The organism is Sphingobacteriaceae bacterium GW460-11-11-14-LB5, from assembly GCA_002151545.1.
Taxonomy (GTDB): Bacteria; Bacteroidota; Bacteroidia; order Sphingobacteriales; family Sphingobacteriaceae; genus Pedobacter.
Window position 1 is genome coordinate 6113174 of record CP021237.1, and the last position, 57671, is coordinate 6170844.

General features: G+C 38.2%; 62 protein-coding genes (1 of these 62 cut by a window edge). 43 read left to right on the forward strand and 19 right to left on the reverse strand.

Annotation, left to right across the window (positions count from 1 at the left end):
• Positions 1-102: 102 nt before the first annotated feature.
• On the reverse strand, positions 103-1095 hold the full coding sequence (locus tag CA265_25105) for an alpha/beta hydrolase (GenBank protein ARS42763.1): 993 nt from the start codon (positions 1093-1095) through the stop codon (positions 103-105).
• Between the two features lie 291 nt (positions 1096-1386).
• On the opposite strand from CA265_25105, the gene CA265_25110 reads away from it, so the two are divergent.
• The 5 genes from CA265_25110 to CA265_25130 all read left to right on the forward strand — a co-directional run bounded on the left by CA265_25110 (position 1387) and on the right by CA265_25130 (position 6908).
• Positions 1387-2358 carry a polyprenyl synthetase gene (locus CA265_25110; GenBank protein ID ARS42764.1) on the forward strand — a complete coding sequence of 324 codons (972 nt, stop codon included), beginning with the start codon at positions 1387-1389 and terminating at the stop codon, positions 2356-2358.
• Positions 2358-3413, forward strand: a complete 1056-nt coding sequence (locus CA265_25115) for a hypothetical protein (protein ID ARS42765.1) — start codon at positions 2358-2360, stop codon at positions 3411-3413. The genes CA265_25110 and CA265_25115 overlap by 1 nt, the downstream gene beginning before the upstream one ends.
• A 495-nt stretch (positions 3414-3908) precedes the next feature.
• Positions 3909-5357, forward strand: coding sequence for an aminopeptidase (locus CA265_25120; protein ARS42766.1), 1449 nt, complete (start codon positions 3909-3911; stop codon positions 5355-5357).
• A 320-nt stretch (positions 5358-5677) separates the two neighbouring features.
• Positions 5678-6514 (forward strand): hypothetical protein, encoded by an 837-nt coding sequence (locus tag CA265_25125; protein ID ARS42767.1) that lies wholly within the window; start codon positions 5678-5680, stop codon positions 6512-6514.
• A gap of 4 nt (positions 6515-6518) precedes the next feature.
• A complete protein-coding gene (locus CA265_25130) occupies positions 6519-6908 on the forward strand; it encodes a hypothetical protein (protein ID ARS42768.1) in 390 nt (129 codons plus the stop codon).
• A gap of 63 nt (positions 6909-6971) precedes the next feature.
• Here the strand turns inward: CA265_25130 and CA265_25135 are convergent, their stop codons facing one another.
• Positions 6972-7400 carry a histidine kinase gene (locus tag CA265_25135; GenBank protein ARS42769.1) on the reverse strand — a complete coding sequence of 143 codons (429 nt, stop codon included), beginning with the start codon at positions 7398-7400 and terminating at the stop codon, positions 6972-6974.
• Between the two features lie 250 nt (positions 7401-7650).
• Complete coding sequence (locus tag CA265_25140) at positions 7651-8106, reverse strand: hypothetical protein (GenBank protein ID ARS42770.1); 456 nt, start codon at positions 8104-8106, stop codon at positions 7651-7653.
• 436 nt (positions 8107-8542) lie between these two features.
• Here CA265_25140 and CA265_25145 point away from each other — a divergent pair, with 436 nt between their 5' ends.
• Positions 8543-9859: an adenosylhomocysteinase gene (locus tag CA265_25145; protein ARS42771.1), complete on the forward strand. Its 1317-nt coding sequence runs from the start codon at positions 8543-8545 to the stop codon at positions 9857-9859.
• A 299-nt stretch (positions 9860-10158) separates the two neighbouring features.
• On the forward strand, positions 10159-10500 hold the full coding sequence (locus CA265_25150) for a hypothetical protein (GenBank protein ID ARS42772.1): 342 nt from the start codon (positions 10159-10161) through the stop codon (positions 10498-10500).
• A 162-nt stretch (positions 10501-10662) separates the two neighbouring features.
• Here the strand turns inward: CA265_25150 and CA265_25155 are convergent, their stop codons facing one another.
• The 3 genes from CA265_25155 to CA265_25165 form a co-directional block, all read right to left on the reverse strand.
• On the reverse strand, positions 10663-11643 hold the full coding sequence (locus tag CA265_25155; protein ID ARS42773.1) for a polysaccharide deacetylase: 981 nt from the start codon (positions 11641-11643) through the stop codon (positions 10663-10665).
• Between the two features lie 1124 nt (positions 11644-12767).
• Positions 12768-13148, reverse strand: a complete 381-nt coding sequence (locus CA265_25160; GenBank protein ID ARS42774.1) for a glycosyl transferase family 2 — start codon at positions 13146-13148, stop codon at positions 12768-12770.
• A gap of 1 nt (position 13149) precedes the next feature.
• Positions 13150-14784, reverse strand: a complete 1635-nt coding sequence (locus tag CA265_25165) for a glycosyl transferase (GenBank protein ID ARS42775.1) — start codon at positions 14782-14784, stop codon at positions 13150-13152.
• An 83-nt stretch (positions 14785-14867) separates the two neighbouring features.
• Here CA265_25165 and CA265_25170 point away from each other — a divergent pair, with 83 nt between their 5' ends.
• The 4 genes from CA265_25170 (at position 14868) to CA265_25185 (ending at position 20525) form a co-directional block, all read left to right on the forward strand.
• On the forward strand, positions 14868-15584 hold the full coding sequence (locus CA265_25170; protein ARS42776.1) for a pyridoxine 5'-phosphate synthase: 717 nt from the start codon (positions 14868-14870) through the stop codon (positions 15582-15584).
• 125 nt (positions 15585-15709) lie between these two features.
• Positions 15710-16615 (forward strand): EamA family transporter, encoded by a 906-nt coding sequence (locus CA265_25175; GenBank protein ID ARS42777.1) that lies wholly within the window; start codon positions 15710-15712, stop codon positions 16613-16615.
• Positions 16616-16719: 104 nt separating this feature from the next.
• Positions 16720-17283 carry a hypothetical protein gene (locus tag CA265_25180; GenBank protein ID ARS42778.1) on the forward strand — a complete coding sequence of 188 codons (564 nt, stop codon included), beginning with the start codon at positions 16720-16722 and terminating at the stop codon, positions 17281-17283.
• A 365-nt stretch (positions 17284-17648) separates the two neighbouring features.
• Complete coding sequence (locus tag CA265_25185; protein ARS42779.1) at positions 17649-20525, forward strand: glycine dehydrogenase (aminomethyl-transferring); 2877 nt, start codon at positions 17649-17651, stop codon at positions 20523-20525.
• A gap of 246 nt (positions 20526-20771) precedes the next feature.
• On the opposite strand, the gene CA265_25190 is transcribed toward CA265_25185, so the two are convergent.
• The 4 genes from CA265_25190 to CA265_25205 all read right to left on the reverse strand — a co-directional run bounded on the left by CA265_25190 (position 20772) and on the right by CA265_25205 (position 22899).
• Complete coding sequence (locus tag CA265_25190) at positions 20772-21365, reverse strand: hypothetical protein (GenBank protein ID ARS42780.1); 594 nt, start codon at positions 21363-21365, stop codon at positions 20772-20774.
• 227 nt (positions 21366-21592) lie between these two features.
• Entirely contained in the window at positions 21593-21910 is a 318-nt protein-coding gene (locus tag CA265_25195; GenBank protein ID ARS42781.1) for a hypothetical protein, read from the reverse strand.
• Positions 21911-21916: 6 nt separating this feature from the next.
• Positions 21917-22396 (reverse strand): hypothetical protein, encoded by a 480-nt coding sequence (locus CA265_25200; protein ARS42782.1) that lies wholly within the window; start codon positions 22394-22396, stop codon positions 21917-21919.
• Between the two features lie 53 nt (positions 22397-22449).
• Complete coding sequence (locus tag CA265_25205) at positions 22450-22899, reverse strand: hypothetical protein (GenBank protein ARS42783.1); 450 nt, start codon at positions 22897-22899, stop codon at positions 22450-22452.
• Positions 22900-23217: 318 nt separating this feature from the next.
• Here CA265_25205 and CA265_25210 point away from each other — a divergent pair, with 318 nt between their 5' ends.
• The gene (locus CA265_25210) at positions 23218-23805 is read left to right on the forward strand and encodes a lipid-binding protein (protein ID ARS42784.1); all 588 of its coding nucleotides are present in this window, start codon (positions 23218-23220) and stop codon (positions 23803-23805) included.
• Positions 23806-24022: 217 nt separating this feature from the next.
• Here CA265_25210 and CA265_25215 read toward each other — a convergent pair whose 3' ends face one another.
• A complete protein-coding gene (locus CA265_25215) occupies positions 24023-24793 on the reverse strand; it encodes an MBL fold hydrolase (GenBank protein ID ARS42785.1) in 771 nt (256 codons plus the stop codon).
• 108 nt (positions 24794-24901) lie between these two features.
• On the opposite strand from CA265_25215, the gene CA265_25220 reads away from it, so the two are divergent.
• From CA265_25220 to CA265_25270, 11 genes are all read left to right on the forward strand, one after another.
• Complete coding sequence (locus CA265_25220; GenBank protein ID ARS42786.1) at positions 24902-26227, forward strand: sulfatase; 1326 nt, start codon at positions 24902-24904, stop codon at positions 26225-26227.
• A gap of 102 nt (positions 26228-26329) precedes the next feature.
• On the forward strand, positions 26330-28030 hold the full coding sequence (locus CA265_25225; GenBank protein ARS42787.1) for a single-stranded-DNA-specific exonuclease RecJ: 1701 nt from the start codon (positions 26330-26332) through the stop codon (positions 28028-28030).
• An 87-nt stretch (positions 28031-28117) separates the two neighbouring features.
• Positions 28118-28858 (forward strand): LPS export ABC transporter ATP-binding protein, encoded by a 741-nt coding sequence (locus tag CA265_25230; protein ID ARS43123.1) that lies wholly within the window; start codon positions 28118-28120, stop codon positions 28856-28858.
• 173 nt (positions 28859-29031) lie between these two features.
• Positions 29032-30549 carry a hypothetical protein gene (locus CA265_25235; GenBank protein ARS42788.1) on the forward strand — a complete coding sequence of 506 codons (1518 nt, stop codon included), beginning with the start codon at positions 29032-29034 and terminating at the stop codon, positions 30547-30549.
• A gap of 108 nt (positions 30550-30657) precedes the next feature.
• The gene (locus CA265_25240) at positions 30658-31065 is read left to right on the forward strand and encodes a hypothetical protein (GenBank protein ID ARS42789.1); all 408 of its coding nucleotides are present in this window, start codon (positions 30658-30660) and stop codon (positions 31063-31065) included.
• Positions 31066-31692 carry a hypothetical protein gene (locus tag CA265_25245; protein ARS42790.1) on the forward strand — a complete coding sequence of 209 codons (627 nt, stop codon included), beginning with the start codon at positions 31066-31068 and terminating at the stop codon, positions 31690-31692.
• A 23-nt stretch (positions 31693-31715) separates the two neighbouring features.
• Positions 31716-32600, forward strand: a complete 885-nt coding sequence (locus CA265_25250; protein ARS43124.1) for a hypothetical protein — start codon at positions 31716-31718, stop codon at positions 32598-32600.
• Between the two features lie 17 nt (positions 32601-32617).
• Positions 32618-33052, forward strand: coding sequence for a methyltransferase type 11 (locus CA265_25255; protein ARS42791.1), 435 nt, complete (start codon positions 32618-32620; stop codon positions 33050-33052).
• Complete coding sequence (locus tag CA265_25260) at positions 33033-33353, forward strand: hypothetical protein (GenBank protein ID ARS42792.1); 321 nt, start codon at positions 33033-33035, stop codon at positions 33351-33353. The genes CA265_25255 and CA265_25260 overlap by 20 nt, the downstream gene beginning before the upstream one ends.
• Positions 33354-33562: 209 nt before the next feature.
• Complete coding sequence (locus tag CA265_25265; GenBank protein ARS43125.1) at positions 33563-33841, forward strand: hypothetical protein; 279 nt, start codon at positions 33563-33565, stop codon at positions 33839-33841.
• A 96-nt stretch (positions 33842-33937) separates the two neighbouring features.
• Positions 33938-34348, forward strand: coding sequence for a hypothetical protein (locus tag CA265_25270; protein ARS42793.1), 411 nt, complete (start codon positions 33938-33940; stop codon positions 34346-34348).
• 295 nt (positions 34349-34643) lie between these two features.
• On the opposite strand, the gene CA265_25275 is transcribed toward CA265_25270, so the two are convergent.
• The 3 genes from CA265_25275 to CA265_25285 all read right to left on the reverse strand — a co-directional run bounded on the left by CA265_25275 (position 34644) and on the right by CA265_25285 (position 36941).
• Positions 34644-35435 carry a TIGR00159 family protein gene (locus CA265_25275; GenBank protein ID ARS42794.1) on the reverse strand — a complete coding sequence of 264 codons (792 nt, stop codon included), beginning with the start codon at positions 35433-35435 and terminating at the stop codon, positions 34644-34646.
• Between the two features lie 124 nt (positions 35436-35559).
• Positions 35560-35922, reverse strand: a complete 363-nt coding sequence (locus tag CA265_25280; protein ID ARS43126.1) for a four helix bundle protein — start codon at positions 35920-35922, stop codon at positions 35560-35562.
• A 167-nt stretch (positions 35923-36089) separates the two neighbouring features.
• Complete coding sequence (locus CA265_25285; protein ID ARS42795.1) at positions 36090-36941, reverse strand: dihydropteroate synthase; 852 nt, start codon at positions 36939-36941, stop codon at positions 36090-36092.
• Positions 36942-37040: 99 nt separating this feature from the next.
• Here CA265_25285 and CA265_25290 point away from each other — a divergent pair, with 99 nt between their 5' ends.
• The 5 genes from CA265_25290 to CA265_25310 are packed head-to-tail and all read left to right on the forward strand — an operon-like array spanning position 37041 to position 40808.
• Entirely contained in the window at positions 37041-37586 is a 546-nt protein-coding gene (locus tag CA265_25290) for a hypothetical protein (GenBank protein ARS43127.1), read from the forward strand.
• Between the two features lie 35 nt (positions 37587-37621).
• A complete protein-coding gene (locus CA265_25295) occupies positions 37622-38773 on the forward strand; it encodes a DoxX family protein (GenBank protein ID ARS42796.1) in 1152 nt (383 codons plus the stop codon).
• 2 nt (positions 38774-38775) lie between these two features.
• Positions 38776-39831, forward strand: a complete 1056-nt coding sequence (locus tag CA265_25300; GenBank protein ID ARS42797.1) for an ABC transporter permease — start codon at positions 38776-38778, stop codon at positions 39829-39831.
• A 3-nt stretch (positions 39832-39834) separates the two neighbouring features.
• Entirely contained in the window at positions 39835-40281 is a 447-nt protein-coding gene (locus tag CA265_25305) for a hypothetical protein (GenBank protein ARS42798.1), read from the forward strand.
• A 23-nt stretch (positions 40282-40304) separates the two neighbouring features.
• The gene (locus CA265_25310) at positions 40305-40808 is read left to right on the forward strand and encodes a shikimate kinase (protein ARS42799.1); all 504 of its coding nucleotides are present in this window, start codon (positions 40305-40307) and stop codon (positions 40806-40808) included.
• Between the two features lie 69 nt (positions 40809-40877).
• Here the strand turns inward: CA265_25310 and CA265_25315 are convergent, their stop codons facing one another.
• Both CA265_25315 and CA265_25320 read right to left on the reverse strand, forming a co-directional pair.
• Positions 40878-42365 carry a phytoene dehydrogenase gene (locus CA265_25315; protein ARS42800.1) on the reverse strand — a complete coding sequence of 496 codons (1488 nt, stop codon included), beginning with the start codon at positions 42363-42365 and terminating at the stop codon, positions 40878-40880.
• A gap of 4 nt (positions 42366-42369) precedes the next feature.
• Complete coding sequence (locus CA265_25320; protein ID ARS42801.1) at positions 42370-44073, reverse strand: peptidase M28; 1704 nt, start codon at positions 44071-44073, stop codon at positions 42370-42372.
• A gap of 103 nt (positions 44074-44176) precedes the next feature.
• Here CA265_25320 and CA265_25325 point away from each other — a divergent pair, with 103 nt between their 5' ends.
• Positions 44177-45352 carry an ATPase gene (locus tag CA265_25325; GenBank protein ARS42802.1) on the forward strand — a complete coding sequence of 392 codons (1176 nt, stop codon included), beginning with the start codon at positions 44177-44179 and terminating at the stop codon, positions 45350-45352.
• On the opposite strand, the gene CA265_25330 is transcribed toward CA265_25325, so the two are convergent.
• Positions 45343-45801 carry a DoxX family protein gene (locus CA265_25330; GenBank protein ARS42803.1) on the reverse strand — a complete coding sequence of 153 codons (459 nt, stop codon included), beginning with the start codon at positions 45799-45801 and terminating at the stop codon, positions 45343-45345. The two genes, CA265_25325 and CA265_25330, sit on opposite strands and share 10 nt — an antisense overlap.
• A gap of 212 nt (positions 45802-46013) precedes the next feature.
• Between CA265_25330 and CA265_25335 the strand changes: the two genes are divergently transcribed.
• The 3 genes from CA265_25335 to CA265_25345 all read left to right on the forward strand — a co-directional run bounded on the left by CA265_25335 (position 46014) and on the right by CA265_25345 (position 48178).
• Complete coding sequence (locus tag CA265_25335; GenBank protein ARS42804.1) at positions 46014-46124, forward strand: phenylalanyl-tRNA synthetase subunit alpha; 111 nt, start codon at positions 46014-46016, stop codon at positions 46122-46124.
• A 142-nt stretch (positions 46125-46266) separates the two neighbouring features.
• Complete coding sequence (locus CA265_25340) at positions 46267-47679, forward strand: 23S rRNA (uracil(1939)-C(5))-methyltransferase RlmD (protein ID ARS42805.1); 1413 nt, start codon at positions 46267-46269, stop codon at positions 47677-47679.
• Positions 47680-47764: 85 nt separating this feature from the next.
• A complete protein-coding gene (locus CA265_25345; protein ID ARS42806.1) occupies positions 47765-48178 on the forward strand; it encodes a hypothetical protein in 414 nt (137 codons plus the stop codon).
• Positions 48179-48198: 20 nt separating this feature from the next.
• Here CA265_25345 and CA265_25350 read toward each other — a convergent pair whose 3' ends face one another.
• A complete protein-coding gene (locus CA265_25350; GenBank protein ID ARS42807.1) occupies positions 48199-49515 on the reverse strand; it encodes a serine hydrolase in 1317 nt (438 codons plus the stop codon).
• Between the two features lie 114 nt (positions 49516-49629).
• Positions 49630-50334, reverse strand: a complete 705-nt coding sequence (locus CA265_25355) for a DUF2807 domain-containing protein (GenBank protein ARS43128.1) — start codon at positions 50332-50334, stop codon at positions 49630-49632.
• A gap of 194 nt (positions 50335-50528) precedes the next feature.
• Here CA265_25355 and CA265_25360 point away from each other — a divergent pair, with 194 nt between their 5' ends.
• The 11 genes from CA265_25360 to idnK form a co-directional block, all read left to right on the forward strand.
• A complete protein-coding gene (locus CA265_25360; GenBank protein ID ARS42808.1) occupies positions 50529-51035 on the forward strand; it encodes a phosphoribosyltransferase in 507 nt (168 codons plus the stop codon).
• 229 nt (positions 51036-51264) lie between these two features.
• Entirely contained in the window at positions 51265-51888 is a 624-nt protein-coding gene (locus CA265_25365; GenBank protein ARS42809.1) for a glycerol acyltransferase, read from the forward strand.
• Positions 51885-52982, forward strand: coding sequence for a glycosyl transferase family 2 (locus tag CA265_25370; protein ID ARS42810.1), 1098 nt, complete (start codon positions 51885-51887; stop codon positions 52980-52982). Before CA265_25365 ends, CA265_25370 begins: the two co-directional genes overlap by 4 nt.
• Entirely contained in the window at positions 52952-53626 is a 675-nt protein-coding gene (locus CA265_25375; GenBank protein ARS42811.1) for a hypothetical protein, read from the forward strand. Before CA265_25370 ends, CA265_25375 begins: the two co-directional genes overlap by 31 nt.
• A 29-nt stretch (positions 53627-53655) precedes the next feature.
• Entirely contained in the window at positions 53656-53865 is a 210-nt protein-coding gene (locus CA265_25380; GenBank protein ID ARS42812.1) for a hypothetical protein, read from the forward strand.
• A complete protein-coding gene (locus CA265_25385) occupies positions 53847-54128 on the forward strand; it encodes a Txe/YoeB family addiction module toxin (GenBank protein ID ARS42813.1) in 282 nt (93 codons plus the stop codon). The genes CA265_25380 and CA265_25385 overlap by 19 nt, the downstream gene beginning before the upstream one ends.
• 16 nt (positions 54129-54144) lie before the next feature.
• Positions 54145-54996 (forward strand): 4-hydroxy-3-methylbut-2-enyl diphosphate reductase, encoded by an 852-nt coding sequence (locus CA265_25390; protein ID ARS42814.1) that lies wholly within the window; start codon positions 54145-54147, stop codon positions 54994-54996.
• 31 nt (positions 54997-55027) lie between these two features.
• Positions 55028-55570 carry a cysteine hydrolase gene (locus CA265_25395; protein ID ARS42815.1) on the forward strand — a complete coding sequence of 181 codons (543 nt, stop codon included), beginning with the start codon at positions 55028-55030 and terminating at the stop codon, positions 55568-55570.
• An 81-nt stretch (positions 55571-55651) separates the two neighbouring features.
• Positions 55652-56278, forward strand: coding sequence for a fatty acid desaturase (locus tag CA265_25400; protein ARS43129.1), 627 nt, complete (start codon positions 55652-55654; stop codon positions 56276-56278).
• Positions 56279-56538: 260 nt separating this feature from the next.
• Positions 56539-57549, forward strand: a complete 1011-nt coding sequence (locus CA265_25405; protein ARS42816.1) for a ferrochelatase — start codon at positions 56539-56541, stop codon at positions 57547-57549.
• A gap of 6 nt (positions 57550-57555) precedes the next feature.
• Positions 57556-57671 carry the start of a gluconate kinase gene (gene idnK, locus CA265_25410; protein ARS42817.1) on the forward strand. The gene runs 391 nt beyond the window's last position, so the window shows 116 of its 507 coding nt (coding positions 1-116); it begins with the start codon at positions 57556-57558; its stop codon lies beyond the right edge, outside the window.

Genomic DNA, 57671 nt, shown 5'->3' on the forward strand with positions numbered 1-57671 from the left:
TACCCCGATCGTCATGCTGAACTTGTTTCAGCATCTTTCCAGTTATACAGGCCCTGAAATAAATTCAGGGTGACGACCCCTCTTTGGAAATCATAATTATAATCAATGTACTGGCACTTTCAGCGTACTCCCCACAAAACCTTCAATAGCCTTTTCTACACCTGGTAAATCCTTCGAAGTAATATACGATCCCATTACATGGTTTCCTGCATTTGGTATGGCTTGTTTTCTTTTTAAATTATTCGGCGTACCGAGTTCATCAAACATTTTCAGCATGGCATCTACACGCACTACAGGATCTTGTTCGAGTTCATTTTTATAGTAATAGAGCATTAATACTGGCTGTTTTACCTTTTGGAAAGTTGCTTTTACCATACTGCTCTCGATAAATTCTTCCAGCTCTACTAACGATTCGAGGCGATAATTGGTGTACCAGTATTTTTTATACTCGTCAGTGCGGTCGTCTACTTTACGTTCATCGCCACCAACAACTTTTCTGGCAATCTGTAAACCCCAGGGATTGTTCAGGAGCCAGGCATTTTTATCGTTAATCGCTACATTTGGCGATAACAAGATTAAACTGTTAATCTCCGGATAGGTTGCCGCTAATTTTAAGGCTACCGTTCCGCCGGTAGAAGTACCCACCAGGATTACTTTTTTGCCCAGTTTTTTGCCAATGGCATAAGCCTGTTTACTGGTTTCCCAAAGGCGATCGGCGGTAAAATATTGCATAGGCGCAAGCGTATCAATGCCGTGGTCGGCCAGCCGGGCCAGGTATAAATTCGCATTTAATTCTTTAGCTAAATTTAAATGGACCGGATTGCCTTCTGTTTTTGATGCGGAGAAACCATGAAGGTAAACAATGGCATATTCGGTTTGCTGATGAAGACTATCGGCCCAGATGATTTCGGCTTCATTGCCTGGTTTGATTTTGTGCATCGATTCGATACTGGCCACATAACGGTCTAAATCTTCCAGATCGGGAACCTGGCTAAGTTCTTTGTTATAAACCGGTTTTTTGGGTTTTGGTCCCATTAAATAGCCTGCAACAATTAATGCCGAAAGGCCAATAAGTACTTTGTAGCGTTTTTTCATATGCGGCACCGAATGTTGGTTTAAATGTAAAATTTGAAATTAAATAAAGCTAATATTTTTGAGGAATTAATTATCGTGCGGAAAGGTTTTGTCCGCAATACCCTTCGTAATTAAACCTGATAGCGCCAAATAGCCCACAGCCCGAAGCATGAGGGCGAGGACTATGGACAATAGCAGGACGAAAGATGATCAGGATTACGGCTATTGCTTTTCAAATGCTGAATAATACGACTACACATTACCTTTTTATGGGAAATTAGCTTAAGTTTGCAATCAAAATTTTTCGACTTAATGCCGGGAATCGAACAGATAAAAACACCTATTGCTGCTGATATTAAAGCGTTTGAAAAAACCTTTAAAGAATCTATGCATAGCGACGCACCGTTGCTGGATAGGATTACCCATTATATTGTAAAGCAAAAGGGCAAACAAATGCGACCAATGTTCGTGTTTTTTGCGGCTAAACTATGCGGTGGAATTACAGAATCAACCCATCGCGGAGCTGCTTTGGTAGAGCTTTTACATACGGCTACTTTAGTGCATGATGATGTGGTAGATAATGCTTACGAACGCCGTGGTTTTTTCTCTATTAATGCTTTATGGAAAAACAAGATTGCCGTTTTGGTTGGCGATTACCTGCTGGCTAAGGGATTGTTGCTTTCGGTAAACAATAACGAGCACCGTTTGTTACAAATTGTATCGGAAGCGGTGAAACAGATGAGTGAAGGCGAATTGCTGCAGGTAGAAAAGGTGCGGAGGATGGATATTTCGGAAGATTTATATTTTGATGTGATCCGGCAGAAAACGGCTTCTTTAATTGCTTCCTGTTGTGCTGCGGGTGCTGCTTCGGCAGGTGCGGATGATGAAACAATAGAAAAAATGCGTCTGTTTGGAGAAAAAGTAGGAATTGCCTTTCAGATTAAAGACGATACCTTCGATTTCGGAACGGATGATGTAGGTAAACCTTTGGGAATTGATATTAAAGAGAAGAAAGTAACGCTGCCTTTAATTTATGCACTGAATAAAGCCGAAAAAACGGAACGTAAAAAAATAATCAACCTGGTGAAAAACCACCAGGACGATCCGGTTAAAATTCAGCAGATCATCGATTTCGTAAATGCCCACGAAGGTGTGTATTATGCCAACCAGAAAATGCTGGAATACCAGAAAGAAGCATTTGATATTTTGCATAGTTTTGAGGCAGGCGAAGCACGAACTGGTTTAGAACAACTTGTACTGTACACCACTGAACGTAAAAAATAATGGGTAACGAATTACTTTTTAGCTTAGGTTTTCTTCTTTTTATTGCGCTTATCCTGGCTTTAGACCTTGGTCTTTTTAGCAGGAAAGAGCATGTAGTGAGCTTAAAACAAGCCGGCATTATGAGTTTAATCATGGTGGCTTTGGCCATCGGTTTTTACTTTATCTTATTAACAGAAGGGCATCAGCTCCATGGAATAAAAGATTTTGCACACCTCAGGGAAATTGTAATTAACCATCAGCATCATATTAAGCTAATTCCTGATGATTTTGAAGGCAGTTTAGCGATTTATAGACAAAACCTCGGCTTAGAATTTTTGACGGGTTATGTAATTGAGTATGCACTTTCAGTAGATAATATCTTCGTAATTGTACTCGTTTTTTCTGCCTTTGCCGTTGAAGAAAAATATTATCACCGCGTATTGTTCTGGGGCATTTTGGGTGCCATTATCATGCGTTTCATCTTCATTTTTGTCGGCGCAGCACTGATTGCAAAATTTGCCTGGATACTATATTTGTTTGGTGCTTTCCTTGTTTTTACGGGCGTAAAAATGTTCTTCAGTAAAGATGAAGATGACAAGATTGATCCCGAAAATCATCCCGTGGTTAAATGGGCTTCGAAAATATTTTCTATCCACCCTAAGTACGAGGGGAAAAAGTTCTTTGTAAAAATCAACCATAAAACACTGGTTACGCCATTGTTTTTGGTGCTGCTGATTGTTGAATTTACCGATCTGTTATTCGCGGTTGATTCTATTCCCGCTATTTTTGCGGTAACAAAAGATCCTTACATCGTATTCTTTTCTAACATTTTTGCCATCATGGGTTTACGTTCTATGTTCTTCCTGTTGGTTAATATCATCCATAAATTCCACTATTTAAAAACCGGATTAGCGGTATTATTGGCATTTATCGGGGTGAAAATGTTGGGGCATACCTATCTGGAGAAATGGGGTTTCACTACTGAACATTCCTTAATCGTGATTCTGAGTATCCTGGTGATTAGTATTGTGGCTTCGCTGGCCTTCCCAAAGAAAAAAGTGCATGTAAAGCCTTAAGGCTATCATCAAAGGTATTTACTGCTAAAATATTTTGACCACCTAAGTCACCTTAGTGCATTCAAGCTTTTTATGGTGCAAATCATTAGGTGAGGTAACTGTACTTTGCTGTGTGGCCTGGCAGATTTTCGTAGGAAAAAGCACAAAAATCTTTGCAGTTTCACTAATACTTCCACAGGCCAAGGCAGTGTTTAAGCGAGTGTGATGGCAACGAGGTTAGGAAAGAGCCTATAGACTGTCGCAATTGAGATTTTTGTAGTTTTTAACAAGAAAGGATGCAAGCCTTGATCTTTTGTTTCTTTTCTATCAAGGGAAAAGAAAGAGCCCGTCGGCGGCGGTGAGCCGAGGCATGGTTGTGGATGGGGAAAAGACTGTTAATTCTTTTTCTTGGGATAAAAATATACTTTTCTGATATTACCCAAAAGCAAAATATACGTTACAGCTAGCAATCTCATGCTAAAATTTGTACTTTCAGCAGATAAACTATTATTCTTAATGAAATACCTTTTCTCTGCAGCGCTTCTTTGTACCGCTTTATTTGCAAATGCCCAGGATAAATTCGGTGATGTTTTTGCCAAAATTAATACTGATGTTCAGCAAAACTCAAAAGCTTATCAAACACTTAAATATGAAACCGAAACCATCGGTCATCGTTTAACAGGTTCTGCAAACGGCGCAAAGGCAGAGCAATATGCTTTTGATTTATTAAAATCTTATGGTTGTGAAGTGAAATTCCAACCGTTTGAAGTGGAAAGCTGGGCAAGGAAAACCATCAGTGTAGAAATTGGTCAAGATAAAAACAGCCTGACTAAAATGAAAGCCGTTACGCTGGCACATTCGCCGGTGAGTGCAGATGTTACAGGTGACATTGTAGACGCGGGTAATGGACTGGAAGCAGATTATCAGGCCAGTCCGGAGAAGTTTAAAGGTAAAATCGCCCTGATTTATTTAGGGGTGTTGCCAGGCTCTCCAGCCGGAACCAAGTCATTGCACCGATCAGAAAAAACGGCTATAGCCACAAAATATGGTGCAATTGGTGTCATCATCATCAATACCGTAAAAGGTGGCGTACTTTTAACCGGAACCGCTTCGGTAACTGGTAAATTAATCTCCATACCAGCTATTTGTATTGGACTGGAAGATGGTATGGCTTTGAGAGAAAAAATTAAATCGCAGCCACAGATCGCGCACATTGCTATGACCAATTTCTCTGGTTTGATCAAAGCCAGAAACGTAGTGGCTACTTTTAAAGGGACTGAATTACCTAAAGATAAAATTGTAGTGGGCGGACATTTAGATAGCTGGGATTTATCAACAGGCGCAATCGACAATGGAATAGGTTCTTTTGCCATTATGGACATGGCACGTACTTTTAAAAAGCTGAATTTAAAAACCAAACGTACGGTAGAATTTGTATTGTTTATGGGCGAAGAGCAAGGTTTGTTAGGTTCTAAAGCTTATATCGATCAGGCTAAAAAAGACAAAACCTTAAACCAGGTGAAGTTTATGTTGAACTACGACATGACCAACGATCCTAAAGGTTTTTCTACCTCGAGAGCAGAAATGAAAGAACTGTTTTCTGCCTGGGGTGCTGATATTGTGAAAATAGATACCGGTTTCAAAAATATGTTTAATGCAGGTGCAGGTTTACACAGCGATCACCAGCCATTTATGTTAGAAGGTATCCCTACTGGTGGCGGTTTTGGTGGTAAACTGCCGAATAATTCCGGACCTTTTTATCACTCAGACGGTGATAGCTTTAAACTGGTAGATGAGCAGGAACTTAAAAATACCGTTCGTTACAGCGCCATGTTAACTTATGCTTTAGCCAATACCCCGAAAATTCCTGTAGGTGTTCAGGGCGAAGAAGAATTAAGAACTTTCTTGGAATCGCAGAACCTAAAGGAGCCCTTGAGTATTGCCGGCGAGTGGAGGTGGAAATAACCGTTAGTTGATTACACAGCTATTGGGTTTGCACAGATATAATAATTAATTCGCGCAAGATCATATGTCATTTCGATCGTAGTGGAAAATCTTTCTTTGTGTAGCACTCGTTTTAACCCTTGCTAAATAGTTTACAATGTAAGCCACTTAAATGTTACATACCCGTATTTAAACTCATATAAGCCACATGGTGAAGCTTAATTCAATGTTAAAGCGTTATTATTTTTATTCCTGAAAGTGTTAAAACGGGACTTAGTTTTTGACTATGTGGTTGTTAGTCATATATTTGTTTTAGTCCCAAACAAAAAATCAGAGTAAAAATGAACAGAAAACGGAACAAAACAACCGTAATTTTTGTAAATAAAAATCAAAGTTCAAGCAAACCCATCCAAGTTCCAACAGCTTATGTCGTACACTGGAAAAAGTATATTCTAGGTATTCTTGGTCTGTTTTTAATCCTCATTGCGAGTATATTTTACCTCGTCCGAAGTAATTCCAGCATCGAACTCGCCAAGGGTAAACTCGAAATGGCACTTTTAAAAAGTAAAGACAAATTATCGGTTATCGATACTTCTTCGCTAAAAAAGCATTATCAATCAATCGATAAAAAACTGCTGACCATTAACAAATACTTAAAGGCAAGAGGACTAAAGCCAATTTTAACAGGCAACGAAGGTGGAGAAGAAAGTGATGAGATCTTATCGGCTGAAGAAATTGGTGAGTTTTACGATAACTACCTAAGTAAAATTGCCTATAACATAGCTTATACCCCAATGGGTTACCCGCATTTAGGTACAATCACCTCAGGATATGGTCACCGTGAAAATCCTTTCAGTGGCGAAAATGTGGAGACACACAAAGGGCTAGATATTAGGGCTAATTATGGCGACATTGTAAAAAGTACAGCAAATGGTAAAGTGATTTTTGCCGGCCGAAGGGGCGGTTATGGCAATTGCATTGTGATTAAACACGGCAATGGCTTCGAAACCTATTACGGCCACCTCTCTAAAATTTTGGTAAAGGTTGATGAGAATGTAATAGCTGGCCATAACATTGGCAAAGCCGGTTCAACAGGGCGATCAACCGGGCCTCATTTACATTATGAAGTACACAAAAACGGTAAAGTTATCAATCCAAGATCCTTTTTAACCTTGTAAGAACATGTTCAAGAAAAACAACCAAATTAAAGACTTAAACCAGCAAGAAATTTCAACCCTAATCGGCCTTGGCTTTACCATTACCGGTGAATTAAAGGGAAAAGCAGTAATCAGGATCGATGGTACTGTAATTGGAAACGTAAATGTGGAAGGTGGTATTGTTTTAGGCGAAAAGGGCATGATTAAAGGCGATATCCAAACGGGCTCTGCCATTATTTATGGTACCGTTAACGGAAACGTAAAAACCCAAAACCTGGAAATAAAAAAGACAGGTAAAGTTAATGGCGACATTAAAACAGATACCCTGGAAATTGAGCTGGGTGCCCAGTACAACGGAAAACTGGAAATGCACCAATCCAGCAAAACAGAAGATAAAGTTGCGGCAAAAGTTTAGGCCCTATCTATTGGTTGGTGTCTCACCAACCAAAATTAGACAGCGATATTACCAACATCAGCATTAGCCGCTAATATAGCTTTCCAGCTGCGAAATGGTCTGTTTCTGATCAGCAATGATAAACTTCACCACATCCCCGATGGAAACCATTCCTTTTACTTCGTTATTTTCTACAACAGGTAAATGACGGATGTGTTTATCGGTCATCAGCTCCATGCAATAATCAATACTGTCGCTTAAATTAATGGTGATCGGGCTGGCCGTCATGGCTTCTTTAATCAGGGTATCTTTTGATGATTTACCCTGAAGAATAATCTTCCGGGCGTAATCGCGTTCCGTAAAAATGCCATGCAGCCGGTCGTTTTCCATGACCAATACCGCGCTGATGTTCTTTTCTGTCATTACTTTTAAGGCATCTAAAACAGAAATATTTTCTGATACCGAGATAATTCGTACCTGTTTGGTATCTAACAAGTGTTTTACGCTTTTCATAACTGTTAATTTGATTATAACAATTTAAGAAATAATTAGCTGGATATCAAAGTTTTATTTTAGGTTGATCTCTGCTTTACAAACGGAGCACAGTTTTATGTAACCTAAACCTGAAAAGAACGTCAGCCTCCGTCCCGATTTTACATCGGGATTCTATCGGAGCTATAGTGTATGGCAGAACCAAGCCAAACCTAAGCACTGCTGGTTTTGCTTTTCAATTACATTTTATCCAACTAATAATAAATATTTATCAATCTTTAAGTGGTTTTGCATCTATAGTGGTCTGCAGAGAACCGTTGGACGAATTCTTGGCTGAAGCTAGAAGTCCTGTTGTAATTTTACCAACTGAGAAAGATCTCCTGATAACACAATTAAATCTGAATCTTGAAGCTACAAAATTAGAGGTCCAAGTAAGGTTTAAATCTTTGACAGGCCCATTTTTGTCGAAATCTAATTGTTCCCCAGCACCAAGATTGCTACCAGAAATTTTCTCAGTTTGAGTTGATCCATCTGGTTTGGTAAAACTTATTTCAGCTTCGAAATTTTCAGGCAGTGATGTTGGTTGTACCCAGTTGTTTTGTCCATCAAGGTACCCAACTTGAACTTCGTAAGCTATAGTTACATAACTTGATTCATACGGATATTTTTTGCAGCCGAAGAGAGAAACTGCAATTAAGAGGGTCGTTACTGTTTTTTTCACGGCCAAAATTAGTCATAAATTACTGGCTAATTCAAAGCCGACTTAGGAATTCATTACCGATTCTTCCGATACTTGGTTTGTTGTATTTTCTTTTTAAATTTACCTTTTGTCTTAATGGCCTGTAAATCAAAGTTTTATTTTAGGTTGATCTCTGCTCTACAAACGGAGCACAGTTTTATGTAACCTAAACCTGACAAGAACGTCAGCCTCCGATTCCTCATCGGAGCTATAGTGTATGGCAGGGCAGAACCTGACCTAAGTACTGCTGGTTTTGCTTTTCAAATTATGGGCTATCTCTTCAGGTGTATTCCGGCTTGGCCATAAGATTTTTGAATATAATCGTAAATAGATTTTACAATCCGTAAACCACCTTGTGCTTTTAATTATTTGGCTTTCACAAAGGGATGTGGTAACTTTGCATCACATTTAAAAACAAATAATTATGTCATCAGTAGAGACAACTTATATCCCTTACAAAGTTAAGGACATTTCACTGGCAGAATGGGGCCGTAAAGAAATCGGATTAGCCGAAGCAGAAATGCCAGGTTTAATGAGTTTACGTAAAGAATTCGGTCCAACACAACCGTTAAAAGGTGCGCGTATTGCAGGTTGTCTGCACATGACCATCCAAACGGCTGTATTAATCGAAACATTAACTGCACTGGGTGCTGAAGTTACCTGGTCATCTTGCAATATTTTTTCTACTCAGGATCATGCTGCTGCTGCAATTGCTGCTGCTGGTATTCAGGTTTATGCCTGGAAAGGTTTAAATGAAGAAGAATTCGACTGGTGTATTGAGCAAACTTTACACTTCGGTCCGGAGCAACAACCATTAAACATGATTTTGGATGATGGTGGCGATTTAACCAACATGGTTTTTGATAAATATCCTGAGCTAATTGCAGCCATTAAAGGTTTATCAGAAGAAACCACTACTGGTGTTCACCGTTTGTACGAAAGAATGAAAAACGGAACATTGCACTTACCTGCAATTAACGTGAACGATTCGGTAACCAAATCTAAATTTGATAACAAATACGGATGTCGTGAGTCATTGGTTGATGCGATCCGTCGTGCAACTGATGTAATGATGGCTGGTAAAGTGGCTGTGGTTTGCGGTTATGGCGATGTGGGTAAAGGTTCTGCAGAATCATTAAGCTCACAAGGTGTACGTGTTATTGTAACTGAAATTGATCCAATCTGTGCTTTACAGGCTGCAATGGAAGGTTATGAAGTGAAAAAATTAGCTACTGCAATTAAAGAAGCAGATATTGTGGTAACCACGACTGGTAACTGTGATATCGTTCGCGAACAACACTTCAGGGCATTAAAAGATAAAGCGATTGTTTGTAACATCGGTCACTTCGATAACGAAATCGATATGGCTTGGTTAAACGGTGCTTATGGCGATACTAAAGTAGAAATTAAACCTCAGGTTGATAAATATACCATTGATGGTAAAGATGTGATCATCTTAGCTGAAGGTCGTTTGGTTAACTTAGGTTGCGCAACTGGTCACCCAAGTTTTGTAATGAGTAACTCATTCACCAACCAAACTTTGGCTCAGTTAGAGCTTTGGACCAACACTGCTGCTTACGAAAACAAGGTTTATACTTTGCCTAAGCATTTAGATGAAAAAGTTGCCCGTTTACACTTAGAAAAAATCGGTGTAGAACTAGATGTTTTGGATCAACACCAGGCTGATTATATCGGTGTACCGGTAGAAGGTCCGTTCAAAGCAGATACTTACAGGTATTAGTCCTGAGTCTTCGGTCGAGAGTCTGGAGTCGATATTGTTTAAGAGGGATGTGCAGATTTGCATATCCCTTTTTTTATTTCCTCCGGTTTATCGGAGGGTGTCCTTAGTTGTTTTTTTGAAAACGTAAGTTCAGTGCTCTTCGGAGCTTTCAGCCCTGCTGTTCATTCCAATCTTTTTGTTGTCATCCTAAGCATGGTCGAAGGCACAACAAAAAGTATATCCATTTCTATCAGGTTTATTTTACAGCAGATTGTGGTTCTTTTGCTGCTTAAAACTTACATTTGGAAAAAGAAAATACGATGAAAAATTTAATATTTGCATTAGTTCTTGGTGTATTTGCAGTTTCTGCACATGCACAAACCGCACCTCAAAAAGCTGCAACAGCAAAAGTAATCACCAAACAAACGGTAGATATTGCCTGTGGCGAATGCCAGTTTAAAATGAAAGGTAAAGATTGCGAGTTAGCCGTGAAAATAGATGGTAAACCTTATTTCGTTGATGGGAAAAATATCGACGATTTTGGCGATGCCCATGGCGAACATGGCTTTTGCAATGCCATAAGTAAAGCAGAAGTGACCGGCGAAATTGTGAATAACCGCTTCAAAGCCAAAGAAATCAAGTTGTTGCCGGTTAAGAAATAGTTCAAATAAACCGTCATTGCGAGAAGGCTTTTTCAGCCGACGAAGCAATCTTAATGATTTAGCCGTGAAGCGATCGTTTTAAGATTGCTTCCCAGGAAGGTCGGGACAGGCTGTCGTACCTTCTCGCAATGACGATCATAAGAAGAGGTTAAAAAAAGCAGGTTATTCAAATTCCTTTTCCAAACCCTGTCGTAAATCGAACAGCAGCCATTGTTTGTTTTTCACATCTGCCTGCCTGGTTTTTAATAACTGGATAAAATCTTTCACGCCGATTTCTTCATTTCCGTTGCCGTGGATCAATACAATGCTACCTGCATTTGGCTGTTGTCCTTTGGCCAGCCAGGCATCGCTTCCAATCGGGATTAATCCATAGGCCTCAATTTTTTCTAAAATAGCCTGATCTGATACCAAACCTGGAAAACGAAAAAATACAGAAGGTGTCAGGCCATTTCTGATCATCAGTTTCTCGTTTTCCAATACTTCTACATCTAAATTAGTACCTGAGGCCAATAGAAAGTTTTCAGCTAAGGGTAACTTATTCACCTCGTGGTTGTAGGTATGGTTTACCCAGGTAATATTCAGTTCTTTTTTCGCAACCAGACTTTTCAGCCAGTTCAGGTCATCCTGGTGTTTTAACATCCATTTACCTGAAACCGAAATTGCGAGTGGCGCAGGCTGTTCTATCTTTTTAAATTCATCAAAAACAGATTGAAAAATAATCCTGTCGAGAGCTTTATGCGATGGACAAAGATCGATGGTTAAGGTTATGCCCTTTTCATTCGGAATGGCATGATCGATCCCTGCATTTTGGAGCTGTAAATCTTTAGCTGCTGCGGCTTCGATTGATTTAATGTAGGCCGTATTTTTAAAAATGGCCAATACATTCTGAAACTGTAAACTACTTGTCGTGTAATTACTCGCCAAGTCGATTTTTGTATCTAAAGTTTCAGGATCAACCAACAGTAAATACTTTTGATTATTTGCGGTGAAACTTCTAAGCCCGATCAGTTTTTGGCCAGCATGAGTGGCAACCGCAAAATTTACTTTGTAACGTTTAACATCATCAAAATTCTGTCCAAAAATTTCAATGCTTAAAAAACAAATACCAAAAATAGTGAGGAGCAAAGATTTAGATAACTTCATATTTCCTTATTTAAAATCTTTCTAATTTAAGCCAAATCCATTATCTTTACAAACATCGCCATGAACAAAGAAAAAGTAAAATTATGGTTTAAGCGGGTAGGGCTGATTGGGTTTTTATTCTTCCTGATTAAAGGATTAATATGGCTTGTGGTATTCTACTTTATTGGCAAAAACGTTACTTAAATTAGTTCATTGGTCATTAGTTCATTTGTTCACTTGTCATTAGTTCAATAGTGATATACCAATTGCATAATTAAGTCTTCTAAGGCAAGCGTCATCCTGAACTTGTTTCAGGACCTTACTTTAAATATTTTCTAAAGCTTTAAACTCAGGTGCACTCCGGTGACTAAGGTGGTTCAATAATAATAGGATTTGGCAAGCTATGTTGATCTATTCTTAATGACCTTAAATCCTTAATGTTGAAAAGGAAAATTACCTAAACGTAAACAGCATATTCGCTAAGAAATTCCACACAAACAATTCCATAACTAAATCTTCTAAGATATGCGTCATCCTGAACTTGTTCCAGGACCTTACTTTAAATATTTTCTAAAGCTTGAAACTCAGGTGCACTCCGGTGACTAAGGTGGTTCAATAATAATAGGATTTGGCAAGCTATGTTGATCTATTCTTAATGACCTTAAATCCTTAATGGTGAAAAAAAATTACCTAAACGTAAACAGCATATTCGCTACGGAATTCCACACAAAAACTATTGCATAATTAAGTCTTTTAAGATAAGCGTCATCCTGAACTTGTTCCAGGACCTTACTTTAAATATTTTCTAAAGCTTGAAACTTAGGTGCACTCCGGTGACTAAGGTGGTTCAATAATAATATTAGGCAAGCCTATTCTTAATGACCTTAAATCCTTAATGTTGAAAAGGAAAATTACCTAAACGTAAACAGCATATTCGCTACGGAATTCCACACAAAAACAATTACATAATTAAATCTTCTAAGGCAAGCGTCATCCTGAACTTGTTTCAGGACCTTACTTTATAATATTTTCTAAAGCTTGAAACTCAGGTGCACTCAGGTGACTAAGGTGGTTCAATAATAAATTAGGTAAGCTATGTTGATCTATTCTTAATGACCTTAAATCCTTAATGGTGAAGACAAAATTTACCTAAACGTAAACAGCATATTCGCCAAGAAATTCCACACGAAAACAATTACAATCGCAAAAAATTTAGCCACATAAAAATTAGTGCCATTTTTCCTTTGATGGAAGAGGTAAATGATAAAGGTGTTTAGCCCCAAACCAATTAAACTCACCACTAAAAACTTGCTGAATTCCGTTCCCCAATGACTATTGGTGCTTTGGAATGTCCATACGCGGTTAATGAGGTAGTTATTGGTTACCGCCAAGGTAAAACCGATTGCATTAGCGATGTATTTGTTTATCTTGATTTTCTCCTTACATAACCAGGTTGCACCGAAATCGATTGCCATTCCGAGGAAACCTGTTAATCCAAATTTTAAGATGCGGAAAAATAAATCCATGTTAATGTATTTTAACCAAATAAAACTGCTCTAAAACCTGTGGACGAGTTTTGGCATTGATAAATTTTCCAGTAAGCTTTGTGATGTGGTAATATTCAAAAGATTTTAACACTTCGGCATGGTATTCTGTTTTTAATCTTCCCAGTTCTGATGCCGGAGTATAGATAATCAGATCCTTTTCATCTTTCGATTGGTTGAGATCCTCGTAGCTCCAGAAATATTTGGGTTCGCCATTGGCATAAAAATCGAAAGAATACGCATCAGGATACATCAATACTGCAGCTTTGGCCTTCGGATAATTTTCTTTTAACCAGATCCCTGCCTGCATGCCAGATTCATATTTCAAAACCGATGGGTAGAAAAATGCCGAGAGAAAAATCATGATTGTTGCTGCAACAACTACACTCCTGATTATAAGCGATTGTAGGCCTATCTTACGGAAAATCCCCAGAATTGAACCCACAAGTGGAAATGCAATGATATAATAGCCAAAATTGAAGCCTGAATAATAGCCAATACCGATTAAGCAGACCAATAAGATTAATAATATTACACCCTGTGTATACCAAAATACTTTTAGGGCGTTGCCTTCCAACTTTTGCAAATACAAAGCCGTTATGATGGCAAACTGTGGCAGAATAATCAAGATATAATGTGGTAACTGAAATTTGGACAATGAAAACAACAGAAAAGTAATCGCTGCACTGGTCCAGATCATGATGCTTTCAGCAGGTAAATCAATACGGTTTTTCTTTTTGAAAAGATTTACCACCGCCGCATAAAACAATACCGACCAGGGTAAAAATGCCCAAAGGGTAGTATGCAAAAAGAATGAAATATCCCCTTTACCTTTTATTGGACCGTTATTAAAAAAGCGACCAAACTGGCTATCCCAGAAGAAAAATTTTAAGCCCGAAACGCCGGTTTTTCCGAATACCACTTTCTCCGGGTGTAAATCAAACTGTACATATAAAGTATATAACTCCGGAATGATAAAAATGAAAATCAGTATAATGGCCAGCCACCATTTTAATTTCAACAGCTGTTTAAACTGACGGGTTAATAACCAGTAAATAATAAAACCTCCAAAAACAGGAATCAATACAAATATGCCTTTAATCATAATGGCACAGGCCGCGAAAAAAGAACCTGCAACAATGTGCCAGAAAGTGCTCTGATGTGCTTTGTAATAATGATAAATAGCCGCCAGGGTAAAGGTGGTGATATAAACCTCTGCGCGGACATCAAAAGTGGAAATGAGGATATGCAGGGAACTTAAAAAAATCAGCGCACTCATTAACCCTGTTTTTTCGCTATAAATATCTTTTGCGAGTTTGTAAACATACCAGGCACCCCATAATCCGAACAAAAAAGAAGGAAGTTTGTATGCAAAAGCGGTAATGCCGAAGATTTTAAAAGATGCAGCTGCCAGCCAAAAGGTTAAATGTGGTTTGTCTAACCAATCGGCACCACGTACATAAATATTTACCCAATCGTTCCTCAGCACCATATTTTTGGCGATAGAAGCGTAAAGTGCCGAATCGGGTTCCATTACGCCACCAAAAAGTGCCAAGGTACTCACCGCTACAATTAGCGCAATTAATATTTTATATAATCTGGTGTCCTTCGGGTTCATTTACAGGAAGCAAATATGAGCAAAAAAAAGTCAAATTTTTTTAAGGTTTAAGATTAACAGGGGCAAAGCCTTATCTTTGCTGCATGACAAAGTTATCGGTTAATATCAATAAAATTGCTACACTCCGCAATAGCCGTGGTGGTAATAATCCTGATCTGGTTAAGGTTGCATTAGATTGCGAACGTTTCGGCGCGCAGGGAATTACGGTGCATCCGCGCCCGGATGAACGCCATATCCGTTATCAGGATGTTTACGATTTAAAAGCAGTTATTGCTACTGAATTTAATATTGAAGGAAATTGTAAGGAAGATAAATTTGTTGACCTGGTTTTGGCCAATAAACCCGCCCAGGTGACTTTAGTGCCCGATGCTGAAGGTCAGATTACTTCAAATCACGGTTGGGATACCCTAAAACATAAAGATTACCTGAGAGAAATGGTAGGTGTTTTCCAGAAAGAAGGCATACGTGTTTCTATTTTTGTTGATCCGCAGGTAGAAATGGTTGAAGGTGCTGTAGAAACCGGGACAGACCGGATTGAGTTGTACACGGAGGCCTATGCACATAATTATTTTGCCGACCGCGAAAAAGCAATTGTAAGTTATATTGCTGCAGCGCACCATGCCAATAAACTAGGCTTGGGAATTAATGCGGGGCACGATCTCGATTTACATAACCTGCATTATTTCGCACAAAGTATCCCGGGATTATTGGAAGTTTCAATTGGTCATGCTTTAATTAGCGATGCGCTTTATTTGGGGCTGGAAACTACCATTCAGAAATATTTACAACAGCTGGCTTAGTTATAACCGCAAAGACTGCAAAGAAAAATGACGCAAAGCAACGCAAAGTTGGGTGCATAGTTTAATGATGCCTTGAGCTTCTTTGCGAAACACTTAGCGCCCTTAGCGGTTAAATAACGAAATATATGTTAAAAGGAATTCTCCTTGTTTTTTTTGGTGCCTGTAGTTTTGGCATCCTTTCTACTTTTGTTAAACTGGCCTATCACGAGGGTTATACTTTAGGCGATGTTACCGGGGCGCAGGCTTTTTTCGGGGCTGTAATTTTATGGATGCTGTTTTTCTTTCAGCGTAGAACCGCCAGTTATAAAGCCAAAGCGATTGTGCCCCAAACACCCTGGTGGAAAATGGTGTTAGCCGGAACCTGTACAGGCTTAGTCAGCATCTTTTACTATCAATGTGTAAAACTTGTACCCAACTCTGTTGCCATTATTTTGCTGATGCAGTTTATCTGGATGAGTATTTTAATGGAATACCTCATTTTTAAAAAGAAACCTACGGGTTTACAACTTTTTGCCATTTTATTGGTTTTGGGTGGAACGGTTTTAGCGAGCGGAATGGCCGAAACAAGTATCGAAAGCATGGATTTAAAAGGTATAGGTTTTGGCTTATTGGCCGCAATCTGTTATGCCGGCTTTTTGTTGCTAAGTGGCAGAATCGGAAACGAATATGCTCCATTGCAAAAAAGCGCCCTGATGATTACCGGTGCCTGCATCCTCATCTTTATTATTTTTCCACCAACATTTTTATACAACGGTGCTTTAAACGGAAGTTTATTGAAATGGGGATTAATCATCTCAGTTTTCGGCACGGTAATTCCACCTTTATTTTTTGCTGAAGGTGTACCCAGAATTGGGACAGCCATGAGTTCGATATTAAGTGCTGCAGAATTGCCTGTTGCTGTAATGATGGCTGGTTTTGTATTGCAAGAGCAGGTATCGTTTTTAAGGTGGATTGGTGTGGTGGTAATTTTATCGGCGATGGTTTTGCCAAATTTAAAATATTTGAAAAAAGGTAGAGGGTGGGAAGGTTGAAGGTATAAGGTTATTTTTTGAAATAATAATCTTCCGACTTCGGACTCCTGACCTCCGACTTATCAAAAAAATAAATATCTTTAAAAAGCATAAAGCATTTAAACATGAAAAAACTAACTATTTATATTTTATCCTTTATCATCATCGGCTTAGCCGGATGTAAAAACAAAACCACCATTAACCAGGATGAAGCCGGAGCGGTAATCACGGATTATTTAAAAGCTAATCCTGAGTATAAAACTACACGTTTCAACTTTGGGGAAATAAAGTTTAACAGTACAAACGATATGTTTGAACTGGGTAAATATAAAACTTTAGCCAGCAAAGGCCTGGTGACATTGGATTTGAAAGCAGCTAAAAAGAAATTCCTTTCAAAAGATAGCAGTTTCGTTTACCAGATTACCTTAACCGATAAAGCGAGTCCATTGGTTTTAAAGCAGGATGGTGATAAAGCAACTGTAAAAGTGGTAGAATATGTTTTGGCCGATGAAAAGCCTGTAGATTTTTCGCAGGTTAATTCGAGCACGGCAAAAGTTACCGTATCACTTAAAATGACAAGTACCGATTTCGAACCATTCGATAAGGACGCAAATAAAAACAGCAACTTCATTACCAAAACCTATAAATTAAAGTTGAGTAAAGATGAAGGCTGGAAGGTGCAGAAATAGGTTGAAAGACTAAAGGTAAGCGTATACCTAATTGCGCCTACAACCTAAGTTTCTTGTAGTACCCGACATTTTTAAACCCGATAGCAGCGAAAATCCTTTTTGTTTGCAGCAACTCAATATGACAGAGATTAACAAAAAGATTGTAGCGGATAGCGGGAACAAACTTAAATTTTAGTACAGCCACTGCTTTCTAAATAATTACGCCTTAAATAAAAACGAACAAACGTTTGTCTTTTGCCTTGCGTATAAAATCTACCTATTTTGTCGCTTTTAAGTGTAAATAGGACACCTTTTTTACACTGATATATAGCAAAATACAGCTTCGTTTTTGCTACCTTTGCACGCAAATTTATTATTCATACCGCATGAGCTTAAATATCCATTACAAGGAAGATTTTCAAAATCGTCATATTGCGCCAAATGAGGCAGATACAGCCGAAATGTTGCAAACTGTTGGCGTAAATTCTATTGATGAGCTGATAGAACAAACTGTTCCGACGGCAATCAGGTTAAAACAGCCTTTAAACTTGCCTGCAGCGAAATCAGAAACTGAATATCTTGGTGCTTTAAAACAAACTTCATTGTTGAATAAAGTTTTCAAAAGCTTTATCGGACAAGGTTATTATGATACCATTACGCCGGGTGTAATTTTACGTAACGTATTCGAAAACCCAGGATGGTATACGCAATATACACCATATCAGGCAGAAATTGCTCAAGGTCGTTTACAGGCTTTGTTAAATTTCCAAACGATGGTTATCGATTTAACCGGAATGGAAATTGCCAATGCATCTTTATTGGATGAAGGTACTGCTGCTGCTGAGGCGATGTTTATGCAATATAGCTTGCGTAAAAACCAGGGGGCTAAGAAGTTCTTCGTTTCAGCATTGCTTTTCCCTCAAACGATTGATATTTTAAAAACACGTGCTAATCCTTACGGCATTGAACTGGTTATCGGAAGTCACTTAGATTTCGTAGCTACTGAAGATTTCTTCGGTGCAATTGTTCAATATCCGGCAGGAAACGGTGAGGTTTTCGATTACAAGGATTTCGCATCGGCATTGCACAATCAAAATATTAAATTAACGGTAGTTGCCGATATTTTAAGCTTAACCTTATTAACGCCTCCGGGCGAGTGGGGAGCTGATGTAGTGGTAGGTACTACCCAGCGTTTAGGTATACCAATGGGCTTTGGTGGACCACATGCTGCATTTTTTGCCACTAAAGAAGAATATAAACGTAATATCCCGGGTCGTATTATCGGTGTAACTATCGATAGCCATGGCGATTACGCTTTACGTATGGCTTTGCAAACCCGCGAACAGCACATCCGTAGAGATAAAGCAACCTCAAATATTTGTACTGCACAGGCATTATTGGCCATTATGGCTGGTTTTTACGCAGCTTATCACGGTCCGAAAGGATTAAAAGCGATTGCAGAACGTACACATGGTTTGGCCATCAGCCTCGCCTCTACCTTAAAAGGTTTAGGTTTTGAGCAGTTAAACTCAGCTTACTTCGATACCATTCGTTTCGATTTAGGTGATTTAAAAGGTGGTATCCATTCAGGATGTATCGATAACGAAATCAACTTAAACTATGTTGGTAATGTTGCAACCATTTCGTTTGACGAAACCAGCACTTTCGAAGATGTAGCTTTGATTGCTAAAATCTTTGCTAAAGTTAAAGCTATTGCTGCTGATCAGGTTGAGGTAGCAGAAAATGTAGAAACCGTTATTCCATCAGCTTTACAACGTACTTCAGCTTATTTAACACACCCAATTTTTAATGCGCACCATTCGGAACACGAAATGTTGCGTTATATCAAATCGTTAGAAGCAAAAGATTTATCACTTTGCCACTCGATGATTGCTTTGGGTAGCTGTACCATGAAATTAAATGCCACGGCAGAAATGATTCCGGTTACCTGGTCTCACTTCGGTCGTATACACCCATTTGCGCCCGCTGATCAGGTATTGGGTTACTATTCTGTTTTCAATGAGCTTGATAAATGGTTAAGTGAAATTACCGGTTTTGCGGCAATGAGTTTACAGCCAAATGCTGGTGCTCAGGGCGAATATGCTGGTTTAATGGTTATCCGCGCTTATCACCAGGATAGAGGCGATTTCCACCGTAACGTAGCCTTAATTCCTGCTTCGGCTCACGGAACCAACCCTGCTTCTGCAGCAATGGCTGATATGAAAATTGTTGTGGTTAAATCTTTAGAAAACGGTAATATCGATGTTGAAGATTTAAAAGCAAAAGCAGAATTACACAAAGATAACCTATCGTGTTTGATGGTAACTTATCCATCTACCCACGGGGTGTTCGAAGAAAGCATTATCGAAATTTGCGAAACCATCCACGCTAACGGTGGACAGGTTTATATGGATGGTGCAAACATGAATGCACAGGTAGGTTTAACAAGTCCGGCTAATATCGGTGCCGATGTTTGTCACTTAAACTTACACAAAACTTTCTGTATCCCTCACGGTGGTGGTGGTCCTGGTATGGGCCCAATTGGTGTGGCTAAACACCTGGTTCCTTACCTTCCTGGCCACGCTGTGGTTGATATTGATAAGGGAAAATCAATTTCCGCAGTTTCATCTGCACCATGGGGTTCGGCTTCAATCCTGATCATCTCTCACGCTTATATTGCGATGATGGGTGCTGAAGGTTTAACCAACGCTACGAAATATGCGATTCTAAACGCAAACTACATGAAAGCGCGTTTAGAGCAACATTATCCTGTACTTTATTCAGGCGCTCAGGGCCGTTGTGCACACGAGATGATTTTAGATTGCCGCTCGTTCAAAGCTTTCGGAATCGAAGTTACGGATATTGCAAAACGTTTAATGGATTACGGTTTCCACGCACCAACAGTATCATTCCCGGTTGCAGGAACTTTAATGGTTGAGCCTACAGAATCAGAGCCTAAACATGAGTTAGATCGTTTCTGTGATGCCTTAATCGCGATTAAAAACGAAATTACCGCAGTAGAAAACGGTACTTTAGATAAGGTTGATAACCCATTGAAAAACGCACCTCATACGGTTTCGGTAATTACCGCTAACGAATGGGATCATGCTTACAGCCGTCAAACAGCTGCGTTCCCGCTTCCTTATGTGTTAGCGCGCAAGTTCTGGCCTTCAGTTGGTCGTGTTAACGATAGTCATGGTGATAGGGCATTGATCTGTGCTTGCCCGCCAATTGAAAGTTACCTGGAAGAGATCGTACCTTAGTGAGGTAGAAGGCGGAAAGGTAGAGGGTTTAAGGTTTTTCTTTCCATCGCCATATTTCCCCTCAAAACGCCGCCTAGGTTCGTGTCGCCACGAACATATTCTATTCATCTGCAAGTTTTATGGATTCATTTCATAAAGCTTGCAGATTTTTTTTGCCAATGAATGTTGTTTTTTTTTGGGTTTAGAATTGAAGTAAGAACCTTGTTAAGATTACTCAGTCATCAAAAATTGATCTCTATAAGCAAATTAACTTATCCAGTTATCTAACTGTAGACACAAGATCCAGCCATCCTCTGTTTTTTTATAAACGCTGGTATTTCCATATCCACATAGATTACCACAACCATAGCCATAGTCAAAAATGCAGAGTGTGCCATTTCTGAAAAAAATGGGTTTGGTAAAATGATAATAGCCCTTAATTCCTTTTTTATAAGCGTAATTCCAACCCTTGGTTCGATCGTTGAAAATATGATTTAAGGTATCTGAGCTTATGATTTTTGCAAATGGTAAGATATTGTCTGGTAAAGTTTCAGTTTCTAATTTTTCTATTTTACGCACCACATATTTCCTTTCATTTTTGGTGTAAATAATTTGGGGAGCAACCGTTATTTTCCTGCTTAAAATTAAGCCTGTTAAAGTGTCTTTGTCAAAATACTTCTTCATCTCTTTGATAGTATAAACCGAACTTTTTGAGACATAAAGTATATGATCATCTTTGATTTTTAAGTTTTTTATAAAAAACCACTCCAGAAATTGTTTTTCGATTTTTGACGACTTTTGTGCTAGTGTTACAAGGCTAGATAGTGTGAAAAATACTAAAAGGATTGTTGCTTTTTTCATATTTTATTGATGTTGGTAAAACTCATATTCCATAAAGTATATGTTTTTATATTCTATTCATCTATAAGTTTTATGAATTCATTTCATAAAGCTTGCAGATTTTTTTGGAAATGAATGTCAGTTTTTCATCGCTGCTGTCAGGTTTAGGAAAGGTTTGAAGTCCAAACCAACTAGACGGGAACTATATTTAATTGGGTGGGAGCTATGAGCAACTCGGACACCCATGATTAAATATTGGTTGCTTTTGCCCCCATTTCATCGGCTTCCTTTTCTAAACCAGCATTATCATGAATATTTATGTTGGGTTTTAACGGAGCCGTTGGTTTAACCCTGCCTTGTTTTTGCTGCACTACATGCCATGCTTCGTGCGGTAAATGTTCTTCTTGATTAGCCACTATATGAATATCAGCACCCTGGGCATAGGCTAAAGCATTTAATTGCGCAGGTTTATCCGAATTCGTGTGTACTTTCACTCCATCCATTGAAATACCTGAAAGTGCTTCAATGCCGTTTTTTAAATTATCGGGTAAATTTTTCTTTGGCATTTTGAGTTAGGTTAACGGTTTTGGGCTTATATTATGGCTGAGTTTATCGATCTCAAAAGCGATATTATACATCATCGAATTATTTCTTGTTAAAGTGGTAATCCAATTCACTCCTCCAAGCCAAATAAAGGGCATCCCAATGAACCAAGCTTGATGAAATATAATCAAAAATGTCAGACCAATAGCAGTAAGATAGACCATAGCCGGATCTATTTGGATACGGTAAACAAGGTTTAGTTTTCCTCCTTTTTCACTAATGGTAAAACTACCTGTTTCTACTGTAGTGCAAATATCTCCCCTCCACTTAGAATAACTACCCTTAAAGGTAAGTTCGTAGTTGTTCTTTAAAATAATGTTTCCCTTTCTTTCGTCTATATATTCCTTCACTACCTGGATTTCTTTTGCATATCCATTTTCGTTGATGGGACGGCTAATTGCAGTTGAAAATTTATATTTGAACGGTGACATTATTTTAGGATCAGTCATTTATAGTAAATGTAATTTCCTTAATAAATGTTGTTAGGGTTATAAAATACTTCCTATTTAAATAAACCTTCAGAATTAACATTGTAGCCTAAAACTTTAATCTGATCGTTTTCTGCGGTTAAGGTAACGGTTTCTTTTGCCTGAAATTTTGCCCTTTCTACAACATAATATAGCACATAATTGGCAGATGGATTTGAGCCTCTGATTACTTTCGTTTCCCAGTGATCTAATTTTTTACTTTTTATTTCGCCTAACTTGTTTATAGTTCCGATTAAATAGTCATGTAACTTTTGTGTACTGGTTACTGCTTTAAATTGATTGCTCAGGATCGGACTTAATTTTTTCAAATCTTTTTGCTGAAGTAGCGCGTAAAATTGATCGGCTACTTTCTCCCCTTCTTTTTTATCTTCTTCGCGGTTTAAATAAGCACTGTTGAAATTACAGCTTGTTGCAATGAATAATAAGCTGAATAAATATAATGAGGTATAAATTTTATTTTTCATGAGCGTCTGATATTGTTTTCCAAATATAGAAGATTATTTTTTCTATGAACAGTATAGAATAAAATTGAGCATGATAGGCAGATAGTACATGTTTGCATTTTTTAGGCGATGCCAAGGAAACCCTCTACCTTAAGCCTTCGGCCTTCTACCTTTCTATATTCACATAAAAAAGTAAACAAATTAAACCATTGCTATAATTGTGCAGTCAATAGAATGATTTTAAATAAATCCGATTATTTTTGAAAAAACTTAACATAGGTCAACAACAGGAGATCGGGTGTTAATCTATATTTGTATCAAATTATAAAAAACCAGAAAATGAAATTAAAAATTAGCTCAATTTTTTTATTAGTGGCAGTTGTAGCATTGTCAGCTTTTAAAAACCCTATTAAACCAGTAACTTATACTGTAGATGCAGCAAAATCGACCATTACCTGGATCGGTAAAAAAGTAACAGGTTCTCACAATGGAACAATCGCATTACAATCAGGTACTTTAGCCGTTAATGGTAAAAATGTAACTGGTGGTACTTTTACTATCGATATGAACTCTATCAAAGATGCCGATGGTAGTGCTAAATTAGAAGGTCACTTAAAAGCAGATGATTTCTTCGGTGCTGCTAAATTCCCAACTTCAACTTTTGTAATTACTAAAGTGGCTGGTTCAGGTGCAAACCTAACCGTAACAGGTAACTTAACCATCAAAGGCATTACTAAACCATTAAGCTTTCCTGCAACTGTAACTGTAAATGCAGATGGTACTGTTTCTGCTTTAGCCGGAAAAATCACTGTTGACAGAACTAAATATGATATCCGTTACGGTTCTAAATCATTCTTCGATAGCATTGGCGACAAAGCAATTGATGATAACTTCGAATTAGCTGTGAAATTAGTAGCAAAAAAATAATCCAACCAACCCCTTCTTTAATGGGAGGGCTTGAAAAGCAAAAGGTCTCGATGTTCATCGGGACCTTTTTTGTAATGTGCCAGCTTGAAGCAGGCAACAATGAAATTATAGGCAATAAAAGGAAAATAATAAATTGCTGGCTTAGCCTCAACTGATACTAAATCCACTATAGGTCTGTTTCACCTAAACCCTAAACCCTAAACCCTAAACCCTAAACCTACCTTATCCTAAATCCACCCTCAACGGCATCTACAAAGCCGGTTGCGGCACTTTTGCCATGGTAAAATAAACATTCCCAGTTTTCTTCAGCAGCTCTTTTACCAAATTCTTTGCGTAATTCCATCGCCTTGCGGCCATCGAAATCGTATTTGGCAATAAAATTTTTAACCAGTTCTTCAGGTTCTGGCAAAACATCGCCTCCAAAAAATACTTTTTGTTTGCCTTCAGTTAAAAGGAAAACCTGGTGATTTGGGCAGTGGGCGCCAGTAAATTCGTAAGCAATGGTTTCATCCAATGCGCCATCGCCTTCTACAAATTTTAATTGTGCGTTACGCTGAACAAAATCGAAAATATCGGTATGATAAGAAGATGAGGTACTGCTAAAAGCAGTTTCCCATTCGCCACGGTTTATTACATACTCTGCATCAGGAAAGCTAAGTTCCACTTTATCGTTCCCCTGTTTATGGATCATACCGCCAGAGTGATCGTAATGTAAGTGCGACATTAATACCTTGGTTACATCAGTAGGATCGAAACCTGCATTACGGATGTTTTTGTGTAAAATGAGTTCGCCATGGTCATCACTAAATCCTAAACCTGTGTCAAAAAGAACAAGGTCATTGTTCAGTTCAACTAAAAAAGGCTGAACGTTAATAAATAGCGATGCGGGTCTGTCTTTAAAATGATGTATGGCTGGGTCGAAAGGAACAAATTTCTTTGTTGCATCAACAGAATAGGTACCTTCGAATAGGGTGTGAACTTGCAAAATATCGATCTTTAATGTTTCTACAAAGGTAATAATCTAAACTTGAGTATTGTTTTGGTAAAAGCTTGGATACTTCCTTTTTTTGTAAAATATGATGCTTAAATTTCAGGCATGAATTTTCGAATCTTAATTCTTCTGCTGGCGATCAGTTTTTCTACACAGTTAAAAGCACAGCAAAAACCAAATGTAATTATTGTATTGGCCGATGATATGGGCTATGCTGATATTTCGTGTTATGGAAGTCCACTGATTAAAACGCCGTTTTTAGATGGAATGGCCGCTAAAGGAATAAAAGCCACCAACTTTGTTACTACTTCACCAACCTGTACACCATCGAGGGCATCGTTGCTTACAGGAAGATATTGCAGCAGGATGGATTTGCCGTGGCCAATTGGTCCGGGTGATAAACGTGGAATACCTGAAGATGAAGTTACCATTGCGCAGATGCTTAAACAATCGGGTTATGCCACTGCTTTAGTGGGGAAATGGCATTTGGGCGATCATGGTGTTTCATTACCAAATAAAAAAGGCTTTGATGAATTTTATGGCCTGTTGTATAGCCACGATTACAGGGCTCCTTATGTTAAAACCGATACCACAATCAAGATTTTTAGAAATAATAAACCAGAGATTTACAAACCTCATGATAGTATTTTAACGAGTTCTTACACCAGGGAATCGATTAAGTTTATTAAACAAAGTGCTGCAGCCAAAAAGCCATTTTTTCTTTACCTGGCGCAAAATATGCCACATTTACCCGTAGCTTTTGCCGCACAGAAAAGTAGGAAGAGCCCTTCCGCAGGTGGCGAACTGGGTGATGTGATCGAAGATATGGATGCAGGTTTAGCTGCCATATGGAAACAAGTGGTCGCTTCCGGTCAAGCCGACAATACCATTTTTATCTTCACGAGCGATAATGGTCCCTGGATTAATGCGCCACAACGCATGTACGACGATGGTTTTACCAGGTTTTACCACGTGGGTTCAGCCGGCGTTTTTAGAGGTTCCAAAGGTATATCTTACGAGGGTGGGCACCGCGTTCCTTTTATTGTGTACTGGAAAGGCCATACCCTTAGCAATACCCAGTTAACCAAACCCATTTCAAATTTAGATGTTTTCCCTACACTAGCCGATTGGACCAAAAGTAAATTACCCCAAAAAGTATACGATGGTGAGTCGGTTTCAGCTCTGCTTACCAATAAGGACTATAATAAACCGCACCGCCCCATCTACTACCATAATTACGTTTTAGAAGGGGTAAAAGATGGGGACTGGAAACTGAGGATTACGAAAAAAGACGATAAAGAACTGACTGAGCTGTACAATTTATCTTGGGATCCGGCAGAGCGTGTAAACTTAATTGATGATGTCAAATATGCCGATCAGAAAGCACATTTGATAAAGCTTTATCAGGCTTACCCCGGAAATTCGAAGTAAAATGTAACATTTTGTTTTTGAAGGTTTTGTTCACCATCCTGTCAAAGAATGCCAACATCATATCCAATTAAAATGTATATTTACTGTTCGGAGACAGAATAAATGGAAAAAAGATGGGTGCTGGCATCAGATTGTAATGATGCTGCGGTAACAAAAATAGCAGAACAACTTAATATAGATCGCTCGCTTGCGCAAATACTTGTACAGCGTAATATCTGTGATTTCGATCAGGCGAAAGATTTCTTTAGGCCAGATCTTAATCATCTGCACGATCCTTTTATGATGAAGGACATGGATGTTGCTGTTGCCCGAATTGAAGCTGCATTGGCTGCCCAGGAGAAAATACTAATCTATGGCGATTATGATGTAGATGGTACCACCTCGGTTGCACTAGCCTTCAGTTTTTTCTCTCAGCTCACCAAAAATATAGAATATTACATTCCTGACCGATATTTGGAAGGTTATGGGATTTCTACGGCCGGGATTGATTATGCAAGTGAAAATGGATTCTCGCTGATCATCGCATTAGATTGCGGTATAAAATCTATCGATAAAATTGATTACGCCAATACTTTAGGTGTCGATTTCATTATCTGTGACCACCATTTGCCTGGAGATGAATTGCCGCAGGCCATTGCTGTTTTAGATCCTAAACGTTCAGATTGCGAATATCCTTTTAAAGAACTTGCAGGCTGCGGTATTGGTTTTAAACTTGCGCAGGCTTATGCACAAAAACATCAGCTTCCGAAAGAAACCTACCTGCAATATTTAGATTTAGTGATGGTAAGCATCGCGGCTGATATTGTTCCGGTAGTGGGCGAGAACAGGATTTTAGCTTATTACGGCTTAAGAAAATTAAATACCAATCCATGCGAAGGGTTACGCGCCCTGATGGAAGTTTCGGGCAAAACCGAAAATTACAGCATTACTGATGTGGTTTTTACCTTAGGTCCGCGCATTAATGCCGCCGGAAGAATAGACCATGCGAAACATGCGGTAGCCATGTTGCTTTGCCAGGTAGATAGTAATGCATTAGAGCAAAGTGAACTGATCAACCTTAAAAATACGGAGCGTAAAACTTACGATCAGGACATTACCCGCGAGGCGCTGGCTTTAATTGGCGAAAGTGATATTTTAATCAATAAAAAAACGACCGTTGTATTTAACGAAAACTGGCATAAAGGAGTAATCGGAATCGTAGCTTCGCGTTTAACTGAAAAATATTATCGCCCAACAATTGTACTCACGAAATCTAACGGACATGTAGCAGGTTCTTGCCGGTCGGTAGTGGGTTTCGATTTATATGAAGCTTTAAGTGGTTGTGCCGATTTATTGGATCAATACGGCGGACATAAATTTGCAGCAGGTTTAACCATGCAGCAACATAATGTTGATGCTTTTGCGGATAAATTTGAAGAAATAGTATCGGCTAGTATCACGGAAGAACTGCTTACGCCGATGATCAGGATTGATGCTGAAATTGAGCTGGCGCAGATTGATGGTAAATTCTATCGCGTTTTATCGCAAATGGGACCCTTTGGACCCGAAAATATGGCGCCAATATTTGTTACCCATAACGTATATCTCGCACAGCATGCCATGGCTGTTGGTGCAAATCATTTAAAAATTAATATAAAACAACAAAATTCGCCTATTTTTGAAGGCATTGCATTTGGGCTGGCAGAATTTGAAAATCTTTTACAACCAAAAGTGCCATTTTCGGTTTGTTATACGTTAGAAGAAAACGTGTGGAGAGATAAAAAACGCTTGCAGTTAAATATTAAAGGAATAAAAGTTAATTAACTATAAAATAAATCGTCATGCTGAACTTGATTCAGCATCTAATTTTTAAGATCCTGAAATAAATTCAGGATGACGGATAGATCAATTATGATATTAAGAGCCGAAAATCTCGTTAAAAAATATAAACAGCGTACCGTTGTAAATAATGTTTCCTTCAATGTAAGCCAGGGAGAAATTGTTGGCCTTTTAGGTCCCAATGGGGCCGGGAAAACCACTTCATTTTACATGATTGTAGGTCTGATCAAACCAAATGAGGGGCGTATATTTTTAGAGGATGAAGATATTACCGAAGATCCGATGTACCGCAGGGCGCAAAAAGGCATCGGCTATCTGGCTCAGGAAGCATCGGTTTTTAGAAAACTTACCGTTGAGGATAATATTCTGGCCATTTTGGAAATGAGTAATATGAGCAAGGAGGAGCAGCGAGATAAACTCGAAGAGCTGATTAATGAGTTTAGTTTGCATAAAGTACGTAAAAACCGTGGTGATTTATTATCAGGAGGTGAACGCCGCCGTACCGAAATTGCCCGTGCTTTAGCTGCAAATCCTAATTTTATTTTATTGGATGAACCTTTTGCCGGGGTAGATCCGATTGCGGTGGAGGAAATTCAAAGTATTGTTGCCAAACTAAAACATAAAAATATAGGCATCTTAATTACCGATCACAACGTACAGGAAACACTTTCCATTACCGATAGGGCCTATCTGCTTTTTGAAGGTAAAATTTTAGAACAGGGTGTTCCGGAGGTGTTAGCAGAGAACGAAATGGTAAGAAAAGTTTATCTTGGATCGAACTTCGTACTGAAACGTAAGAAATTTGATGTTTAATAAATTAATCAGCAACAAAAGTATTTCTGCCGACAAACAAATTCTATTTTGGGGTGTTGCCTAATCGCGATGTTAAAACAAACTGCTATAAAATTATTTACGCCGTATAAAAATCTGTGCTTATCTGTGAAAATCTGTGGTAAAATGAAGCTCATTAATTTTAACATTTAAAAATGGCATTTGTAAATTCAATTTTTACCTGGTTAATGAAAAAGCGGATCCACCAGATCGAGCTTTTTATGAAATATCCGTACGACGTTCAGGAGGAGTGGTTTCATACCTTGATTGATAGTGCCGAAAATACCGAATGGGGCAAATTGTACGATTATAAAACCATCTTAACCCCACAACAATATCAGGAACGTGTTCCAATCCAGAATTACGATACACTGAAGCCTTACATTGAGCGCATGCTCAATGGCGAACAGAATATCCTTTGGCCTTCTGATATCAAATGGTTTGCAAAATCATCAGGTACCACGAGCGATAGAAGTAAATTTATCCCGGTTTCTCCAGAATCGCTGGAAGAGTGCCACTTTAAAGGTGGTAAAGATATGCTTTCCATTTACTGCAATAACCGCCCCGATAACCAGATGTTTACCGGAAAAGGTTTGGTTTTAGGCGGTAGCCATCAGGTTAATCAGTTAAATGAAGATTGTTTTTATGGCGATTTATCTGCCGTACTGATCAAAAACCTACCTATCTGGGCCGAATATTACCGTACACCCGATATGTCTATCGCCTTGATGGACAATTATGAAATTAAGATGGATAGAATGGCAGAAGCCACCATCAACGAAAATGTAACCAGTATTTCGGGCGTACCCACATGGACGATTGTACTGGCCAAAAAGGTGCTCGAGCTTACCGGAAAGCAGAATTTACTGGAAGTTTGGCCAAATCTCGAGTTGTATATCCACGGTGCGGTAAATTTTGCTCCCTACCGCGAACAGTTTAAACAGCTTATCCCATCCAATGAAATGTATTATTTGGAAACGTATAATGCATCTGAAGGATTTTTTGGGATTCAGGACCAGGATCATTCAGAAGAGATGTTGCTGATGCTGGATTATGGCATTTTCTATGAGTTTGTGCCGATGGAGAATATCTGTGAAGAAAATCCAAAGGCGTTAATGCTGGGAGAAGTTGAATTGCATAAAAATTACGCCATTGTGATTTCTACAAATGGTGGTTTATGGCGTTATATGATTGGCGATACCATTCAGTTTACCTCGCTTTCTCCTTACCGCATCAAAATTACCGGACGCACCAAACACTTTATCAATGCTTTTGGTGAAGAAGTAATTATTGATAACGCAGAACAGGCCTTAACCAAAGCTTGCCAGGAAACGGGTGCCGAAATTAAAGATTATACCGCCGGACCAATTTACTTTAAAGGTGAAAAAGCGGGTGGACACGAATGGATCATCGAATTCGACAAACAACCCAACGACTTTGAGAAGTTTGTAGATATTATGGATCAGACTTTACGTGAAGTTAATTCTGATTATGATGCGAAACGTTTTAAAGACATGGCCTTAGCACGACCTAAAGTACACAATGCACCTGCAAATACCTTTTACAATTGGTTAAAAGCGAAAGATAAACTTGGCGGGCAACACAAGGTGCCACGTTTAGCCAATGAACGTAAATACGTTGATGATATTTTAGAGATGATGAAATCTTCTTAAATTTAATAAACCTCATTTATTTTGTCAGTCTGAGTTTGTCGAAGACTTTATTAGCGCATTTCGACAGGCTCAGTGCAACAGTTAATATTTAAAGAACGCTACTCAGTTATGAAAAACATCCTCACCCTTTTCTTAATTCTGGGAACCTCATTATATCAATCTAAGGCCCAGGTTAAAGAAAGTTTTAAAGCGCAGATTGCCTATAAAATAGTAGAAACTTCTCCCAGATGTAAACAGCTTACCAAAGGTCTTTACGAAAGGATTGTTAAAAACGGCGGTACCTCTTACGGCATTATGCTCGAGAGTAGCCCGAATCCTAAAACTGATCCTTCTGAGGGTTATTCAAAAAACTATAATTTTAACCTGCACGAAAGTTATGCCGATCGGATGCCTGTTATTGCAAGGTTTGTATTCGATCCAAAAAAGCAACAGCTTTATGAAGAAGATGTAGCAAATGATAAATTAATTGCAATACCTTTCGACAAAAAGTTACTTACGCTTTTCAACAAGAAATAAATGAAAGGCATCAGCTATAAACGTTTGGCCTGGCTATTGTTTTTTGCCTATTTCTTTGCGTTAATGATGCAGATTACCTTACGTTATATTCCGCTGAGCAGTGAAGTGTCTTTTCTACAGATTAAACAGACGGAAGTATCAGGAATCAAAGCATATCTCCCGATATTTTATGTGCATGTTTACAGTGCCATATTTGTACTGTTGGCTGGCTTTACACAGTTTAATCCTACAATTTTAGCGCAATATCCCAAAGTGCATCAGTGGTTGGGCTACCTGTATGTGGGCTTCGTATTGTTACTCGCCGCGCCGTCTGGTATTTTTATCGGCTGGTTTGCAAATGGAGGATTAATGGCTAAAACTTCATTTATTATTTTAGGGATTTTGTGGTTCTGGTTTACGCTAAAGGCAGTTCAGCTCATTTTAAAAAGAAAAATAATCGCCCATCAGAAATTTATGTACCGCAGTTTTGCTTTGGCAACTTCTGCGATTACCTTAAGGCTATGGAAAGTTATTTTAGTATATTTATTTCACCCGGACCCGATGGATGTTTACCAGATCATCGCCTGGCTAGGCTGGATACCCAACTTATTAATTGCCGAATGGCTGATCAGAAAGAAAATTATTTGACCTACGCATACAGAAACATACTGATGAAAAAAATCTTATTATTCGCGCTGCTTCCCTTTTTGATGCTATCATGCAGAGACACCAAAAAAACAAATAAAGAAAAAACAACAGGCATTGCACAGCAGGAAATCCACAAGGAACTTTATGGTTTTTGGGTTGGCGATTTTTACACAGCAGATGAATTGGAGTACGAAGGAGATATGTCTGATGCGGTTAAAAAACTGAACATCAATATTAAAAGAATAACCAAAGATACGGTGATTGCACAAAGTGTGGTTTCGGGCAACAGCCGTCCACTATTGGGTAAAATATCAGAAGATGGTGGTAAAATTACCTTTGTTCTAGATGAACCGGGCACAGAAAAATATGATGGGAAATTTGAAATCACCCTTGTTGGCGACACCTTAATTGGTAAATGGAACGCTTATAAAAAGGAGCTGAAATGGCCGGGGAAAGAATTTAAATTATTAAAAAAAGCTTTCGAATATAATGCAAGCCGCATGTTGCCAACAGAAATGGAATATGTAGACTGGAGCGACCACAAAATGGTAGCGCAGTTAGATACCCTCGAAGATGGAAGTGTAGATTCGTTAGGTGCAAATACTTTTTACAGAAGCGCCTCCGAGCAAATATTTAAATTAAATGCATCAACAGCCCTGTTAAAGGAAGAAGATGTGAAGAATTTAAGAAAATTAGACCTGCAGATTATTAAAAACACCATTTTCGCCAGACATGGTTATGCCTTTAAAAAACAAACTTTTAGAAATTTTTTCGACCCTGTAGAATGGTATGTTCCTGTTAAAAACAACGTTGATAATGATTTAACGGCTATCGAGAACAAAAATATTGTACTATTGGATCGCTTTACCAAATATGCTGAAGACAATTATGATGCTTTTGGCCGTTAATTTGTAAAGTATTAATTATGAAATTGAACAGGGAGAAAATATTAGGATTCTTTAAAAAATCGCAAAGCAAAGCTTCGGTAATCTTAAGTGATAAAAGCAAAGCCAGTAATACGATTAAAGATGCACTGGGCAAGGCGGTAACTAATAAAGGTGATTTAGAAGGTGTTTGGTCGAAACTAGTGCTGCTGTTTGCGGTATCTAAAGATTATGTGAACGGCGATTATACCGAAATCCCTAAAAGATCTATTATTGCCATTTTAGGTGGACTGATTTATTTCCTTTCACCTGTAGATGTAATCCCTGATTTTGTGCCGGTTTTAGGTTTTGTTGATGACATTTATATCTTAAATCTGGTATATAGGCAAGTACTTAAAGACCTGGAAAAATATAAAGTATGGAAAGATGGGCAAGTGAAATTTATTGGCGATGTAGATGGCTCAACCGCAACATAATTTTTTTGATTGGGTAGGAGCGCATCTTTTCAGCTGTCCTTTTAAAGCCCATTTCGGGATAGATTGCCCCGGCTGCGGTTTACAACGTTCTGTTTTAGCTTTGCTGCGTGGCGATATTATCGCATCATTTAAGTTTTATCCTGCAACAATCCCGCTCATTTTTGTTGTCGTATTTACCATTATTCACCTTAAGGTAGATTTTAAATTTGGGGCGCAGCTGATTAAAATCGTTTTTGCAGGAGTTGCAGTAATTATTTTAATCAATTACATTTACAAAATATACACTCACCAATTGATCTAAATATAGCTATGTCAGAAGAACAGGAAACCCCTCATGAAAATAAACCCATTGATCCTTCAACGAATCAAAACCCTGAACCTGCACCATTTCAGCCATTAGGTAATGGTCCGGTAACGCCGCCGCCCTTTCAGCAACCACCACCATTTGGACAATTTGGAGGAGGAGGTTTTGGTCAGCAGAACTTACCAAATGCAACAGCTTCTCTTGTTTTGGGGATTTTGGCTATACCAGCATGTTGCTTTTATGGAATATTTGGTTTAATATTTGGCATAATAGCCTGGATATTAGGTGCCGGCGATATGAAAAAGTATCAGCTTAATCCAGGGGTATATACAGAATCATCCTATAAAAATGCAAAGGCTGGTAAGATCTGTGGAATGATTGCCACAATTTTGAGTGTGCTTTTTGTCGTGCTGATTGTATTAATTATCGCTGGTGCAATTGCCAACCCTCAAATGTTTGATGAGTTTTTCAAGAGCATGAGATAACGATTAATTTTACCTTAAAAATATAAATCGAATGGTGCATGCCATTCGATTTTCTTATTTTTGTACCATTGAAATTGTAAATAAAAAACTAAGATAATGTATCCAGAATATTTAGTAGAGCCAATGCGTAAGGAATTAACTAACGTAGGTTTTCAAGAATTAAAAAACGCAGAAGAGGTTGATCAAGCGATTAAAGGCGAAGGAACTGTGTTGGTCGTGGTAAATTCAGTTTGCGGTTGCGCGGCAGCAAATGCACGTCCGGCGGCCAGAGCAGCAGCTGCACACGAAAAACACCCTGATAAATTGGTTACTGTTTTTGCGGGTATGGAAAAAGAAGCGGTAGATCAGGCTAGAAATTATATGATGCCTTTTCCTCCATCTTCTCCGGCAATGGCATTATTTAAAGATGGTAAATTGGTTCACATGATCGAACGTCATCAAATTGAAGGCAGACCAGCGCAAATGATTGCTGATAACCTGATCGGTGCTTTTGAACAATATTGCTAAAAATTGATTAACGGATTATTGGATTATACCGATAAGAAGGTAATTTAAATGATAAATGAAATGGTGAGTGGGAACATTCACCATTTTGCGTTTATTGGGTATTGTAAAGAAGTTGTTTTGCCACGGAGGCACAGAAGCACTGAATATCTCCCTCGGTCCCTCATCTTGAGCCTAATCGAAAGAGCTTTATTGTATGGTGTTTCTTCCGTTAGTCGAAAGTTCAACATTTCATAGCTAGAAAACCCACAATTTTTCTAAATCTGTGTAATCACCTTAAATCGCCTAATCTGTACTCCTAAAAATCTTTATTCAGCAATTTCTCCAGTTCCCCGAACGAAACATTCATCCTCACCCTGCCTTGTTTGGCATACGATATTTCTCCGGTTTCTTCGGATATGATTACCGCAACCGCATCAGTCGTTTCAGAAACACCAATACCTGCACGGTGCCTTAAACCAAACTGTGAGGGCAATTGATCGTTATCCGTTAAAGGTAAAATACAGCTCGCACTTTTAATTTTGTTTTCCGAAATCACTACAGCACCATCGTGCAGCGGACTGTTTTTCTGAAAGATACTTTCCAGCAAACGTTTTGATATTTTAGCGTCAACAAGTTCGCAGCTATTGGCAAAAAACTGTTCGTCGTAAAATTTAACGAATACCATTAATGCCCCCGTGCGCGTTTTCTTCATGCTTTTACAGGCATCGATAATGGGTTTTATACGGGTTAAATTATTTCTTTCAATTTCTTTTCGGCCAAATAAATATCCCCACCAGGCTTTGTTCTTTTGTAAAAAGGCATTTTTCCCGATCAGTAAAAGGAAACGTCTGATCTCCGGGTGGAAGATTACAATCAATGCAATGATCCCCACACTCATAAATTTCTCGATGATAGCAGTAAGCAGTTTCATGTGCAAAGCATCAACAACGCGATAGAATATGGCGATAATCAGCATCCCAACCAGGAGGTTAACGGCTAAGGTATTGCGGATTAGGGTATAAACATAATAGATTAAAAGTGCCACAAGCACAATGTCTACCACATCGGTAATGGTGAATTTTACAAAATCAAAATCTAATCCTTTCATCAATGGCAAGATAGCAAAACGGTTTTCAGTTTACAATACTAGGTTAACTGTTTAAATTGGTTATGGGTTAACTGTTGATCGACGTTTTGGTTAACTGTTTGAATTGGTTAACTGTGTAAGATGTTTAAGCCTTTAAAATCGATTTGCGTAAAGCATTTAACTTGTTTGTTAGCTCATCAAGTTTTAACCTGAATGAAATGTAGTCTTCTTCATTAATGTATCCGAGATCATATGCCCCAATAATATGATTAATGGTTTCAATAGCACTTGAATAAGACATCGTTATAAAATGCGCTTTGTCTTTGGGTGTAACTCTTGCTGAACCTTCTGCCAAACAATCGCCAACACTGCCCGATGATCTTTTGATTTGACTTGTTAAACCGAATACTTCCTCTTTAGGGAATTTTCTGGTCAAATTGTAAATGTCTTTTCTGAGCATTCTGGCTTTCTGCCAGGTTTCTAATTTTTCAAAGGAATAAATATGCATCATAATTAAGTTTTAGGTTAATTATGGGATGATATCAAATATAGAAGAAATACACATTAATTTACAATTAATCAGTCAAATCACAATTAACCAACAATGCGATTTTATATTTTAGATTTAACTGATTACTCATAAAGGTCGATTAACCAATTTAAACAGTTAACCGATTAACCTAACTTAGCAACCAGCCGCACACACTCCACCGCCTCCTTAACATCATGCACCCTTAAAATGCCGGCACCTTTTTGTAGTGCAATGGTATTCAATACAGAAGTTCCGTTCAGGGCCTCTGCTGCCGAGGTGCCAAGTGTTTTGTAAATCATTCCTTTACGTGAGAAACCGACTAAAATGGGAAGTTTGAAAATTTTAAAAGCCTCCATTTGCTTAAGCAGCTCATAATTATGTTCGGTAGTTTTTCCGAAGCCAAAGCCAGGGTCAATAATTACATCATGAATATGCAGCGCCTTAAGTGCTGCAACTTTTTTAGCCAGGTAATCAATTACTTCAAGTAATACATTTTTATAAACCGGATTTTGCTGCATGTTTTGGGGAGTGCCCTGCATGTGCATGATCATATAGGGAACCTGTAGTTTAGCTACGGTTTCGAACATGAGCTCGTCCATATCCCCGGAGGAAATATCGTTAATGATATGCGCACCAGCCAAAATGGTTTCCTGTGCAACTTTTGCCCGAAAAGTATCGATGGAAATAACCGCTTCGGGAAATGCTGCAGCTAAACTTTCTACCACAGGTAGCAAACGGTCAGCTTCTTCGGCTGCTGAAATATCTTTAGCACCTGGTCTGGAAGAGTACCCGCCGACATCAATAAAGGTAGCGCCTTCATGAAGGAATTGAGCAGCTTTGGTTAAGGCTTCGTCTATCGATTTTGTTCTGCTGTTGCTATAAAAAGAATCGGGTGTGATATTTAAAATGCCCATCACTTTTGGGCTGCTTAAATCGATAAGCTTACCTTTAATGTTTAAGCTTTGTTTGGGCTCAAAAAAGTTTTTTTCTGCCATAATAAACCCTTTCGGGATTTGGGTTTCGCTTTAAAAATGTATCTTTAGCTTTTGTTTTTTCACGACAAAAATACACTAAAAACTAAATAATTATTGGCTTTGGCACAAACAAATACCTCTACCGAATTTGATGAAGTGATTGCAGTTTGCAGATCATTATTTTTAAAAAAAACTAAAGATTATGGCACTGCATGGCGGATTTTAAGACCAAGTTCGATAACCGATCAGATTTTTATCAAAGCACAACGCATCCGTACCCTCGAAGAAAAAAAAGTAAGTAAGGTAGGAGAGGGTGTAATAGCTGAATACATCGGGATTGTAAACTATTGCATCATTGCCATGATGCAGCTCGAATTGACCGAGAACGACCCGAATGAAATGCCTTATGCCGAAGTTGAAAAACGGTTTGAAGAAAAGGTAACGGAAACCAAAGATTTAATGTTTGCCAAAAACCACGATTATGGCGAAGCCTGGCGCGATATGCGCATTAGCTCATTAACCGACCTGATTTTAATGAAAATTTTTAGGGTTAAACAGATAGAAGATAACGAAGGGCAAACCCTGGCTTCGGAAGGTGTTCATGCGAATTATCAGGATATGTTAAACTATTCGGTTTTTGCACTGATCAAACTCGGCGTTAAATAAATAGCACAATAGCCTTTAAAAACAGATACATACAGATGCGAAACATACTTTTAAGATTCTCCAGGATTTTTGTCGGTGCCCTATTTATATTCTCAGGACTCATCAAAGCAAACGATCCGCTTGGCTTTGGTTATAAATTACAGGAATATTTTGAGGTTTTTCACATGAATTTTCTTAGTGGAATGGCCACCGGTATCGCCATTTTACTCTGTACCTTAGAAATTGTGCTCGGTGCCTTATTGCTGTTGGGTTTCTGGAGTAAAAAGGTAGCCTGGGGTTTATTGCTGCTTATAATCTTTTTTACCCTGCTCACATTTGTATCGGCAGCGTTCAAAGTTGTGACCAGTTGTGGCTGTTTTGGCGACGCTATTCCGCTTACTCCATGGCAGTCGTTCGGTAAAGACCTGATTCTTTTAGCGCTGATTATTGTTATTTTCCTAAACAAAAACCTCATTCAGCCTTTATTCAAAAAAGAAACTACGCAGCGGAATATTGCCATTGCCGTAACCGTGATATCTTTAGGTTTTGGCTTGTATACTTATAATGTTTTACCGATTATCGATTTTCTGCCTTATAAAGTTGGTGCACATCTTCCCTCATTAATGGTGATTCCTCCGGGAGAAAAACCAGATGAATTTGAGATTATGTACCACTTAAAAAACAAGAAAACCAATGAAGAGAAAGATATGAGCGATAAAGCCTATCTTAAAACTGAAATCTGGAAAGACAATAACTGGGAAATTATAGGAGAACCTGCAAAAAGACTGGTTAAAAAAGGTTTTGAACCTAAAATTAAGGACCTGAACATTACCGATGCTTCTGGTACCGATTATACCAAGGAACTGATCGAAAATCCTTATTATAATTTGATTTTTGTAGCCTACGATCTTCATGCTACAAACGAAGCCGCCATTGGTAAACTAAACGCTTTGGCTCTAAATGCTACACAGCAGTTTAACATCCGCACGGTATTGCTTACTTCTAATTCAGCTCAGGATGCACAGGCTTTTATCAAAAAGAACAACCTGTTTTCGGAGGTTTTTTATGCTGATGCTGTACCTTTAAAAAGTATGGTAAGGGCAAACCCAGGTGTTTTATTGATGAAGAACGGTGTGGTGATCAATAAATGGCATTTTCATAACGTACCCACTTTCGACCAGCTCAGCCGGAAATATTTCGATAAATAAAGATGATCGGATACGCACTAAAAAAACTGATGTATGGGCTGCTGGTAATGGGCGGTGTAATATTGGTTGTTTTTGTGCTGTTTAATATTTTGCCCGGCGATCCGGCAAGGATGACCATGGGGCAAAGGGCCGATGTCCAATCACTGGAGGCTGTTCGTAAAGAGTTTGGCTTAGACCGCTCTAAACCTGTTCAGTTCCTTTTATATATTAACGATTTATCGCCAATTAGTATACTGGATAATGATAGCACCAATCAACAGAAATATCATTATGCAAAACTGATGTCCTTTGATAAAAAGGCACTGGTGATCAAATGGCCTTATCTTCGTAGTTCTTATCAAACCAAGCGCGACGTAACTGCTATACTATCCGAAACCGTACCGAATACTTTTATCCTGGCTTTAACCGCCATGATTTTCGCCACCATAATCGGCGTGTTTTTGGGCGTGCTTTCAGCGGTGTATAAAGATTCGTGGATTGATAAAACGGCCAATGCTTTTGCCATTCTGGGTATATCAGCACCTTCTTTTTTTGCCGGAATAATTATTGCATGGTTGTTCGGTTTTGTGCTGAGTAATTATACGGGCCTGAAAATGAGTGGCAGCTTATATTCTTATGATCCATTTAATGGTGAAGTACTAACCTTAAGAAACTTATGGTTGCCAATGATTACCCTCGGCTTAAGGCCTTTGGCTATTATTGTACAGTTGACCAGAAGCGCCATGCTGGATGTTTTAGCGCAGGATTACATCAGAACGGCAAGAGCAAAAGGTTTAAGCAGAAATACCATCATCTATAAACATGCACTAAAAAATGCGATGAATCCGGTAATTACAGCTATTTCGGGATGGTTTGCCTCTTTGCTGGCCGGTTCTTTTTTTGTAGAATATATTTTCGGCTATAATGGATTGGGAAGAACTACGGTAACAGCTTTAGAAATGTCTGATTTCCCTGTGGTAATGGGCTCCATTCTTTTTATTGCTTTCGTGTTTGTGGTGATCAACATTCTGGTTGATATTTTATATGCCTATGTTGATCCAAGGGTTAAATTAAGTTAAGCCATGCGCGAAGAAGAAATTATAAACTATACTGCGCTTGCCGATCAACGCATCATCGATATATTTAAGCTTGCAACCATCGAGCTGCCCGATGCAGAGCGGTTGTTCAGCCACGTACTTAATGCGCAGCACATATGGGCGCAACGAATTTCGGGCAAAGTGCCACTTTACGGCGTTTGGGATATTCACCCCAAAGAAAACTTTGAAAGTATCGCTGCTGAAAATTTTAAATTGATCAGGATGGCCTTGAAAGAGCATGCTTTAGATAAAAAGATTTTGTACCGCACCTCACAAGGCGTCCAGTACGAAAACCGAATAGATGAAATTTTATTTCATTTATTTAACCATTCTACTTATCATCGCGGACAGGTTGTAACTTTATTGAAAAAGGAAGGTTTTACGCCACCTGTCACCGATTATATTATGTTAAAACGCGACCATCTGTTATAAGGTCGAAGCAAAAAGAGAAATACATGAAGATTTTCCTTATCGGATATATGGGCTGCGGTAAAAGCACAAAGGCAAAACAGCTGGCACATCGTTTAGATTGCCCTGTGATCGATCTTGATGCCGAAATTGTTTCAAAAACAGGCAAAAGCATTGCCGAATATTTTGCCGAATATGGTGAAAGCGGCTTTAGGGATTATGAAAGCGAAATGCTTAAAACCTTCGATTACCCGGAAACCTGTGTGGTGGCCACCGGAGGTGGATTGCCTTGTTTTTTCGATAATATGGAATGGATGAATGCAAATGGCGAAACGGTTTACCTGCAAATGGAACCTGCCGCCTTAGTGTCGCGCTTACATAACCGTCAAAAACGCCCATTAATTAAAGATTTAGATGATGAGCAACTTTTAGTATTTATTAAAGAGAAACTCGAAGAACGTGATCCTTTTTATACCCGGGCTAAACTGATTGTAGATGCATTTGATCTGGATGGCGAAAAGTTAGAAGAAGCCATTAAGAAAAATCGATAGTTTACAGTCCTTAGTCTTGAGTCCTTAGTCGGTTAATCAATAAGCAGATAGTTACTAATCAACCAATGGCTAATGAACCACTGAACTAATCTCATCATCAATTATTTTAGCCGATAACAGTGCAAGCGGAATTCCTCCACCTGGATGTACGCTGCCTCCACAAAAGAATAAATTTTTAACTTTCGAACTGAAATTGGGATGTCGTAAAAAGGCAGAGAACTGATTGTTAGAGCTGTTTCCGTACAGAGAGCCTTGATACGAACCGGTTTTGACTTCGATGCTTCTCGGGTCGAGAATCTGTTCGCAAATGATATCTTTTTCAATATTTCTGTTTAACAAACGGCTGATTTTTTTAATAATATTTGCCCTGGCTTCTTTTATCAATGAGTCCCAATTCTGGCCGTTATTGGCTGGAACGTTGATCATTACAAACCAGTTTTCGCTGTCTGCGGGTGCATCATCTCTGATGTGTTTACAGCTGATGTTGATATAAACAGTAGGATCGTTACTAATGGTTTTATCTTTCCATATCGCATTAAACTCCTTCTGGTAATCCTCAGTGAAAAAGATATTGTGTAAACCCAGATCGCTGTAATTCCCATCCATTCCCCAGTAAAAAATTAAAGCAGAACTACTCCGTTCCTGGTTGAGTAACTTTTTAGGCTGGGTTATATTTTTAAGCAGGTTTTTATAGGTAAACCAGATATCGAGGTTCGAGACCACAACGTCGGCCTTATAGGTTTTATCGTTAACTTTTATGCCCTGTACTTTGGGTTTGCCTTCATTGGAAGAAATAATTTCTTCTACCTTTTGATTGTAGTGAAACCTGATCCCCAATGCTTCTGCCAATTTTACTAAGGCAGTAACAATACTGTACATCCCGTTTTTTGGAAGGAAGGCTCCATAGTGGTACTCGAAATGTGGAATTACGTTTAATGTGGCCGGTGCCTGAAAGGGATCGGACCCGTTATAGGTAGCATACCGATTGAATAATTGGGCAACTCTTTCGTCTTTAAAAAAAGATTGGTTTGCTTTTGCCTGTGTTCTAAAAGCATCAATCTGGCCAAAACGGAATATGGATTTTAAGGTATCCCAATGCAGGTAACTTTTAAGTTTGTGCAAACTTCTTTCCAGAAATACACGGTGGGTAACCTCATAAATGGTTTTGCTTTTATTTAGATAACGGTTAATTTCTTTGGCAGTTGAAGTTGTTTTTTCTTCAATTTCCTTTGCAAATTTATCCAGATCTGCACTGGCGTTTAACCGTAAGCCATCTTCATAAAAATAACGGCAAACTTCTTTCAGTTTTAGATATTCAAAATAATCTTCAGGGTTTTTGCCTGCCAGTTTAAAAAGCTCATCCACATACTGAGGCATGGTAAAAAGACTTGGGCCTGCATCAAACCTGAAACCGTTCGTCTTTATTTCTGCCAGCTTACCTCCAGGTTTTGAGTTAGCCTCATAAACATCAACCTCATAGCCCTTCACAGCAAGGCGAATGGCAGATGCAATTCCTGCAATTCCAGCACCGATAATTATTGCTTTTGGTTTAGCCATCAATCTATTTCAATTCTTCCAAATATAGCTTTGCTTGTTTTTCAATCTCATTGGTGGCAAACTTAATGGCCGAACCAACTCTTGTGGTCTCGGATTTTACAGGCATTTTATTTACTGTCGCCAAAGCATCAGTATACCATTTGGCCCAGACTTCAATAATATGTTTCTCATCTGTGGCGCCTTTCCCTTTTGCAATTTCTTTTTTGCTTAATTCAAATTCGGTTTTCAAACGGGTTAAGGCATCGGTTTTAACCTGCGAAACAGTGGCTATCGCTGTATTTTCATCTGCGGAAATTAAAGTATAAGCAGCAGTTAAAGCACTTATCCCAACATTTTTCATCTCGATTGGCGAAACTTTATCAATCCTATCATTGTCTGTGTGGTAAAATACATCGGTAAAGTGCCACATTAGTAAACCTGGGATTTTATGCTGCAAAAACGGGGTATGATCACTACCACCTTCAAAAGGATTGTAGTTAACTGTCCAATTCGCAAATATGCCCTGTTTTTTGCAGATGTCGAAAACAAAATCGTTAAAATAATGAGGGAAAAGATCTTTTTCGGTAACATCACCTGCGCCCCATTCGGTATGTTTATCAGTTCCTCTTGTCCAGATGGCAGAAGGATCAGGCATTTTTTCAATCAGGAAAGAACCGCCGGTTTTTTGGGTATCTTCACCAACCATATCCAAACTCATTCCCCACATAATGCCTTTGGCCCGGGTAGTATCTTCAGTAATGTATCTTCTGGTTGATACAATTTCGTCGCCCCATAAAAAGGTTAAGCTGCGCTTCGGACTTATTTTTTTTGCCTGATACAATTCTGCCGTTAACCTGGCCATTTCAGCTAATGTACCCACACCGCTTGCATTATCATTTGCACCCGGCTCCTGAACATGGGCACTGAATACAAATCGCTCATTAGGATTTACACTGCCTTTAACATTTGCAACAATGGTTAATTCTTCCGATGGATAAATTTTAGTCTGGATATTTACTTTCAATTTGGTTTCACCCTTTAAGCAGACTGCTTTTAACTTTTCTTTGGCCGCATAAGATAAAAGTAATGTCCATACCTCGCTACTGGCTTTCATGTTTCCAAACTGGATAGACGTTTGGTGTACCTCGGGTTGGGTATATTTTGGCATAGAATAACCCAGTACACCAATGGCCCCTGCGTTGGTGGCTATTTGAAGTAAACGTGATGGGTTGCTCTCTGAAAATAGGATTTTCCCTTTCAGGTCCATTTTTTCTATTTCGGCAGGTGATACGCTGGTAATGAAAACCACAGGTGCAGTAACACCTCCAACCGGAGTTGAGCCGCAATTAACCGGAATCATGTTGCGGTTGGTTTTGTAAGAGATGAGTGGTTTTGTTTCGCCAACAATATCTATGTTGGCGTCTACAGGTTCCCATGTATTATTTTTCATCGCTCTTTTTTCGATGCGATAAGTTAAAGGCGCTTCAAACTCATTCTGCTTCTGTTCTACAAAGCCAGCTTTTTTGAGGATCTTTTCTACATAATAAATACTTGCATTAAAGCCTGTATTGCCGGGGATACGAAAATATTTTTCGACAAAAGCGGTCGTTTCATAGGCGTTTTTTGCTATGAAACCTTTCCTTGTCAGGTTGAAATATTCATCTGTTGAATTTTGTGCGTAACATCCCAATCCCGCAAAAAGCAGTGCAAAAAGTATCTTCGTTTTCATGATCGTTAGTAAAAGCGAAAGATAACAATAGTTTGAATCTTTTCTCGATTTAAAATGAGGTGTTAAGTATGCAAATGTAATATTCTATGTTATATTTGCAGACATGATTCTCCGAAATTTAGAACCAATACTTAAAGAAGCTTTGCAGCGTAGTCCTGTGGTTGTACTGCTAGGCCCCCGACAGGTAGGTAAAACTACATTAGCCATTGGTCTTATTGATGAGGTTAAGTCCATTTATGTAGATCTCGAGGATCGGTTAGATCTAGAAAAAGTTAGAGATATAACTGCTTTCCATCAAAATAACAAAGAGTTACTCTTAATTCTTGATGAAGTTCAACGTTTGCCAGAAATATTTTCGCAAATAAGGGGGATTGTGGATAAGGAACGTAGAAGAGGAAATAAGGCTGGACAATTTCTGTTTCTGGGATCGGCATCTTTAGATTTATTAAAACAGTCTAGCGAATCTTTAGCTGGAAGAATTACTTATCTGGAACTTTTTCCAGTAAATGCTGTAGAATATGGGCAAGAAGATTTAGCTAAGGTTAATAACCTTTGGTTGAGAGGTGGATTTCCCGAGAGTTTATTAGCTGCGTCGGAGAAAAATAGTTTAATATGGAGAAGGGACTTTATCAGAACGTATTTGGAAAGAGATATCCCTCAATTGGGACCTCGTATTCCCGCCGAGACGCTCGAACGTTTTTGGACAATGCTCGCCCACAATCAAGGTAGTGTGCTAAACGCAGCTCATTTGGCCCGTAATATTGAGGTTACAGGAGTAACCATAGCCAGGTATTTGGATTTGATGGTAGATTTATTGTTGGTTCGGCGACTAAAGCCATATACAGTTAATGTTGGAAAACGACTTGTGCGATCACCAAAAATATATGTAAGAGATAGCGGCCTTACTCATGCCCTGCTTAATATAAAAAGTTATAATGAACTACTTGGTCATCCGGTAGTAGGTGGAAGTTGGGAGGGCTTTGTGATCGAAAATATTATGTCCGTAATTCCATCCGGAGTACAAACTTACTACTATGGAACACCAGGAGGCGCAGAAATAGATTTAATTTTGGAATTTTCGGATGCCGAAAAATGGGCAATAGAAATTAAAAGAAGTTCTGCGCCTTCATTATCAAAAGGGTTTTACTTCGCTTGTCAAGAAGTAAAACCCAATAGTAGCTTTGTTGTTTATGCAGGTAATGATACTTTTACAATGCAGGGCGGAGCCATAGCACTATCACTGCACTCATTAATGCAGAAGCTTATAAGCTACGCGTAACGTCTTCCCTTTTTGTTTTTCAATCCTTCATCAACCGATAAAGGGCCAGAGCCTACTACCCAAAACATGATGAGCAGAAACAACACCAGTACCGAAAACCATAACTCCGAATTGGGTGTGGAGAAACCCGGGGTAAGGTTAACGAAAAATACGGCAAACAATAAGATTGGAATCTGAATGACAACGGCAAAGCGGGTAACTAAACCTAATGTAATCAAAACACCCCCAACCAAATGTGCAAATGCAACTACGTGAATGGCAACACTGATGAGCATGCCCGAAAAACCAAATACGTTGTTTTGTGTAATCATATTTTGAAGAACCGAGGTGTCGCTAACAAAAGAAACACCTTTTCCAAAAATGATCAGGCCAAGTACAATCCGAAGATAATCCAGCCATTTTGAGTGATGAACATCTCCCCAATGTTCAATTTTACGGATAACGTTCATAATGAACCTCCATTTTTATGTGAATGATACTTTAAGTTACGGATTTATATTGGCTTGTCAAATAAAGAACTGAAAATCAATAGATCAAGGCTGAATTTATTTTAAAAAGCAGTTTTAACCATTTGATGTAAAATTAACATAAATTTAATTTGTACCGTTTCGGTTTTTGGTATAAATTTAGTATTATTGCTTAAATAGATAGGTTTTTTATCATGAGCAAAGAAATATTAGAGTTTTCTGTACAAGTAGATGAAAAATTTGACCTGAAATTTAACTGGTTGGATGGCTTTTGGGGCGCTGCATTTAAATTTTTTGGAAAATAATTTTTGAAATCTAATTTTTCTTAACGAACAATCCACGTTCGAACAAGACAGTATTGCCTAATCTTTCTTGATTAACCGGGTTTTAAACCCTCCACCTTTCTGCCTTCTACCTTTAACCTCTTTTTTCTATCTTTGCAAAATAATGAGTAGAAGAAAACCAGGTACGGTAACTATTGTTCCAAACGTACATATAATCGATATTGCTGAAGAAGGAAAAGGTGTTGGCAAGGCTGACGAATTGGTCATTTTTGTTGACAAGGCTGTTCCTGGTGATGTGGTAGATGTTCGGTTGACCAAAAAGAAAAAGAATTTTGCTGAAGCAATTATTGATCAGCTTCATGAAAAATCAGCTTTACGAACCGATCCTTTTTGTCCTCATTTCGGAACCTGTGGCGGTTGTAAATGGCAGCACATGGGCTACGATGCGCAGTTGAAGTTTAAGCAGAAAAATGTTGAGGCAGCTTTACAGCGCTTAGGTAAAATAGATACCTCAGGAACCGAACCTATTTTAGGTTCAGCAAAAAACAGGTACTACCGGAATAAATTAGAATTTACTTTTTCGAACAAACGTTGGTTAGAAAAAACTGATGTAGAACGCGATGAAGATCTTGATATGAATGCCCTTGGTTTTCACGTGCCTTTGCGTTTCGATAAAATTTTAGATATTGAACATTGTTACCTGCAGGATGAGCCATCTAATTCAATCAGAAATGCAGTGCGTAATTATGCTTTAGAAAATAGCCTTTCGTTTTACGATCTGCGTAATCATGAAGGTGTTTTACGTAACCTGATTATCCGTACTTCCAGCACAGGAGAGGTAATGGTTGCCGTGGTATTTGCTTATCCCGAACAGGCACAGGTTGATGGTTTAATGGCTTTCCTTCAAAATGAATTTCCACAGATCACTTCCTTGTTGTATATCGTTAACCAAAAGAAAAACGATACCATTTTCGATCAGGATGTGGTGCTTTTCTCTGGTCGCGATCATATTTTCGAAGAAATGGACGGCATCCGTTTTAAAATTGGTGTAAAATCTTTTTACCAGACCAATTCAGAACAGGCCTTCGAATTATATAAAATCACCAGGGATTTTGCCGGATTTAAAGGCGATGAGCTGGTTTATGATTTATATACTGGTGCCGGAACCATTGCAAATTTTATTGCAAAAAATGTAAAGCAGGTGGTAGGTGTAGAATATGTACCAACTGCTATTCAAGATGCAAAGTTTAACTCTGCGTTAAATGGCATTGATAATACGATCTTCTATGCAGGAGATATGAAAGATATTCTCACTTCAGAATTTATCCTGGCACATGGTAAACCAGATGTAGTGATTACTGATCCACCGCGCGCCGGAATGCATGCAGATGTGGTTCAAAGATTACTGGAAATGGAATCTGAAAAAATTGTTTATGTAAGCTGTAATGCAGCTACGCAGGCGAGAGATTTAGAGCTGCTAAAAGAAAAGTATGATGTGGTGCGTATTAAACCTGTAGATATGTTTCCGCACACACAACACGTAGAGAACGTTGTATTATTAAGGTTTAAGGGGTAAGGCAAAAGGTTTAAGGCTATAACCTTAAAATCAAATGTTGTCATTTTAAACCCTACACCTTAAACCATAAACCTTTTACCTTGAAATGGATAGAGAAGAATTATTAGGCGCAACGCCTGAAGAGAACGGAACACCACAAAAAAAGCAGGAAAGTCCGCTGGTAAGTTTAGAAAAAGACCTGGAGTTTTATGCTGATGCCATTAAAGAAGTGGCAATTGAAATTATGGTTGAAGGGATTTCTGCACACCCGATTTTTATTGCACACCAACATGAAGTGAACATCGGTGAACTTATTTTAAATAAAGAGGAGCTCAATACCGATTGGACCATACAAGCCTCTACCTTGGAAGAGTTTGTAGAAAAAGGAATCATCAGCAAAGAGAAAAAAGAGCCGTTTTTAAAAGTTTATAAAAAACCAGAGGATTTTATGTGCGTTTTCGTAATTGTTCCTGAAGGCGCCAATTTTATTTATTATCCATATAAAAAAGGCAGGGGATAGAAGGCCAAGGTCTTAGGGATTTATTCCTTATCCATTGTTATTCGGTTCTTGCCCTGGCTAAATATTATCCTATGTTCAGAAGGTAAAAACTCAATCGTTAGCTTATATTGCGCTGAGGTAAATTTATCTACTTCGTAACAATCTAAAGGAAAATCCGTTTGGCCGGTAGCTTGTGCTTTTAAAATGTTGCCATTTTTAGAAACTGTAATTTTTAATGGAAAATCTGGACTGGCATATACGCCCAGGTATTTATCCAAATCATTGGTTTTTACATTAAGGTAGGGTTTAAAATTTGGCAATTCGTAGGGTTTGTTGTAGATAATACTCAACAAAACTATCGCGAAGTCATTTTTATCGAAACGCGCAGCATTTAATGCTAATGCCCAGCTAATTCTATCATTTTCGTTATAGCCAACAATAGAGTGTGTTCCATAAGTATCACCAGCGTGGCCATAATACATCGACTCGTAAAAAGGAATAGGCATTATTCCTCTACCAAATGTTTCATGCTTTGGTTTCATTAATTCAATAGTTTCTTTCTTCAAGATTTTATACTGAAACAAACTTGTAATAAAAACATTTAAATCCTGAGTGGTTGATGAGATATCTCCAGCCCCGGTTACATTGCTGAAATTTAGATCCTCAATAATATTCCATTGGTTGATATAATTGTAAGATTGAAAAACATTTGTAGTTTTTGGTGTATAGGCTGAAAAATTTTTAAGTTTCAAAGGCTTTGCAATTTCTTCATCTACTATTTTTGCATAAGGCTGTTTGTGTTTTTTTTCTAAAATTTTAGTAAGCAGATAATAACCTGTATTTGAATAAGCCACTTTTTCGTTTGGCTGAAAACTCACCCCCTGGCGAATAATTTCGTTCATAATATCTTGTTCGCTAACCTTTTTTATAAGCCAAAATATGCTGTCTTTTTTCATGAGAAAATCGCCCAAACCACTGCTATGTTCCAGTAGGTTTTTAATCGAAATTTTGCTGGCATTTGGAATTTGAGGATAGTAAACAGCTAGTTTGTCTTCTAAGTCTAACTCTCCTTTTTCTATTAATTTAAAAATAAGAGTTGCAGTAATCAATTTTGTGATTGATCCTATTTGATATTTTGTATTGGCATTATAGCTTACTTTTTTTAGGCTCGTTTGCCCAAAGCTTCGGTTGTATATTTCTTCTCCATCCTTAAAAATAGATAAACTACCAACTGCTCTATGATTCGTATCGATATAGGTAATGTAATCATTAATTTTTTTTGAAAGTGAGCTTTGACCATAACTGACTTTGCTTAAAAAGAACGATATGATGATAAGGATTAATATATTTTTTTTCATTTAGGCTTAGTTTTCCTCTATTGACGATAAGAAGTATAAAAGGGTTGCATATTTAATAAAAAAACGCCGCTTTGCATCCACAAAGCAGCGCGTATTATTAACTAAACTAAACTTTTAATTTACGTGGTGTACATCGCCACTTTTTGAGGTTGATGTTTTCTTGAGTGAAGCATTTCCTTTATAACTTACATCACCACCGCCACTTGCACTGGCCTCTAAACCCTTATTTACATAGAGATTTACATCTGAACCACCAGAAGCCTGCACCTTTGCATAATCTGCAATTAATTCATAAGCGTCGATATCACTACCTCCGCTCGATTGAATGGTCATATTTTCTGCTTTACCTTTTAAATCGAGATCGCTACCCCCGCTTGATTGAATAGACAAGTCGTTGCAAACAATGCTTAATTTTAAATCTGATCCGCCCGAAGAACGAATGGCCAGTTTATCTGTCTTGATCTGATTTTGTGTGAAAACATCCGAACCGCCTGATGCTGCAATGGCATTTAAAGTTTTAAAACTTACATAGGCTTTAATGATTCGGTTTTTAAACAGACCACTCCAGTTGACACCATCCTTAAATTTTATATTCACATTGCCACCATTCTGTTCCACAACAATATCTTTTAACGTTTCAGCATCCGATTTTATACTCACACTTTCGCTGCCACCCTGAGTGAGGTACAGGTCGATACCGCTGCTTACCCCAATGCTATTGAAATTTTTAACCGTGAAACTTTTAGTTTCCTGTGCTTTAGCCATATAGCTGGTTACCACTATAAATAAAATGGCGGATGATTTGATGAGGGTTTTCATAGTCGTTTTTTCGTTAAATGATTCTGAAGCGATCCTTACGCAGTATTTGTGCAGCGATGGCCCCGGTTTTGTGTTTTGGTTATTGATTAGACGCATCTTTGGTGAAAACGTTGCAAACAATCGAAATTATTTTTCAAATAGTTTGAATTTCATCCTTAAAATCGTTCTTTTTGTATTCAATCCTTTTTTATACAATGGCATCGCAATTACTTATTCTTAACAAGAAACAAATTCAGCAGAAAATAGATCGTATCGCTTATCAGATTTTAGAGGATAACCTGAACGAGAAAGAAGTGGTGCTTGCCGGCATTTGGGACCGTGGTTACAAATTAGCCTTAAGGTTAGAAAAAGTGCTTAAAAAGATTTCAGGCTTTAAACTAACTTTGTTGCGTATCGACCTGCAGAAAGAAAGCAGCAAATTGGTTGCCTCAACCGATTTAGATGAGAGCCATTGGAAAAATAAGGTGATTATTATTGTTGATGATGTATTAAACAGCGGTAAAACCCTGGCTTATGGCTTGGGCGTTTTCTTAAATACGCCACATAAAAAAATCCGTACCGTAGTTTTGGTTGATCGAAGCCATAAAATTTTCCCTATCGCAACCGACTTTGTTGGTCTTGAACTGGCTACCATTTTAAAAGAACATGTAGATGTAGTGATGGATGTAGAAGGCGAAGAAGACCGGGTTTATTTAAGCTAGAGAAGATGTAAAATGGAGGAGGTAAGATGGAATTGATTAATATCGTCCTGGTTTGCAACGAGGATGCCCGAGAACAGCGATTTCATCGCTAGGGTATAGCTAAATTACAGGGCTATTGCACCACATTACAAATGTGGATCTTACTAATCCTCGTCACAAACGAGGACTATTGATCATCTTAAAGAAAAGGATATTTGCAATTCATCCCAATTTTTTGCAATTTCCCGAAATGTATCAGCCCAGAAAAAATAATTTGATCTTCAGCTTTTTCTCCTGGTACATCCAGTTTATCATCAAAAAAGATTTCTCGGCTTTTAATTTTGGTGAAGTGGAAATAAAGCCAGATGCTGCCATACTCATTTTAGCCAATCATTTTAGCTGGTGGGACGGGTTTTTCCTGTTTTATATCAACAAAAAAGTATTTAAGAAACAATTTCATGTGCTAGTGAACGCTGAAAATTACAATAAAGTTGGTTTTCTAAAGTATCTTGGTGCTTTTGCTGCTGAAAATAAGGGCAAAGATGTGTTAGAAACCCTTAACTATGCTGGCAAATTATTAGATAATCCCACAAACCTGGTGCTTGTATTCCCTCAGGGCCAATTATATTCGAACCATCTCAAAAATATCAGTTTCGAAAAAGGGGTAATGCAGATGATCAATGCCAGTCAGAAAAAAATCAATATCATTTTTGCGGCTACCTTTATCGATTATTTCGCGAAAAGAAAACCCTCCGCTTATACTTATCTACAGCATTGGGAGAATGAGGAGTATGTGAGCTTGCAATTGCTGAAAAGCGCCTACAATAAACATTACGATCAATCGCTTGTTAAACAAACTCAGCTTATTGAATGACCATTTTTATTTACGCCGTTTTAATTTTCCTGGTTATCAGGTTTTCGGTTACTGTTTTCAATTTCCTTTCTAATCCGAAGTTGCCAAGGGTGGTTAAACACTATCATGATCAGGTTTCAATCTTAATCCCAGCGAGAAATGAAGCAGAGAATATTTTAGCGCTGCTCGATTCTATAAAAAATCAGGATTATAGCAATTATGAGGTTATTGTTTTAGATGATAACAGCGACGATAATACTTTCCAGATCGTCGAAAAATTTTGCCTTACAAATCCGCAATTTAAAGTAGTTAGCGGTGAAGCACTTCCTCAAAACTGGCTTGGTAAAAACTATGCCTGCCACCAGTTGAGCGAACTGGCAACCGGGAAATATTTTTTGTTTATCGATGCTGATGAATCAATAAAAAGAGGCTTGATCAATAGCCTGATCAACCGGATGGAAATTGGAAGTCTGACTTTATTAAGTGTTTTTACCAATCAAAGCATGAAATCGATAGGCGAGTGGCTGACTGTTCCTTTAATGCATTTTATTCTACTGAATTTATTGCCCTTACGATTGGTTAAACTCTCGAAAAATCCGGCATTTTCGGCAGCAAGCGGGCAGTGTATGTTTTTTAATGCCCGTCATTACAAAGAAAATCACTGGCATGAGCGGGTTAAACATCAGATTGTAGAAGATGTAGAGATAATGAAACTGGTAAAACAGGAAAAATTTAACGCAGAAGCACTTTTAGCCAACGGACTGATCTATTGCAGGATGTACAAGAATTTAGGCGAAAGCCTGAACGGTTTCAGTAAAAATTTACTGGCAGGTTTTGGTAATAACATCATAATATTATTACTTTACCAGCTTTTGGTAACCATAGGGCCAGTAATTTTAATCTTAAACTTTAATGTTGCTTTACTTGTATTACCATTAACTTTAATAGTGTTAAGCAGAATGATGATCTCTTATTTATCCGGACAGCATGTTTTGATAAATCTGATTTTACATCCTTTACAGATGTTGTTCTTCTTAATTATTTCATTTATTTCTATAAAAAAACATATTTTTAAAACAGGCACATGGAAGGGCAGAACGATCAAAGCGATATAAAGGTTAAAAGGATTGCAGTAGCAATAATTATCGTTTTTCATCTGGTTGGCTTGCTTGGCTTCTTAATTCCAGCTGCACAGCCTTATTTTATCAAACTTGTTCCCTTTCATTTGTTGCTCATGTTTGCTGTAATTGTTTTTTCTTACAATGCCGATGTGAAACGTTTGTTATTACTGGTTTCGGGTGTATTTCTCTGTGGTTTTCTGGTTGAGGTATTGGGTGTGCATACCGGAAAAATATTTGGTAGCTATTACTATGGCGATACATTGGGATACAAAGTTGCTGCGGTTCCTTTGTTAATGGGCGTAAATTGGGTAATCCTTATTTTCAGCGTGGGGCAAATGATGAAAAGTATGAAAATCAGGAACAGCATTCTGGCTTCGGTTATTGGTGCTTTTATACTGGTAGGTTTTGATTTCTTTTTAGAGCCTGTGGCCATGAAATTTAACTACTGGCAGTGGGACTGGCATGAAATCCCTGTTCAAAATTATGTGGCCTGGTTTATCGTTTCGGTAATTTTGTTAAAGTTTTACTATGCCCTTGGGCTAAAGCAACAGAAATATATTGGCGTGACCATGTTCCTTTCACAGCTAATCTTTTTTGTTGTCTTATACATGACAACCGGAACAAATATTTTTGCTTAATTTTGTGAAGTTATTTTAATTAATTTTATATGATGGAAACACTAATCGTACAGCCTAAAAATAAAAAACAGCTTTTGGCAGTTGAGGCCGTGTTACAAGCATTAAATGTAACTTTTAAAAAAGAGAAAAGCTATAGCGCTGAATTTAGAAATGAAATAGCTAAAGGTGAAGATGATGTGAAAAATGGACATTTAACAAGGGTTAGTGATGTTCAAAATATATGGAAAAGTATTTTGTAGACATTACGGATCAAGCTAAAAAACAATTAGCTGAGATCTTTAAATCAGGAGATAAAGCTTCGATTAAAAAACTCCAGCAAATTTTTATAGAATTAAGTATTCATCCGGCATCAGGCGTAGGTAAACCTGAAAAATTAAAATTTGAATTTTCTGGCTATTGGTCAAGACAAATAAATAAAAAAGATAGGTTAGTATATAGGATCGATGAAGAGATTATTACAGTATTTGTAATCTCGGCAAAGGGACATTACCACGATAAATAACTAATCCTGAGAAAAAATGAGCAATTTAAACTTACAGGTCAACATCGATAAATCATCAGGCTTTTGCTTTGGCGTAGTATATGCCATAGAAATGGCAGAAGATATTCTGGATAACGAAGGTTATTTATATTGCCTCGGCGATATTGTTCACAACGATGAAGAAGTAGAACGTTTAACCAATCGTGGATTAAAAATCATCGATCACGAAGTGTTGAAAAACTTAAGGGACGAAAAGGTTTTGATCAGGGCACATGGTGAAGCACCTTCAACTTATCAGCTGGCTTTAGAAAATAACCTGACTTTAATAGATGCTTCTTGTCCTGTGGTGCTGAAACTGCAAAACAGGATTAAAAACTCGCATGATGATGATGAGCAGGTGCTTATTTTTGGGAAGCACGGGCACGCCGAGGTAATCGGATTACAAGGCCAGACAGATGGTAAAGCAATTGTTTTTCAGGATTTAGCCGAGCTGGATAATGTAGAATTACCGGCTAAATTTACCTTATACAGCCAAACCACTAAAAGCACCGATAAATTCTATCACATTAAAGACGAATTATTGAGTCGTGGTTATGAAGTTAAGGCTAACGACACCATTTGCAGACAGGTATCTAACCGTTACGAAGAGCTGGAAGATTTTGTAAGTCATTATGACAAGATCGTTTTCGTATCGGGCAAGAAATCATCAAACGGAAAAGTGCTTTACGATGTTTGTAAAAAACATAACGATAATTCTTATTTCATCTCTAATGTTGAAGAGTTAGATCAAAGCTGGTTTAATGAAAATGATAAAGTTGGCATCTGCGGGGCTACTTCTACACCAATGTGGCTCATGGAGAAGGTTAAAGCCGCTTTGGAAAAATACTAATTAGAAAACCGTTATTATATTTATTATTTAAATGAAAGCATTGTTAATAATAGATATGCAAGTTGGCAGTTTTAAACCTTACACTTTGCGTTACGATACTTCAGGCGTAATTGAGAGAATAAATAAATTATCAGATTATTTCAGAACGAATAATAATAAGGTGATTTTCGTTCGGCATGATGGCACAAAAGAAAATATCTTTTTACCAAATACCCCCGATTGGGAGTTCTTGCCAGAATTAATCATAAACCCGAATGATTTTATAGTCTCAAAATCAGCTAATGATTCATTTTATCATACTGATCTACAGGATATATTAACCGAAAATAGCATTACAAAATTGTTTGTAACAGGCTGTGCTACTGATTTTTGTGTTGATGCTACAGTTAAATCAGCTGTTAGCAAGGATTATGAGGTAACCGTTGTTGAAGATGCCCACACTACAGCAGACAGACCTCATTTAAGTGCTCCCAAAGTAATTGAACATTACAATTGGATATGGCGCGAAATGACTCCAACAAACTTTAAAGTTCGGGTTGTAAAAACTAAGGATCTGTTTACTTTGTTGGTTTAAAGACAAAGGTTATTGGCTCGACAAAACTGTAAATTGAAAACTATAAATCCATATATCGGAATTCTGGTTGCGTTAACCGTAATGGCCTGCTGGTTTATTTCTCTTTATTTCTTGCTTACCTGGCATTTTGCCTGGAGCAATCCCTTGGTTTATCTGATGGTTTTTGTACAGATGCATTTGTACACCGGTTTGTTTATTACCGCTCATGACGCCATGCATGGAACCATATCGCCCCATAAAAAAGTAAATCATTTTATCGGTTATCTTTCTGTATTTCTGTATGCAGGTTTTTTATATAACCATTTGTACACAAAACACCACCAGCATCACCGCCATGTACATACCGAAGAAGATCCTGATTTTGCACCACATGGTTTTTGGAAATGGTATTTCCGTTTCATGTTAAATTATGTTACGGTAATCCAATTGGTGATTATGGCAATAGCTTACAACGTATTGAAAATCTGGGTTGATGAAAGAAATTTACTGCTGTTTTGGGTGCTGCCATCATTATTAAGCACTTTTCAGTTGTTTTATTTTGGAACGTATCTTCCACATAAAGGCGAGCACGATAACGAATACCATTCTGCCACTTTGCAGAAAAACCATTTTGTAGCCTTTATTACCTGTTATTTTTTCGGTTATCATTTAGAACATCACCAAAAACCAGCTATGCCCTGGTGGCAACTCCACAAAACTAAAAAGTAGACTCATATTCCTGCGCTGGCGACCAACTTCGCTTTTTGTGCTCAAGTGACTTAGGTGGTCAATAAAACGGCAACGCACTTTGTTATGTTATTTGCTCAAACGGTCAGATGGTAACATCAGACAGCACACTGATTTGCTTTTCTAATGTTTAAGCAGAAATAATACTTTTTTTGACTAAAAAATGTCGACTGTCACATTTTAAACATAGGTAAAAAACAATAAAAAGGCGATATTTGCGCCACGAAACATATTCTTTATAAATGAGCAATAAGGGAATTTTACTGGTAAATTTAGGAACACCTGACAGTCCGGCAACGGCTGATGTAAGAAAATATTTAGATCAATTTTTGATGGATGAACGGGTAATCGATATTCCTAAACTCAACAGAACATTATTAGTTAAAGGTATTATTGTTCCATTCCGTAGTCCTAAAACTGCTAAGCTATATAAAGAAATCTGGAATGAAAATGGTTCGCCACTATTGTATTACAGCAGGTTGCAGGCTAAAATGCTTCAGGAAAGATTAGGTAGCGATTACCATGTAGAATTAGCCATGCGTTACCAAAGCCCTTCAATAGAATCGGCATTGGCAAATTTAAAGGCAGGCCTGGTAGAAAGTATACAGGTCATCCCGATGTTCCCTCAATATGCTTCTGCCAGTACCGGTTCGGTAATGCAGCTGGTGATGGAACTGGTGAGCAAGTGGCCAACGGTTCCGCCAATTTCGTTTGTTAACTCATTCCACGATAACGAATTGATGATTAAAGTTTTTGCAGAAAATGCTAAAAAGCATCATGTAGAAAGTTATGATCACGTCTTGTTCAGCTTCCATGGATTACCTGAGCGTCAACTGTTAAAATGCGATCACACCGGAAGTTACTGCTTAAAAAGCGCCGATTGCTGCCAGACATTAAACGATACCAATAAATTCTGTTATTCTGCACAAGGGCATGATACCGCAAGGTTAATCGCCAAAGAATTAAACTTATCGAAAGATCAATATACCGTTTGTTTTCAATCGCGTTTAGGTAAAGAACCATGGGTACAGCCTTATACCACTGATGTGTTGAAGAAACTGGCTGCCGAAGGTAAAAAACGCCTTTTGGTTTTTAGTCCGGCTTTTGTGGCCGATTGTCTGGAAACACTTTACGAAATCACGGTAGAGTACCACGAAGAGTTTAAAGCTTTGGGTGGAGACCATGTTCAGTTGGTAGAAAGTTTAAATGATAGTCCGGTGTTTATCGAGGCTTTGGCCGGAATGGTTAAATAGTTTAATATGGCGGGTTTTATCATTTTAATGGGTGTTTCGGGAAGTGGTAAAACCGTCATTGGAAAAGCTTTGGCGCCAAAAATAAATGCCGAATTTATCGATGGTGATAATCTCCATTCACA

Bases quoted from the DNA above. Each gene is read 5' to 3' on its own strand.
- CA265_25105 (ARS42763.1), bottom strand. From the start codon at position 1,095: ATGAAAAAACGCTACAAAGTACTTATTGGCCTTTCGGCATTAATTGTT.
- CA265_25110 (ARS42764.1), top strand. From the start codon at position 1,387: ATGCCGGGAATCGAACAGATAAAAACACCTATTGCTGCTGATATTAAA.
- CA265_25115 (ARS42765.1), top strand. From the start codon at position 2,358: ATGGGTAACGAATTACTTTTTAGCTTAGGTTTTCTTCTTTTTATTGCG.
- CA265_25120 (ARS42766.1), top strand. From the start codon at position 3,909: ATGAAATACCTTTTCTCTGCAGCGCTTCTTTGTACCGCTTTATTTGCA.
- CA265_25125 (ARS42767.1), top strand. From the start codon at position 5,678: ATGAACAGAAAACGGAACAAAACAACCGTAATTTTTGTAAATAAAAAT.
- CA265_25130 (ARS42768.1), top strand. From the start codon at position 6,519: ATGTTCAAGAAAAACAACCAAATTAAAGACTTAAACCAGCAAGAAATT.
- CA265_25135 (ARS42769.1), bottom strand. From the start codon at position 7,400: ATGAAAAGCGTAAAACACTTGTTAGATACCAAACAGGTACGAATTATC.
- CA265_25145 (ARS42771.1), top strand. From the start codon at position 8,543: ATGTCATCAGTAGAGACAACTTATATCCCTTACAAAGTTAAGGACATT.
- CA265_25150 (ARS42772.1), top strand. From the start codon at position 10,159: ATGAAAAATTTAATATTTGCATTAGTTCTTGGTGTATTTGCAGTTTCT.
- CA265_25155 (ARS42773.1), bottom strand. From the start codon at position 11,643: ATGAAGTTATCTAAATCTTTGCTCCTCACTATTTTTGGTATTTGTTTT.
- CA265_25160 (ARS42774.1), bottom strand. From the start codon at position 13,148: ATGGATTTATTTTTCCGCATCTTAAAATTTGGATTAACAGGTTTCCTC.
- CA265_25165 (ARS42775.1), bottom strand. From the start codon at position 14,784: ATGAACCCGAAGGACACCAGATTATATAAAATATTAATTGCGCTAATT.
- CA265_25170 (ARS42776.1), top strand. From the start codon at position 14,868: ATGACAAAGTTATCGGTTAATATCAATAAAATTGCTACACTCCGCAAT.
- CA265_25175 (ARS42777.1), top strand. From the start codon at position 15,710: ATGTTAAAAGGAATTCTCCTTGTTTTTTTTGGTGCCTGTAGTTTTGGC.
- CA265_25180 (ARS42778.1), top strand. From the start codon at position 16,720: ATGAAAAAACTAACTATTTATATTTTATCCTTTATCATCATCGGCTTA.
- CA265_25185 (ARS42779.1), top strand. From the start codon at position 17,649: ATGAGCTTAAATATCCATTACAAGGAAGATTTTCAAAATCGTCATATT.
- CA265_25190 (ARS42780.1), bottom strand. From the start codon at position 21,365: ATGAAAAAAGCAACAATCCTTTTAGTATTTTTCACACTATCTAGCCTT.
- CA265_25195 (ARS42781.1), bottom strand. From the start codon at position 21,910: ATGCCAAAGAAAAATTTACCCGATAATTTAAAAAACGGCATTGAAGCA.
- CA265_25200 (ARS42782.1), bottom strand. From the start codon at position 22,396: ATGACTGATCCTAAAATAATGTCACCGTTCAAATATAAATTTTCAACT.
- CA265_25205 (ARS42783.1), bottom strand. From the start codon at position 22,899: ATGAAAAATAAAATTTATACCTCATTATATTTATTCAGCTTATTATTC.
- CA265_25210 (ARS42784.1), top strand. From the start codon at position 23,218: ATGAAATTAAAAATTAGCTCAATTTTTTTATTAGTGGCAGTTGTAGCA.
- CA265_25220 (ARS42786.1), top strand. From the start codon at position 24,902: ATGAATTTTCGAATCTTAATTCTTCTGCTGGCGATCAGTTTTTCTACA.
- CA265_25225 (ARS42787.1), top strand. From the start codon at position 26,330: ATGGAAAAAAGATGGGTGCTGGCATCAGATTGTAATGATGCTGCGGTA.
- CA265_25230 (ARS43123.1), top strand. From the start codon at position 28,118: ATGATATTAAGAGCCGAAAATCTCGTTAAAAAATATAAACAGCGTACC.
- CA265_25235 (ARS42788.1), top strand. From the start codon at position 29,032: ATGGCATTTGTAAATTCAATTTTTACCTGGTTAATGAAAAAGCGGATC.
- CA265_25240 (ARS42789.1), top strand. From the start codon at position 30,658: ATGAAAAACATCCTCACCCTTTTCTTAATTCTGGGAACCTCATTATAT.
- CA265_25245 (ARS42790.1), top strand. From the start codon at position 31,066: ATGAAAGGCATCAGCTATAAACGTTTGGCCTGGCTATTGTTTTTTGCC.
- CA265_25250 (ARS43124.1), top strand. From the start codon at position 31,716: ATGAAAAAAATCTTATTATTCGCGCTGCTTCCCTTTTTGATGCTATCA.
- CA265_25255 (ARS42791.1), top strand. From the start codon at position 32,618: ATGAAATTGAACAGGGAGAAAATATTAGGATTCTTTAAAAAATCGCAA.
- CA265_25260 (ARS42792.1), top strand. From the start codon at position 33,033: ATGGCTCAACCGCAACATAATTTTTTTGATTGGGTAGGAGCGCATCTT.
- CA265_25270 (ARS42793.1), top strand. From the start codon at position 33,938: ATGTATCCAGAATATTTAGTAGAGCCAATGCGTAAGGAATTAACTAAC.
- CA265_25275 (ARS42794.1), bottom strand. From the start codon at position 35,435: ATGAAAGGATTAGATTTTGATTTTGTAAAATTCACCATTACCGATGTG.
- CA265_25280 (ARS43126.1), bottom strand. From the start codon at position 35,922: ATGCATATTTATTCCTTTGAAAAATTAGAAACCTGGCAGAAAGCCAGA.
- CA265_25285 (ARS42795.1), bottom strand. From the start codon at position 36,941: ATGGCAGAAAAAAACTTTTTTGAGCCCAAACAAAGCTTAAACATTAAA.
- CA265_25295 (ARS42796.1), top strand. From the start codon at position 37,622: ATGCGAAACATACTTTTAAGATTCTCCAGGATTTTTGTCGGTGCCCTA.
- CA265_25300 (ARS42797.1), top strand. From the start codon at position 38,776: ATGATCGGATACGCACTAAAAAAACTGATGTATGGGCTGCTGGTAATG.
- CA265_25305 (ARS42798.1), top strand. From the start codon at position 39,835: ATGCGCGAAGAAGAAATTATAAACTATACTGCGCTTGCCGATCAACGC.
- CA265_25310 (ARS42799.1), top strand. From the start codon at position 40,305: ATGAAGATTTTCCTTATCGGATATATGGGCTGCGGTAAAAGCACAAAG.
- CA265_25315 (ARS42800.1), bottom strand. From the start codon at position 42,365: ATGGCTAAACCAAAAGCAATAATTATCGGTGCTGGAATTGCAGGAATT.
- CA265_25320 (ARS42801.1), bottom strand. From the start codon at position 44,073: ATGAAAACGAAGATACTTTTTGCACTGCTTTTTGCGGGATTGGGATGT.
- CA265_25325 (ARS42802.1), top strand. From the start codon at position 44,177: ATGATTCTCCGAAATTTAGAACCAATACTTAAAGAAGCTTTGCAGCGT.
- CA265_25330 (ARS42803.1), bottom strand. From the start codon at position 45,801: ATGAACGTTATCCGTAAAATTGAACATTGGGGAGATGTTCATCACTCA.
- CA265_25335 (ARS42804.1), top strand. From the start codon at position 46,014: ATGAGCAAAGAAATATTAGAGTTTTCTGTACAAGTAGATGAAAAATTT.
- CA265_25340 (ARS42805.1), top strand. From the start codon at position 46,267: ATGAGTAGAAGAAAACCAGGTACGGTAACTATTGTTCCAAACGTACAT.
- CA265_25345 (ARS42806.1), top strand. From the start codon at position 47,765: ATGGATAGAGAAGAATTATTAGGCGCAACGCCTGAAGAGAACGGAACA.
- CA265_25350 (ARS42807.1), bottom strand. From the start codon at position 49,515: ATGAAAAAAAATATATTAATCCTTATCATCATATCGTTCTTTTTAAGC.
- CA265_25355 (ARS43128.1), bottom strand. From the start codon at position 50,334: ATGAAAACCCTCATCAAATCATCCGCCATTTTATTTATAGTGGTAACC.
- CA265_25360 (ARS42808.1), top strand. From the start codon at position 50,529: ATGGCATCGCAATTACTTATTCTTAACAAGAAACAAATTCAGCAGAAA.
- CA265_25365 (ARS42809.1), top strand. From the start codon at position 51,265: ATGTATCAGCCCAGAAAAAATAATTTGATCTTCAGCTTTTTCTCCTGG.
- CA265_25370 (ARS42810.1), top strand. From the start codon at position 51,885: ATGACCATTTTTATTTACGCCGTTTTAATTTTCCTGGTTATCAGGTTT.
- CA265_25375 (ARS42811.1), top strand. From the start codon at position 52,952: ATGGAAGGGCAGAACGATCAAAGCGATATAAAGGTTAAAAGGATTGCA.
- CA265_25380 (ARS42812.1), top strand. From the start codon at position 53,656: ATGATGGAAACACTAATCGTACAGCCTAAAAATAAAAAACAGCTTTTG.
- CA265_25385 (ARS42813.1), top strand. From the start codon at position 53,847: ATGGAAAAGTATTTTGTAGACATTACGGATCAAGCTAAAAAACAATTA.
- CA265_25390 (ARS42814.1), top strand. From the start codon at position 54,145: ATGAGCAATTTAAACTTACAGGTCAACATCGATAAATCATCAGGCTTT.
- CA265_25395 (ARS42815.1), top strand. From the start codon at position 55,028: ATGAAAGCATTGTTAATAATAGATATGCAAGTTGGCAGTTTTAAACCT.
- CA265_25400 (ARS43129.1), top strand. From the start codon at position 55,652: ATGGCCTGCTGGTTTATTTCTCTTTATTTCTTGCTTACCTGGCATTTT.
- CA265_25405 (ARS42816.1), top strand. From the start codon at position 56,539: ATGAGCAATAAGGGAATTTTACTGGTAAATTTAGGAACACCTGACAGT.